This is a genomic window from Noviherbaspirillum malthae (assembly GCF_015352985.1).
In the GTDB taxonomy this organism is placed as follows: Bacteria; Pseudomonadota; Gammaproteobacteria; order Burkholderiales; family Burkholderiaceae_D; genus Noviherbaspirillum; species Noviherbaspirillum malthae.
Genome location: NZ_JACYXF010000003.1, coordinates 57,672 through 114,902, shown reverse-complemented (window position 1 = coordinate 114,902; position 57,231 = coordinate 57,672). Strand labels below are relative to the sequence as shown.

50 protein-coding genes (1 of these 50 cut by a window edge) are annotated in these 57,231 nt (G+C 61.7%); 26 read left to right on the top strand and 24 right to left on the bottom strand.

The window, feature by feature from the left end; translation table 11 throughout:
- Positions 1-243: 243 nt before the first annotated feature.
- The gene (locus tag IGW03_RS06950) at positions 244-660 is read right to left on the bottom strand and encodes a VOC family protein (protein ID WP_194721806.1); all 417 of its coding nucleotides are present in this window, start codon (positions 658-660) and stop codon (positions 244-246) included.
- Between the two features lie 141 nt (positions 661-801).
- On the opposite strand from IGW03_RS06950, the gene IGW03_RS06945 reads away from it, so the two are divergent.
- Complete coding sequence (locus IGW03_RS06945) at positions 802-1,188, top strand: YkvA family protein (protein WP_194721805.1); 387 nt, start codon at positions 802-804, stop codon at positions 1,186-1,188.
- A gap of 6 nt (positions 1,189-1,194) precedes the next feature.
- Here IGW03_RS06945 and IGW03_RS06940 read toward each other — a convergent pair whose 3' ends face one another.
- The 5 genes from IGW03_RS06940 to IGW03_RS06920 all read right to left on the bottom strand — a co-directional run bounded on the left by IGW03_RS06940 (position 1,195) and on the right by IGW03_RS06920 (position 4,780).
- Positions 1,195-1,533 carry a DUF3703 domain-containing protein gene (locus IGW03_RS06940; protein ID WP_194721804.1) on the bottom strand — a complete coding sequence of 113 codons (339 nt, stop codon included), beginning with the start codon at positions 1,531-1,533 and terminating at the stop codon, positions 1,195-1,197.
- 159 nt (positions 1,534-1,692) lie between these two features.
- A complete protein-coding gene (locus IGW03_RS06935; protein ID WP_194721803.1) occupies positions 1,693-2,067 on the bottom strand; it encodes a DUF4148 domain-containing protein in 375 nt (124 codons plus the stop codon).
- A 438-nt stretch (positions 2,068-2,505) separates the two neighbouring features.
- Complete coding sequence (locus IGW03_RS06930) at positions 2,506-2,796, bottom strand: hypothetical protein (RefSeq protein WP_194721802.1); 291 nt, start codon at positions 2,794-2,796, stop codon at positions 2,506-2,508.
- Positions 2,797-2,924: 128 nt separating this feature from the next.
- Positions 2,925-3,329, bottom strand: coding sequence for a hypothetical protein (locus tag IGW03_RS06925; RefSeq protein WP_228535161.1), 405 nt, complete (start codon positions 3,327-3,329; stop codon positions 2,925-2,927).
- 479 nt (positions 3,330-3,808) lie between these two features.
- Positions 3,809-4,780, bottom strand: coding sequence for a tripartite tricarboxylate transporter substrate binding protein BugD (locus IGW03_RS06920; protein ID WP_194721800.1), 972 nt, complete (start codon positions 4,778-4,780; stop codon positions 3,809-3,811).
- 403 nt (positions 4,781-5,183) lie between these two features.
- On the opposite strand from IGW03_RS06920, the gene IGW03_RS06915 reads away from it, so the two are divergent.
- Positions 5,184-6,899, top strand: coding sequence for a DUF4214 domain-containing protein (locus IGW03_RS06915; RefSeq protein WP_194721799.1), 1,716 nt, complete (start codon positions 5,184-5,186; stop codon positions 6,897-6,899).
- Positions 6,900-6,985: 86 nt separating this feature from the next.
- Here IGW03_RS06915 and IGW03_RS06910 read toward each other — a convergent pair whose 3' ends face one another.
- Positions 6,986-8,197 carry an MFS transporter gene (locus tag IGW03_RS06910; protein WP_438943622.1) on the bottom strand — a complete coding sequence of 404 codons (1,212 nt, stop codon included), beginning with the start codon at positions 8,195-8,197 and terminating at the stop codon, positions 6,986-6,988.
- Between the two features lie 157 nt (positions 8,198-8,354).
- On the opposite strand from IGW03_RS06910, the gene IGW03_RS06905 reads away from it, so the two are divergent.
- The 5 genes from IGW03_RS06905 (at position 8,355) to IGW03_RS06885 (ending at position 15,444) form a co-directional block, all read left to right on the top strand.
- Complete coding sequence (locus tag IGW03_RS06905) at positions 8,355-9,410, top strand: SDR family oxidoreductase (RefSeq protein ID WP_194721798.1); 1,056 nt, start codon at positions 8,355-8,357, stop codon at positions 9,408-9,410.
- Positions 9,411-9,774: 364 nt separating this feature from the next.
- Positions 9,775-11,652 (top strand): WD40 repeat domain-containing protein, encoded by a 1,878-nt coding sequence (locus IGW03_RS06900; protein WP_194721797.1) that lies wholly within the window; start codon positions 9,775-9,777, stop codon positions 11,650-11,652.
- Positions 11,653-11,768: 116 nt separating this feature from the next.
- Entirely contained in the window at positions 11,769-13,604 is a 1,836-nt protein-coding gene (locus tag IGW03_RS06895; protein ID WP_194721796.1) for a hypothetical protein, read from the top strand.
- A gap of 623 nt (positions 13,605-14,227) precedes the next feature.
- Positions 14,228-15,094: a universal stress protein gene (locus IGW03_RS06890; protein WP_194721795.1), complete on the top strand. Its 867-nt coding sequence runs from the start codon at positions 14,228-14,230 to the stop codon at positions 15,092-15,094.
- A gap of 185 nt (positions 15,095-15,279) precedes the next feature.
- Entirely contained in the window at positions 15,280-15,444 is a 165-nt protein-coding gene (locus IGW03_RS06885) for a hypothetical protein (protein WP_194721794.1), read from the top strand.
- 209 nt (positions 15,445-15,653) lie between these two features.
- Here the strand turns inward: IGW03_RS06885 and IGW03_RS06880 are convergent, their stop codons facing one another.
- From IGW03_RS06880 to IGW03_RS06840, 9 genes are all read right to left on the bottom strand, one after another.
- Positions 15,654-16,328 carry an N-acetyltransferase gene (locus IGW03_RS06880; RefSeq protein ID WP_194721793.1) on the bottom strand — a complete coding sequence of 225 codons (675 nt, stop codon included), beginning with the start codon at positions 16,326-16,328 and terminating at the stop codon, positions 15,654-15,656.
- On the bottom strand, positions 16,322-16,495 hold the full coding sequence (locus tag IGW03_RS06875; RefSeq protein WP_194722040.1) for a hypothetical protein: 174 nt from the start codon (positions 16,493-16,495) through the stop codon (positions 16,322-16,324). The genes IGW03_RS06880 and IGW03_RS06875 overlap by 7 nt, the downstream gene beginning before the upstream one ends.
- A gap of 24 nt (positions 16,496-16,519) precedes the next feature.
- Positions 16,520-17,584 carry a universal stress protein gene (locus tag IGW03_RS06870; protein ID WP_194721792.1) on the bottom strand — a complete coding sequence of 355 codons (1,065 nt, stop codon included), beginning with the start codon at positions 17,582-17,584 and terminating at the stop codon, positions 16,520-16,522.
- Between the two features lie 97 nt (positions 17,585-17,681).
- Positions 17,682-17,870, bottom strand: a complete 189-nt coding sequence (locus IGW03_RS06865; protein ID WP_194721791.1) for a hypothetical protein — start codon at positions 17,868-17,870, stop codon at positions 17,682-17,684.
- Positions 17,871-17,954: 84 nt separating this feature from the next.
- Entirely contained in the window at positions 17,955-18,839 is an 885-nt protein-coding gene (locus tag IGW03_RS06860; RefSeq protein WP_194721790.1) for a uroporphyrinogen-III synthase, read from the bottom strand.
- A complete protein-coding gene (locus tag IGW03_RS06855; RefSeq protein ID WP_194721789.1) occupies positions 18,823-19,791 on the bottom strand; it encodes a universal stress protein in 969 nt (322 codons plus the stop codon). The genes IGW03_RS06860 and IGW03_RS06855 overlap by 17 nt, the downstream gene beginning before the upstream one ends.
- 100 nt (positions 19,792-19,891) lie before the next feature.
- Entirely contained in the window at positions 19,892-20,455 is a 564-nt protein-coding gene (locus IGW03_RS06850; RefSeq protein WP_194721788.1) for a nucleotide exchange factor GrpE, read from the bottom strand.
- Positions 20,456-21,032: 577 nt separating this feature from the next.
- A complete protein-coding gene (locus tag IGW03_RS06845) occupies positions 21,033-21,653 on the bottom strand; it encodes a TspO/MBR family protein (protein WP_194721787.1) in 621 nt (206 codons plus the stop codon).
- An 87-nt stretch (positions 21,654-21,740) separates the two neighbouring features.
- The gene (locus IGW03_RS06840) at positions 21,741-22,751 is read right to left on the bottom strand and encodes an AraC family transcriptional regulator (protein WP_194722019.1); all 1,011 of its coding nucleotides are present in this window, start codon (positions 22,749-22,751) and stop codon (positions 21,741-21,743) included.
- Between the two features lie 93 nt (positions 22,752-22,844).
- Here IGW03_RS06840 and IGW03_RS06835 point away from each other — a divergent pair, with 93 nt between their 5' ends.
- From IGW03_RS06835 to IGW03_RS06785, 10 genes are all read left to right on the top strand, one after another.
- Positions 22,845-23,111: a hypothetical protein gene (locus IGW03_RS06835; protein ID WP_194721786.1), complete on the top strand. Its 267-nt coding sequence runs from the start codon at positions 22,845-22,847 to the stop codon at positions 23,109-23,111.
- A 5-nt stretch (positions 23,112-23,116) separates the two neighbouring features.
- Positions 23,117-24,808 carry an AMP-binding protein gene (locus IGW03_RS06830; RefSeq protein WP_194721785.1) on the top strand — a complete coding sequence of 564 codons (1,692 nt, stop codon included), beginning with the start codon at positions 23,117-23,119 and terminating at the stop codon, positions 24,806-24,808.
- A 274-nt stretch (positions 24,809-25,082) separates the two neighbouring features.
- On the top strand, positions 25,083-28,523 hold the full coding sequence (locus IGW03_RS37935; RefSeq protein WP_228535159.1) for a methylmalonyl-CoA mutase family protein: 3,441 nt from the start codon (positions 25,083-25,085) through the stop codon (positions 28,521-28,523).
- 87 nt (positions 28,524-28,610) lie between these two features.
- Positions 28,611-30,383 (top strand): acyl-CoA dehydrogenase family protein, encoded by a 1,773-nt coding sequence (locus tag IGW03_RS06815; RefSeq protein WP_194721784.1) that lies wholly within the window; start codon positions 28,611-28,613, stop codon positions 30,381-30,383.
- A 25-nt stretch (positions 30,384-30,408) separates the two neighbouring features.
- Positions 30,409-30,660 carry a hypothetical protein gene (locus IGW03_RS06810; RefSeq protein ID WP_194721783.1) on the top strand — a complete coding sequence of 84 codons (252 nt, stop codon included), beginning with the start codon at positions 30,409-30,411 and terminating at the stop codon, positions 30,658-30,660.
- Between the two features lie 93 nt (positions 30,661-30,753).
- Positions 30,754-31,530: an enoyl-CoA hydratase gene (locus IGW03_RS06805; RefSeq protein ID WP_194721782.1), complete on the top strand. Its 777-nt coding sequence runs from the start codon at positions 30,754-30,756 to the stop codon at positions 31,528-31,530.
- Positions 31,523-32,239: a nitroreductase gene (locus tag IGW03_RS06800; protein ID WP_194721781.1), complete on the top strand. Its 717-nt coding sequence runs from the start codon at positions 31,523-31,525 to the stop codon at positions 32,237-32,239. Before IGW03_RS06805 ends, IGW03_RS06800 begins: the two co-directional genes overlap by 8 nt.
- An 82-nt stretch (positions 32,240-32,321) precedes the next feature.
- Positions 32,322-32,594: a hypothetical protein gene (locus IGW03_RS06795; protein ID WP_194721780.1), complete on the top strand. Its 273-nt coding sequence runs from the start codon at positions 32,322-32,324 to the stop codon at positions 32,592-32,594.
- 349 nt (positions 32,595-32,943) lie between these two features.
- Positions 32,944-33,483, top strand: coding sequence for an RNA polymerase sigma factor (locus IGW03_RS06790; protein ID WP_228535157.1), 540 nt, complete (start codon positions 32,944-32,946; stop codon positions 33,481-33,483).
- Positions 33,484-33,628: 145 nt separating this feature from the next.
- A complete protein-coding gene (locus IGW03_RS06785; protein WP_194721778.1) occupies positions 33,629-34,966 on the top strand; it encodes a GGDEF domain-containing protein in 1,338 nt (445 codons plus the stop codon).
- 130 nt (positions 34,967-35,096) lie between these two features.
- On the opposite strand, the gene IGW03_RS06780 is transcribed toward IGW03_RS06785, so the two are convergent.
- The 5 genes from IGW03_RS06780 to IGW03_RS06760 form a co-directional block, all read right to left on the bottom strand.
- A complete protein-coding gene (locus IGW03_RS06780) occupies positions 35,097-36,830 on the bottom strand; it encodes a hypothetical protein (protein WP_194721777.1) in 1,734 nt (577 codons plus the stop codon).
- Between the two features lies 1 nt (position 36,831).
- Positions 36,832-37,619, bottom strand: a protein-coding gene (locus tag IGW03_RS06775; RefSeq protein WP_228535155.1) for an IS5 family transposase whose coding sequence is annotated in 2 segments (ribosomal slippage) — positions 36,832-37,277 and positions 37,277-37,619 — 789 coding nt in all. Because the reading frame shifts where the segments join, the coding sequence is not laid out codon by codon here.
- A 56-nt stretch (positions 37,620-37,675) separates the two neighbouring features.
- Positions 37,676-38,767 carry an IS630 family transposase gene (locus IGW03_RS06770; protein ID WP_194721776.1) on the bottom strand — a complete coding sequence of 364 codons (1,092 nt, stop codon included), beginning with the start codon at positions 38,765-38,767 and terminating at the stop codon, positions 37,676-37,678.
- 53 nt (positions 38,768-38,820) lie between these two features.
- Positions 38,821-39,522: a hypothetical protein gene (locus IGW03_RS06765; RefSeq protein ID WP_194721775.1), complete on the bottom strand. Its 702-nt coding sequence runs from the start codon at positions 39,520-39,522 to the stop codon at positions 38,821-38,823.
- 251 nt (positions 39,523-39,773) lie between these two features.
- On the bottom strand, positions 39,774-40,727 hold the full coding sequence (locus IGW03_RS06760) for a GGDEF domain-containing protein (protein WP_194721774.1): 954 nt from the start codon (positions 40,725-40,727) through the stop codon (positions 39,774-39,776).
- Positions 40,728-41,220: 493 nt separating this feature from the next.
- Here IGW03_RS06760 and pedF point away from each other — a divergent pair, with 493 nt between their 5' ends.
- The 5 genes from pedF (at position 41,221) to acs (ending at position 48,100) form a co-directional block, all read left to right on the top strand.
- Entirely contained in the window at positions 41,221-41,703 is a 483-nt protein-coding gene (gene pedF / locus IGW03_RS06755) for a cytochrome c-550 PedF (protein WP_194721773.1), read from the top strand.
- A gap of 212 nt (positions 41,704-41,915) precedes the next feature.
- Positions 41,916-42,749 carry a substrate-binding periplasmic protein gene (locus tag IGW03_RS06750; RefSeq protein WP_228535153.1) on the top strand — a complete coding sequence of 278 codons (834 nt, stop codon included), beginning with the start codon at positions 41,916-41,918 and terminating at the stop codon, positions 42,747-42,749.
- 4 nt (positions 42,750-42,753) lie between these two features.
- Complete coding sequence (locus IGW03_RS06745; RefSeq protein WP_194721772.1) at positions 42,754-44,871, top strand: 4Fe-4S binding protein; 2,118 nt, start codon at positions 42,754-42,756, stop codon at positions 44,869-44,871.
- A gap of 22 nt (positions 44,872-44,893) precedes the next feature.
- Positions 44,894-45,883, top strand: coding sequence for an FAD:protein FMN transferase (locus tag IGW03_RS06740; RefSeq protein WP_194721771.1), 990 nt, complete (start codon positions 44,894-44,896; stop codon positions 45,881-45,883).
- A gap of 234 nt (positions 45,884-46,117) precedes the next feature.
- Positions 46,118-48,100 (top strand): acetate--CoA ligase, encoded by a 1,983-nt coding sequence (gene acs, locus IGW03_RS06735; protein ID WP_194721770.1) that lies wholly within the window; start codon positions 46,118-46,120, stop codon positions 48,098-48,100.
- Positions 48,101-48,162: 62 nt separating this feature from the next.
- Here acs and IGW03_RS06730 read toward each other — a convergent pair whose 3' ends face one another.
- Positions 48,163-48,774 carry an HAD family hydrolase gene (locus IGW03_RS06730; protein ID WP_194721769.1) on the bottom strand — a complete coding sequence of 204 codons (612 nt, stop codon included), beginning with the start codon at positions 48,772-48,774 and terminating at the stop codon, positions 48,163-48,165.
- Between the two features lie 371 nt (positions 48,775-49,145).
- Between IGW03_RS06730 and gdhA the strand changes: the two genes are divergently transcribed.
- Positions 49,146-50,489: an NADP-specific glutamate dehydrogenase gene (gene gdhA / locus IGW03_RS06725; protein WP_194721768.1), complete on the top strand. Its 1,344-nt coding sequence runs from the start codon at positions 49,146-49,148 to the stop codon at positions 50,487-50,489.
- 120 nt (positions 50,490-50,609) lie between these two features.
- On the opposite strand, the gene IGW03_RS06720 is transcribed toward gdhA, so the two are convergent.
- A complete protein-coding gene (locus IGW03_RS06720; RefSeq protein ID WP_228535151.1) occupies positions 50,610-52,760 on the bottom strand; it encodes a putative bifunctional diguanylate cyclase/phosphodiesterase in 2,151 nt (716 codons plus the stop codon).
- Between the two features lie 369 nt (positions 52,761-53,129).
- On the opposite strand from IGW03_RS06720, the gene adh reads away from it, so the two are divergent.
- From adh to IGW03_RS06705, 3 genes are all read left to right on the top strand, one after another.
- Positions 53,130-54,650, top strand: coding sequence for an aldehyde dehydrogenase (adh, locus tag IGW03_RS06715; protein ID WP_194721767.1), 1,521 nt, complete (start codon positions 53,130-53,132; stop codon positions 54,648-54,650).
- A gap of 77 nt (positions 54,651-54,727) precedes the next feature.
- Positions 54,728-55,126, top strand: coding sequence for a DUF779 domain-containing protein (locus tag IGW03_RS06710; protein ID WP_194721766.1), 399 nt, complete (start codon positions 54,728-54,730; stop codon positions 55,124-55,126).
- Between the two features lie 88 nt (positions 55,127-55,214).
- Positions 55,215-56,966, top strand: a complete 1,752-nt coding sequence (locus IGW03_RS06705; protein ID WP_194721765.1) for a PQQ-dependent methanol/ethanol family dehydrogenase — start codon at positions 55,215-55,217, stop codon at positions 56,964-56,966.
- Positions 56,967-57,111: 145 nt separating this feature from the next.
- Here IGW03_RS06705 and IGW03_RS06700 read toward each other — a convergent pair whose 3' ends face one another.
- Positions 57,112-57,231, bottom strand: partial view of a DUF4214 domain-containing protein gene (locus IGW03_RS06700; protein WP_194721764.1) — the final stretch only. It continues 3,819 nt past the right edge of the window; 120 of the gene's 3,939 nt are visible here — the last part of the coding sequence; the start codon falls outside the window, past its right edge — the gene reads right to left on this strand; the stop codon is at positions 57,112-57,114.

Here is a 57,231-nt window from a genome sequence, read left to right as displayed (position 1 = left end):
TAGGGCCAACGAAGTTTTGCCGATTTATGCAAAAACAAGTAAACGGCGCGGCACTCATTGCGCGGCGTTCATTGCGATCAATGCGGCATCATGAAGAGGCCACGGATGGCCGGGCGTTACTCCGGCTGCTATGTCCGCATCACTGTGTCGGGCGATGCTTCCGACCATGCGCTGGCGAGTGACGCGTACCTTCACACCTTTGGCTCAGGCATTGTGCTGGCCGTGCCGGCATCCGCGGCGCATTCATTGTGCACCATCCCCGGCGATCTCGTCATAGCCGCGGCCGAGGAATTGCACGAAGCAGAAGCCGTTGCCGAACGGATCGCCCATCAGCGCCAGCTTGCCCCAGGCATGCGTCGTAACCGGCGATTCGGACGATGCGCCTGCCAGAACCGCATCGCGCACCGCGCTTTCGATGTCTGCCACGGTGAAATCCAGATGCACCGGAGTCCAGTGTCGCCGGTAGCTGCGCAGCTGCGTGCCCGTGGCCGATGCCTGAGAACCCGCTTCCTTTTGCAGCAGATAAATCGGAATAGGGCCGCCGAGCATTTCCACCACGCTGGGGCCGAGACGGCGGCCGGCGCGCAGGCCAAAAGCGGCACAATAGAAGGCCACCGCCTTTTGCAGATCGTCGACGTCGATGTTGACCAGAAAATCCATGTCGATAGCGGTAGGGACAATGGCCGAAGCTATCGCGGCCGCGTGCGGCATGTCAAGGGCAAGGCCTTGCTTCATCCTTATGACAGGAAGGTGCGGATCACGTATGCTGTGCAGCCTCATGAAACAGGAAGGAAGGGCGAGATGCCGCTTGCAGAATCGGTCAGGAACTGGGCGCGCCGCATCAAGCGCGACGCGCTCATGCTGTGGTTCGCCCGCCGGCATCCCGATACGCCCTTGCTTGCCAAGGCGATCTGCGTCTTCACGGTGGCTTATGCATTGAGTCCCATCGACTTGATTCCGGATTTCGTGCCGGTGCTGGGCTATATCGATGACGTGCTTCTGCTGCCGTCGCTGATCTGGCTGGCGGTGCGGCTCATCCCGCCGCATGTCGTGCAGGAATGCCGGGCGCAGGCCGAGGCATGGATGGAAGAGAAAAAATCCCGGCCGAGCAGCCGTGCCGGCGCCATCGCCATCGTGCTGCTCTGGCTGGCCGTGCTCGTCGGGGCGGCCTGGTACTGGTATCGGTAAGGATTCTTACCGGAGGAGGTCCTGCAAGTCGCGGTCGATCGGCAGGCGCTTGAACATGCTGATATTGGTGCCGCCGGTGTTGCCGACAGGGACCACGCCGACCGCCGAACCGAGGGCGCCGAGCAGGATGCGCGCCGCCTGTCCGCTCACTTCTTGCAGGGAACGGCGTTTCAGGCCGATCTTCAGCATCCACCAATGGGTCTCGACATGTGCCAGCACATGGCGCTGGCCGAGCACATGGGCGGTTTCAAGATGGCCGAACGACCGGTCGAACCGGCCCTGGCGGTAAGCGTGGATGGCTGCCGCCATTTCGGCGTCGAAGGCGTTCTTCAATGCAGGTTTCATGTCTGTCTCGCTCGATACAGTTGCATTCCACCGTCATTGAACTCCCTGTAGCGGCTACAGGGTCAAGACCCTTGGCCGTTGTGTTGTTGTCTTGCTGTCCTGCTATGGGGCAGGCGACACGGCGTCAGGCGCCAGCGTCGCCGCCCCGGCTTGGCCGCATCAGTTGACGCGGTCGGCGCTACCCTGGCCCGCCAGGCGGGTGCCGGCATTGCCGCGGTGCTGCAGGCCGGGATACTGGCCGTCGAATTCCTGCTGCGCCAGCGCATAGGAACCGTCTTCCTGAGCCTGCTCGAGTTCGGCCATGACTTGAGCGCGAGTCTTGGTGGATACGAATTTCGCATCCGGCGCAGTGAATTCATTGCCGCCGGCGATCTGGCCGCTGGCCTGGCTGTCGCGCAGTTCGGCCATCACTTCGGCGCGGGTCTTGGTCGACTTGAAGCCGCTGAAATCGACGTAGGGATAAGTCTGGTCGGCGAGGGCGGAGCCTGCTGCGGCGAAAACGGCGATTGCGGCGATCAGTTGTTTGGCTTTCATTTTCATTCTCCATCAATAACGGTTGGTGACCCAGTCTCGGCGGCGCGGGCAAAATTTGCCGTCGGGGCTTGCCTCGGTGAGTCGCACGCGTTTTGTTGTGTGCTCATCGATGGAGTGAAGTCTAATCATTGCGATCGATGCGATAAACGGCTTTTTCCGCAATGCTTTATTTCTGATTCAGGAATAAATCACGGCTGCGCCAGGCCGGAAGGCTTTGCATGGGCGGAAAAATGTAAGGCATGTAAGCGTGTGTTTCAGGCTTGAGAAAGGCTAAGCCCGCATCCGAGGCAAAGACTAAGCTGAAGATGTAGCAACTCTCCTAGGAAAAGCCCCGTTCTTGCCCGCGTCCCGACCGGTACGCGGGCTTTCTTTTAAGCAGAGGTTCCCAACGCTTTCGCTCGCGCGTTCGATGTCATCAGCATGGATGGCGAGCGTTCTTCATTCCTGTTCGAAATCAAGCCGCGCGGCGACGTCAAGCCGCCCGGTGCGGCACGAGGCCAGGCGGCGCACGGCAGCCTGCTCCTCGTCTCCCAGAACGCAGCGGATGGCAAGCACCGGCGCACGGAGATGCACCACCCAGCCGCAGCAGGGACAGGCCAGCAGGCCATGCCGGTGCCCGTGCTCATGCCTGCCGTCGTCATTGCGGAGAGCGATCTCAAAAACCTCGTACACCTCTCCGCAAGCAGGACGCGGACAGGCGAAGTAATAAGTGTGCCTGCCGAAATCCATGCCGGCCTCCGTATCGCATGCCGGCATGCTGGCCGGCGTCTGCCCACGGTAGACCTGCCGGCAGGCTCGGCCTTGAGCTTGCACAAGAGCGCATGCGCCCGGCAGCCATCATCGGGGGAACGGCGCATTCAATGAAGGAGGGTGGGAATGGTGTCGATGACTTCCGAGTTCTCTTCCAGCCATTCCATCAACGGTTCGCTCGCCTCTTCTATCACCTCGTTGCTCCAGTATCGGGACGCGACCAGTGCTTCGACGTCGATCCCCTCCGGCGTATTCCTGGCAATCATGGCGCCTACCTGCTCCTGCAGTTCTTTCGAAAAGATGCCCCATACCTTGATGGTTCCGGCTGCCGCCTGCAATCCTATCGCATAGGCTTCCTGCAGCGCTCCGTCCTGGGTCTTGTCGTTCAACCAGGGCACGCGTGCGGCAAGCGGTTCGTCCTGAAGCAGAACCTCAAGAAGCCTGCGCGCATCCGACGGAGTCAGGAGAATCACGATAAAGCGGTCGGTTTCGAAACGGGGTCGGTCATTCATCAGCAGATTCATCGGGCGCTCCCTGTCGGCATACGGTTCAGTTCGGTTCGTTGGTGCGTTGCCTGCTGTCGATGCAGCATCTGTTCGCCGTGCGACGGCGCGGACAACGCATTCGGGATATCGGGCCGTGGTGAAGGCGTCATCCTGTTGATGGATGTGTGGCATGCCGCATTGCAAAGTTCCATCGGCAGAAGGGTTATTGCATCCAGTTTGGAAACTGCATGCGGACGCTTGCAATGCTCCGCATATTTCAGGCTGCGGAAGATGAGCAGGACACCGCTTCCCGGGGCACGAGGCGCACGGTGGTCATCCCGAACGCCGGGATGGAACTGGAGAGGTGGTGAAGGGGCTGAATAAGGAAGTACGGCCCGGTGAAGAACCGGGCCGTGCCTGTTGAACCGTTGCGCGATCAGGCGCTGCGTCCGCTGTCTACGCTGCGGGCCAGCGCCTGAGTGCAGGTGACGCGTGTCAGGCGGGCATCAGTCCGCGTAGACGCCTGCCTTCTTGATGATAGGGGTCCACTTGTCGATCTCGGACTTGAGGAAGGTACGCAGCGCTTCCGGGGTGGCGCGGTTTTCCGCGACCGGCTCGGTGCCGAGGTCGGCGAAACGCTGCTTGACGGTCGGATCCTTCAATGCGGTTTGCAGCGCGCCGGCCAGCTTGTCGACCACGGGCTTCGGCGTGCTCTTCGGCGCATACAGGCCGTGCCAGACCGCAACCTGGAAGTTCGGCAGGCCGGCTTCGGTCGTGGTCGGGATATCAGGCAGGGAAGGCACGCGGTTCTTGGTCGTTGCCACGTAGGCCTTGATCTTGCCGCCCTTGATGTGGCTGGTGGTATTGGTGGTCTGGTCGCACATGATGTCGACCTGGCCGCCGAGCAGATCATTCATCGCCGGGCCGGTGCCCTTGTAGGGGACGGTGGTCAGTTCGGTTTCGATGGCGGACATGAACAGCATGCCGCACAGGTGCGACGCGGAGCCGACGCCGGCGTTGGCATAGGTGACCTTGGCCTTGTTGGCCTTCACGTAGGAGATCAGTTCCTTGAAGTCCTTGGCCGGGAAGTCCTTGCGCGCGACGAAGGTCATCGGCACGTCGGTCACCAGGCCGATCGGCTCGAAGCTGTCGATGGCGTTGTAGCTCAGCTTGCGGTACAGCGCGGGCGCGGTGGACTGGCCGATGTGGTGCAGGAAGATGGTGTAGCCGTCCGGATCGGCCTTGGCGACGCGAGCTGCGCCGATGGTGCCTCCGGCGCCGCCGACGTTCTCGACGATGACCGTCTGGTTCAGCGTCTTGCCCATGGACTGGGCGATCAGGCGCGCGACCGTATCGGTGGGACCGCCCGCCGCGAAGGGGACGATCATCGTGATGTTCTTGGAAGGATAGTTGGCCTGGGCGTGGGCTGCGGCACTGGCGACCAGGGCGAGACCGGCTGCGATATAGCGAATCTTCATGTGACTTTCTCCTCGTTAATCATTATTTAGACACATAGACAGGCAGCGGCATCCTTGGCATGCGAACGGGCGGATGTGTTTTAGCTGATTGTCAGCCTACTGCTGTTTAGTGCACGAATACTATCAAGCGCGCCGGGAAGCGCAACTGTGGAAAACCGTAATTGAATGAGGCTCGCTTGCGCGATGTGTTCGCATCACAAGCTTGAGAAGCATCAAGCTTTACTTAGAGTCAGTCAAAACTTATGGCCAAATTATCAACTCCTAATTCGTTGGCGGGGCTCTGCATTTGCCGGATGCGCCGCCACGTCGCCGTGCCGCGTTCTGCGGCAGCCGGCGCATCAACTGAAAAATATAAAACTGGCGCCGGCGCCCGCATGCGCCGGCTATTTGAATGGAGCGAAGCATGGTGATGTTGAAGGAGTTGAGGTCCCTGTCCCTGGCCGGCGTGACGTTGCTGCTTGCAGCCTGCGGCGGCGGCGATGCGGATATCGCAGCAACAAGCAGTACGCAATTGCGTCCCACCCTGTATCTGGAAGATGGCAGGGTGGTCAACAGCTGCAGCGTCGAACCGCGCTGCACCGGGCAGAACCTCGTCGTGCCGGGAAGTTATACCGCCTATACGATCACCCGCACGCCGACCGGCGCAACCATCACCTCCGCCTCGGGCACCACCATCAACGCTCTGGAGCACAATACCCGTCTGGTGTTCGTCGACGGCGTCGTCGCCCTCGACATCGACGGCAATGCCGGTCAGGTTTACCGCCTCTACCAGGCGGCGTTCAACCGCAAGCCCGATCTGGCCGGACTCGGCTTCTGGATCTACATGATGGATACGGGCAGGGTGGCCAACGTCAGCGAGCTCGCCGCCAATTTCTATCAGTCCGCTGAATTCAAGTCCATCTACGGCAGCGCGCCGAACAATACCGAACTGGTGACGCGCTACTACCGCAATGCATTGCAGCGCGAGCCCGATGCCTCCGGCCTGGCCTTCTGGGTGGACCTGCTCGACCGCGGCGTGATGTCGCCGGCGCAGGTGCTGGCAGCCTTCAGCGAAAGTCCGGAAAACCGCGGGCGCGTGCTGCCCGACATCCGCAACGGCATACTCTATACGCCGTACAACGCCGCGCCGCAGCCGCTGCCCAATCCGCCGCAACCCGGTGTGCCCATCATCGCGAACGTGACCATGGCGCCCGAGACCGGCGCGACGGTGAGCGGCACGGTGCGTCTGGAAATCCGCGGCAGCGGCATCGCCAATGCCGAACTCCTGCCGCCCAACGGCTATGCGCCGCGGCTGGGCGTCTTCAGCATCTCGCCGGACCGCACGCTGGCCTGGCTCGACTTCGATACCAGGACGCTGCCCAATGGCGCTGCCGATGTCAGGATCAGTGCCTTCAGCGTTCCTGCCGGGCAGCCTGATGCGGTAGAGGTGGTAGCCATGCCGGCGCGCCGCTGGCAGGTCAGCAATACGAGCGCGCCGCCGCCTGCTCCATTCAACATCACTTATGTCGGCGCTCCCACGGCAAACGCCACCATCGCCGGGGTTACCCGGCTGGAAGTGCGCGGCAGCGGCATCGGCAATGTCGAGTTGCTGCCGGCCTCCGGCTATACCCCGCGCCTGGGCGTGTTCAACGTGACGGCCGACCGCACCTATGCCTGGCTGGACTTCGACACGCGCGCATTGCCCAACGGGCCGCTCGATGCACGCATCAGCGCCTTCAATGTGGCGGCAGGCCAGCCGGGCGCGGTGGAAATCGTGGCGATGGATCCGCGCCGCTGGAACATCGGCAACGGCTCGACCCCACCCGCGCCGGTGCCCTTCACCGCCAACCTGACCGTTGCGCCTGCCGAAGGCTCGGTGCTCACCGGCGTCACCCGGCTGGAAGTGACAGGCAGCGGCATCGCCAATGTCGAACTGCTGCCGGCTTCAGGGTATGCGCCGCGGCTGGGTGTGTTCACTGTTTCCCCGGACGGCACACGTGCGTGGATGGACTTCGATACGCGCGGATTGCCGAACGGGCCGCTGCAGGCGCGCATCAGCGCCTTCAACGTGGGTGCGGGCCAGCCGGGCGCGCAGGAAATCGTTGCCATGCAGGCACGCACCTGGCAACTGCGGCACTGAGGCCAGGCGTCAGCAGCTGAGCTCTGCAGCCCCCGATGCTTCCTGCAGCAACGGGGGCTGCACTTGCCTGCCGCAGCAAGCCATATTCACCTTGCCGGAACCGCCACCTGCCGCGCCAGCGCCAGCAGCGGAAAGCCGGCGCCGACAAGCGCGATCCACATCCATCCGCCATGGCCATACAGGCTGCTGGCGACGCTCGATCCCACCGCACCGCCGATGAAGATGCTGGTCATGTAGAGCGCGTTCAGTCGGCCGCGGCTGGCTGCGTCCAGTCCGTAGATGTCGCGCTGGCCCAGCACCATGTTCATCTGCACGCAGAAGTCCAGCAGGATGCCGGTGAGCGCCAGCCCGAGGAATCCCCACGCATTGCCGAACAGCGCCGGCGCATAGCTGAGCGCCGCGCCCGCCAGCGCCCAGCGGGTCGCCGCGAGGGTATGGCCGGCATCGGCCAGACGTCCGCCGATCGGCGCCGCGATCGCGCCTACCGCTCCGGCGAGGCAGAACAGCGCTATCTGTCCCTGCGAAAAACCGTAGGTGCGGGACAGTTCCAGCGGCGCGGCCGTCCAGAACAGGCTGAACGACGCAAACATGCAAGCCTGGTAGAACGCGCGTTGCCTGAGTACTGGAAAGCGCAGCATGAGCGTGCCCAGCGAGCGCAGCAGCGCGCCGTAGCCGGCCTGGTGCTGAGGCTGGCGCACGGGCATCCTGACCGCGAAGACAGCAAGAATGCCTGCCATCATCACGGCGGCGGTAGCGAACACGGCGCGCCAGCCGAAATGCCCGGCGATGAAGCTCGACATCGGCCGCGCCAGCAGGATGCCGAGCAGCAGTCCGCTCATGATGCCGCCCACCACGCGGCCGCGCGACGCCTCCGGCGCCAGGTGCGCCGCCAGCGGCACGATGATCTGCACCGCCACCGAACTGAAACCGATCAGCAGCGACAGGAGAAGAAAGACATTGGACGATGTCGCCATCGCAGCACCCGCCAGGCTCAAGATGCAAACCGACACGGTCGCCATCATCAGGCGGCGGTTCTCGAGAATGTCGCCCAGGGGTACCAGGAAAAACAGGCCGATGGCATAGCCGATCTGCGTCAGCGACACGATCAGGCTGGACAGGAATGGCGACATGCCGATGTCGGGCGCGATCAGGCTGATGACCGGCTGCGCGTAGTAGAGGTTAGCGACGATTGCGCCGCAGCAAAAGGCAAACAGTGTAATCATGCCCTTGGGCATGGCCGAAACGGGCTTGGATACGGCCGGCGTTTCCGCAACGGCGGCGCGTTGAGGCGAAGGCATGGAGACTCCTTGAAAACGATGATTCCAGGCCAGCATGCATGCCTGGAATCGAGAGGGCACGCATGCTAACACTTTTCCCTTTTTCCGGCCGGAGGCAGAACGCCACCCGGTCCGCGCAGTCACACCGGGATTGTCTTTTCGTACCGGAGACGCATCAATGACGCATACCGCGCTTGTCCTCGGCGCCCAGGGCATCATCGGGCGCAATCTGATCCAGCATCTCGAAACCCGTCCCGACTGGCGCGTCAAGGCAATCGCCCGCCGCGGGCTGCGCTTTTCCACCACCGTCGACTACCAGCCGGCCGACCTGCTCGACCCCGCCGCGCTTGCCGCCAAGGCCGACTGGCTCAAGGATGTCACCCATGTCTTCTTCGCCGCCTACCAGGAGCATGCGGATGCGGTCAGGCAGTCGGAAGTCAATGTCGGCATGCTGCGCAACCTGGTCGAGGCGGTCGAGCGGCATGCGCCGCAATTCCGCCATGTGACCTTCATCCAGGGCGGCAAGGCTTACGGCGCGCATTTCGGCATGTACAAGACGCCGGCGAAGGAAAGCGATCCGCGCCATTTCCCGCCGAACTTCTATTACGACCAGGAAGACTACCTGCGTGACGCGGCACAAGGAAAACCATGGAGCTGGACCGCGCTGCGGCCAGATATCGTGTTCGGCTTTGCGGTCGGCAATCCGATGAATCTCGGCAATGTCATTGCCGCCTACGCCAGCCTGTGCCGGGAAATCGGCGTGCCGCTGCGCTTTCCCGGATCACCCAGGGCGTACGACATTCTCGTCAACGTCACTGACGCCCGCCTGCTGGCCCAAGCCATGGAATGGTCGGCGCTCAACGATGCCTGCTACGGCGAAATTTTCAACATCACTAACGGCGACGTGTTCCGCTGGAACCAGGTCTTTCCGCTGGTCGCCGATCTGTTCGGCATCGATTGCGTGCAGCCCCAGACTTTCCGGCTCACCGAAGCGATGAAGGACAAGGGACCGCTATGGGCGCGCATGGTGGAGAAGTACGGGCTGCATCAGTATCAGCTGGACGAGATTGCCAACTGGGCGTTCGGGGATTTCATCTTCAATGTCGAGAATGATGCCTTCTTCGATGTCAACAAGGCGCGGCGGTTTGGGTTCGACGGGATGTGTCTGGACAGCGGAGACGAAATTCTTCGATTGATGCGCAGCCTGCGGGAGCAGAAGGTAGTGCATTTTTAAGCCATGCCTTTCAAACTCAAGCTCGTGCGGCAATGCCCTGTTCATGAATGGGTGTTTGGCGAAGTTGCTTAAGTCATCCATCTGCATCTGTTGATGCGCGATGGAAAGGCTTGTCGCAAAAGGATGTAACACGCCAAGTGCCATTTGTAAGTGCGCTGAACTTCAACTTGTTTTCTGTAGTCCACAGAGTTTTATTGCCAAATCTTCCAGTTATTGCCCGCACGGCCTATCGGCCTGTGTGGATCGATTTCATTGCTGCTCCAAAACTTTCGCAAGTGGCATGGTGCTGCATGAAGTTGCCTTTCCGCTTTCACAGAAGTGGTGGGAAGCAGGGCACGATGACGGAAGCAGAGAAATGACGCACATGAAGCTTTCCCATTGGCTTTATGACCGGATGCAACGCAGCTTGCCAGGCATATTCGCGCTTGTGGTTCCACTGGTCATTTTGCCGGCGCCGCCGATGGCAGAAGCGGCGGACAGGCTGCAAGGTCCGGTGCTGACTCTTGACCCGGGAACGCATACGGCCGCAATCCGCCAGATTGCGGTTGACCCGGCGGAAAAGATGCTCGTCACCGCGTCCGACGACAAGACGGCCCGCATATGGGACATCGCCAGCGGCCGCCTGCTGCAGACGCTTCATCTTCCCGTCGGTCCGGAAAATATCGGACGGCTCTATGCCGCCGCGGTGTCGCCGCAAGGCAAGCTTGCGCTGGCAGGCACGACCGCCGCGCCTGACGGCCAGCATCGGATCTACCTTTACGACTTGAACAGGATGGCCTTTCTCAAGGCGGTCAATGCGCGCGGCGGCGATATCAAGTCGCTGCAGTGGTCGCCCGACGGTGCGCTGCTTGCCGCAGCTTACGCCGGCGCATCCGCCTTCCGCGTCTTCGACGACGAGGGCGAACTGGTGCATGAGGAACGTCTGCCGGCGGATGCCTGGAGCATCACGCTGTCGCGCAACGGCCTGCTTGCGCTGCCGGTATCGGACGGCACCGTGCGCGTGTACGGAATCGCCGGTGAAGTCCGCCTGCTCGCGACACTGCGCGGCGCACTGCCCGACCCGAGAGGCGTGCAGTTCTCGCCCGACGGCGACCTGATTGCTGTCGGTTATTTATCACGCAAGTCGGCGCGCGAAGTGCAGGTGGACGTCTTCGATGTGGCAAACCAGAAGCTGGCGAAATCCTTCGTCTTTGACGATCTTGCTCACGGCAACCTGCGCAATGTCGCCTGGCAGCGCGACGGCGCGGCGCTTTATGCAGCGGGCTCGGGCTACCGAGGCAAGAACGATTTCATCATCAAGCGCATCAGCTGGCCGCAGGGCGACGTCAGCGAAACGCGTGCGGCCGCCAATTCGATCACCGACATGCTTCCCCTGTCGGATAACCGCGTGCTGTTCTCCACGGTGGAACCGGGATGGGGCGTGCTGCGCGGGCCGGAAGCGAAAATCATGGCGCCGCCGAAGAGCGCGCAATTCTATGAAGCCGATGTGTTGACCATCAGCGACGATGCAAGGACCGTGGCCTGGCGCTTCGCTCCCGGCGAGCAGCCGTATTCCTTCTCCGTGAACAGCCGCAGCATGACGAGCGGTGCACGCAACGCACAGCGGCAAGCGAAGACCAGCAGCAGGCGCATACCCATCGGCATCTGGCAAAACAGTTATGACGTGACGGTGGCCGGGCGCGCGGTACCGATGGCGCCGACGGAAATTTCGCGGGCAGTCGCCTTCCTGCCGGACGAATCCGCGGTGCTGCTGGCCACCAGCCGCAGCCTGCGCAGGATCGAAGCCGACGGCTACGAGCGCTGGCTGATTCCGCTTGCGACCGAAGCGCGCGCGGTGAACGTCAGCGCCGACGGACGCCTGCTGGTCGTGGCCATGGCGGACGGCACCCTGCGCTGGCGGCGTACGGCCGACGGCGCCCTGCTGATGTCGCTGTTTGCCGCGCGGGACGGCCGCTGGGTCCTGTGGAACGAAGACGGCTATTTCGATGCCGCCAAGGGCGCCGACGCATTGATCGGATGGACCATCAATCGTCCCGGCGGAGAGCAGACCGACTACTACCCGATGTCGCGCTACCGGGACAAGTATTACAAGCCAGAGGCGGTGAGCCGCTCGCTTTCGATGGCAAGGGAAACAGCCGCGGGCCGGCAAACTGTCCTGGCGGATCGCACTTTGCAGAACAGGGCTGGGACAGAGACATCCGCCGGAGTGTTTCCCGCAGCGGCAACAACGTCCCGGCAGTAAGGCCGGAGAAGGTCGAATCGCCGCTGCTGACGAAGACGAATGATCCGATACGCCGGACGGCATGGCCGGCGTACGGAACGACGCACAACCCCATGCAATAACGAGGAGCCGCAGACATGAATTCCACACATCACGCAATCCGCCATCCGAAGCCCGCTGCGCTTTCCCTGGCGCTGGCCTTGGCACTGACCGCCTGCGGCGGCGGTGGCGGCGATGGCTCTCCGGCCGCAGGTGCGGGCGCAAATACAAACACCACGCCGACCGGGGCGCAAACCTTGCCTTGCGCCGGCTACATCGCCACCGGATTCAGCGGCGACATCAACGCGCTTTATCCTGACGGCTGGGGCGGCGTCCCGCAAAACGGCGTCGATAACTGCAGCGCGGCCCAGAGCGGCGGCGTCGGCAATGCAGGCGGCGTCGGCAGCGGCGGTTCCGGGGGCAGCGGCGGGTCCGGCAGCGGGGGATCGGGAGGTGGCGGATCAGGCAGCGGAGGCGGTGGCGGCGAAGGCGGCGCGGGCGCGGGCGGCGGCGAGGGCAAGGTCATCAATGCGCTCATGACGGTAACGCGTCTTTCCGACGGCGCCGTCCTCGGTTCCGCCGTCACCGACCCGGCGCGCGGCCTGGTCACCATCCGCCCGCGCGCGTCCGACGGGCCGTTGCTGCTGACTCTGACCGGGCGTGCTGGCGCGCAGTACTACGATGAAGGCGCCGACCGGCTCGTCGACTTCGGTCCGGGCCAGACCCTGCACGCGCTGGTGGACAGGTTCGACGAGAACGTCGGCGTATCGCCCCTGACCGAATCGGCCTACCGGTATGCGCTCAACAATTTCAGGTCGCCGACCGCAGGCGGTGCAGCCGCATCTGCCACCGCCTTGACCGGCCTGACCGCAGAACAGGTACGGGCAGCCAATGAAGCGGTACGCGCTGCCGTCAACGCCACGCTGGAGCCGCAGCTGCGGCTGGAATCGGTGAAGAGCCTTCCCACGCCTGTCGACAGCAGCAGCCCGGAAACCGCGCTGCCCGCCAATCGCTACGGCGTCGCCGCGACGGTGCTCGGCGGCCTAGCGAAGGCTGCGGCCAAACGGCGGCCCGAGGCGTCGGCGCCGCCGGCATTGGGTATTACCGAGCAGCTTGCAAGGGATCTCACCGACGGCAAGGTCGATGGCGCCACGCTCGACAAATCGCCGGCCGCCACTGCGGAAACGGCTTACTACGATGCAGCGACGCTGCCGAAATCGCTGAGCAAGGGGGCGTCGGCCATGTCCGACCGGTTCGGCAAGGGCACTACCAACGCAGTGACTGCTCCCGTTTCCACCGTCGCCGAATCCGACTTTACAGGACAATGGTCTGCGCCGACCGCACCCGTTACCGTTCCTGCAACGCCAAGCACCCCGGCTACCCCGGCTACCCCGGCTACCCCAGCGACGCCGGCTGTCCCCGCAGCGAGCGTCGCCATGACGGTCGATGCGAGAGGCACGGTCAGCGGTACGGTAACCGACCCCGTCCCGGGAGCCGGTGCGGCCCCGGTCAGCGGCACGGTCCGGGACGACGGCACCATCACGCTCACTTCCGCTGCCAGCGGCCGGACGCTGACCGGCGCCGTGCAGCCCAATGGAACCATCGTCGGCACGTGGACCGATCGTTCCGGCAATCGCGGCGCCTGGGCCACCAGCAAGGCCGACCTGCCGGCGCAGGCCGCTCCGTCCACTCCAGGCACGCCATCGGCGGGAACGCCTGCTGCGTCTTCTTCCGGGCCGGGATCGACGCCTGCTGCTACGCCGGCAGCGACAACACCAACGGCGACAACACCAACGGCGACAACGCCGGCAGCAACGACACCCGCAGCAACGCCGGCAGGGAATTCAGGGACGGGCTCAGGGAACGGGGCCGGCGGCGATAACTCTCGCGGAAACTCCGGCCAAGGGTCGGGGAATTCCGGCCGGGGAAATTAAACCGGGAAGGACTGCAGGAACATAAGTGAACCTTTCCAGGCCTTGCCTGCAAGGCCGTTTGGAGCACCCGTACGCAAGGAAGACAGGATCAGGTTTTCCGTGCCGCAATTGAGCCGCGTGCGCTGTTCGCAGCGTACGCGCGCGTCCATGATTCGCGTCGGTTGAAATAAAAATCAAACCGGCTATACTCGGACCTGCCTTTCAACCAACAGCCTTTCATAGCGTTTATGTGCAACCTTCGCCGTCACGACGATAGCCGTTGTCCATCTCTGCAAGAGCGGCGCCTCCCGTGTGCGCATGCATTCGCTGCTGCGTCACGCTCGTGCAGCGCATTGACGCGCACGCGCACATTCACGACATCTCCTTCGCGCAAGCAGGGCCGAGCCTGCCTCACTTGAGCTCGGCCGGCGCCTGAGAAACCATTCTCGAGAGCGCAGCCGAGCTTGCCGCAACCTCACTTCATCAATCCGGTGAAAACATCACCCGGGTGTGCGCGTCCGTCTGCGTGCATCCGGCTTTGATCCGGAATCGGGATGCGCCTGCCCGCCGCTTGCTGATGCGGCAAGTGCAGCGCTGCATCTCGTCGTGTGCATGAAACTCATTGTTGTCAATCAGGAGGAAGTATGGAAAACCTGAAGCGAATACTCGTTGCAACGGACTTCTCCGAATATGCCGCGCGGGCAGAAGCGCGCGCCGCGATGCTGTGCGAAGACATGCGGCTCAGGGTTCTGGAGGTGGTTTCAGTGGAACCGCCCGCCGTGCTCGACGAAATCGCCATGGTGAAGAATCGCAGTATCGCGACGGCCGAAGGCAGGGTGAAGCAATTGCAAAACAAGTTGATGCCCTTGTGTGCCGGACTGGAACGCGACTTCGCGATCCGCTGCGAACCGGCCGTCAGAATCGGGCTTCCTGTCGCCGAGATCATTTCTCAGGCCGAGGAAGTGGCTGCAGACTTGCTGGTCACCGGCTCGCACGGCGGCAGCCGGACCGATGATGCATGCATCGGATACCACGTTCAACGCCTGATGCGCATGGCAACCCGGCCCATGCTCATCGTCTTCGGCCAGCCGGTCACTTCCTACTGTCACGTTCTTGTCGTGGTGAACGGCGCATCAGCGCGTGCGGCCACGATGGCGGTCCAGATCGCCCCGCGGGCCCACTTCACATTCCTCCAGACCTATGATGAACCGGCAGCGCACGATCCGCTGCGCGGCGATGCATTGTCCGGGAACGCAGAGCTGGCCCGCGTGCAGCTTAACCGATTCGTTGCAGGGCTCGGCCATGCTCCCCGGTCGATACTGCGCATGGCCAGTTCGGGACCGCTGAGGGCCGTCGTCACGGAGTACGTCGACAAATACAAGCCGGATCTTGTGGTACTTGCGGACGATGCGCGCGAGTGCATCGAGGAAATCTACAGTGATGTACGCACGACCGCATCGTCAGGCATGCGACATGACACCCGCATGAATATGGATTGTCTGGCGGCGTAGGCGCGGGACATCTGCACAGGCAGAACGGGTGCTGGAACCTGTTTTTTATTGATTCGGCCCGAAAAATGATTCGTTTTTCGGGTCCCTGATCTCACCCTCTACCTTTGGGAGAGGGCCGGGGTGAGGGGATCCGGCTCAACATATTTGCGGGCCGGATCTATAGATAACTGCAAAGGGATGAAAAAATGAATGCGTTCGGAATTCTGGCAAGTTTTTTGGGTGGTTTGCTGCTATGGACCAGCTGGCTTCACTATAGTAATGGAGAGCTTGTCGACAGCCGGTTTTACGGAGGGCTGGGAACGGTCAGTGCTATCGGCGGTCTCGGCGTGCTGGCTGCATCGCTGCCTTGAGCGCAATCGACATACCCGGCGCCCTGTCGTAGTGCCGTAGCAATGTGTCATCATGAGCGGTGCAGTCCGTGGGAGCACAGAAAGGAGCAGCGCTGACTTGGTACGGACACATGGAACAAGAGCGGCACGGCCTGTGCTCATGTTCCAGCTGCACCAATGGCTGGCGCATCACCTCTCCGCGACAAGGCCATACGCGGCAGGCAGGCCGCTCAGCGGCTGCAGGAGCGGCCTGCACGATCATCAAGGCACTGCCTGTCATCCGGCCTCGCATCCCGCAAGCCGGCCAGTTCGGCAAGCATGCTTGTATCCAGCCCTTGCGGCAGCAGGATCATTCTCGTATGCAGCCTGTCTCGCACCTGCTCGTCGATATCGGTCCCGAGATATCGAAGCATCTTGTCGCGCAGATCAACGTAGATCAAACCGTAATGCCGGCCGAGCGAGGTCCACAGCGCGTGCGCACCGGTGGACTGACGCGCGCCGGTGATGAGGCAGCGCCCGCCGTCCAGCCACCACCGGTAGACGGCCCTGGCGATGCCGCGGCGCTGGTAGCCCGGCGCATACTTGGAGTGCGGTGCGCGCAGGTGGCGATCGGCTTGCCGGTCGAGTTCGACCAGACGATTGAATACCGTATAGCCGGCGAGCCTGCGGCGCAGGCTGTCTTCCGCATAAACGTAATGTTCGCCGTCCGCCACCCGATAGCGGAAGACCAGGCCTGGATAATCGATGTCGAGCATCGCAAGGCCGCACAGCGCATCGCCGGGGCGGTTCAGGCGGCCGTAGAGGGTATCGAGCTCGGCAAGCAGATCCTCCGGTTTCTGCTCGACGTCGATGCGCAGCGCCTTGGGGCCAGCCTGCAGCAAGAACAGGGGCAATGACGCTAGCATGAGTCTGCCCGCCATCCGCTCATCAGGCGTTCCGGTTTCGTTCGTGCACGCATCAGCACATCCAGCAAAGGCTGATAGTCGCTTCCATCATGATGATGGCGCAGGAACCAGCGGAAGCCTTCCGCACAGGGACGCTTGGCTTTGACGAAATCTTTTATGGAATCCATGATGCAGTCGAACGTAATAATGATTCAGAGGAGAACGGTGTCTTCATCGGCAGCGACGTCATGTGTGCCGCGTTGCGGCACAACGAGCAGATCGGCACGGCTCATTCGCAGAAGTCGCGAGGCCACGGAACCGGTCAGCCGCTCCTTGAACCATGACTGCTCCCGCTTGCCGACGCAGACAAGATCGGCCCCCGTTCGCCGTGCGCAGGATGAGATCACATGCTCGACGCTGCCGTGTTCGACGACATGCGTGACGGCCTGCGGAGCGACGCCCAGCCTCGCGGCCAGGTATTGCAGCTTCTCGCGGCCTGTCTCGCAGGCTTTCTTGCGGAACAGGCGAATGATTTCCCTGGGCAAGCCGAGCTCAAGCATCACGTCTTCGTCCTGCATGCGCACTGCATGAACGAAGGTGAAGCGGGCCTGCGGTGCAAGGGCAATGGCCAGACGCGCGGCATCGCTCGCTGCGGCAGAGAAGTCGATGGCCACGAGGACGTGGCGATAGGCCGATTGCGGCGTGGTCGCGGCGAACAGCAGCGGACGGCGGCAGTGCCGGAGAATTTCGCTGGCGAGGTCCTGTCTGAAGAACCTTGCGACAAGCTTCCGACGCCCGGCATCGGCAACAACCAGGTCCGCCTTGCTTTCGGATGCCTGTGCGGCAACCCTCTGTGCAATGCTGCCGATGCTGATGCTCGTTCTTTCAGGCGCGCGCTGCAGATCGCTGTCGTCACCCTGCGCCAGACGGGCGATGGCATCACGGCCGAGTGTGCGCGTGCCCGATATGACGGCTGCCGTTCGCAGCCCCAGCCGCGTAACCCGTGAGGCCATCAATTCCAGCTCGGCTTGCAAAAGTTCGGCCAGCATTGCACCTCGTTTCGCCGCCGGTCCGGCATGGCCGTCGATGCTCGCCAGGATGGTCTTCACGCCGGCCGCTGTCGTGCCCATGACGTGGCGCGAAGTCGACTGCAGATCGGCCAGTTCGGGTGCGGCGAGCCTGTTCGACAGGAACTGGGCGCGCCGCAGCTTGCGTGCCTCGTAGGCACGTGTCAGCACCGCACGCACTCCGTGCAGTACGGGAAGTATCGTATTCATCAGGAAGTCTCCACCGGCCGACGTCAACGGCCGCATGCGCGGTACAGGCGCCGCAGCAACCACGGCGCGAACTCGGATACGTGCATGACGCAGCGCGTCATTCAAGAAGCCAGAGGGTTGCAAGTAGCGTAACGTGACAGCCGATCACGATACGGATCCATGTCCTGAGCCGCGCTCCTCGCACGACTACCCGCCGGGCGACCTTGCGTTTTCCTGGTCGTGCGAGCGCCCGCCTGGCCTGGACACCGGCATCATCGTTCAGGTAGTGAATGGTCTTGTTCATCATTGGAGCTCTCCATGCCATGTCGGTATAACGGCGAATGCCATCGTGAGCAGATATGGTCCGCAGCAGTCCGCAGACGGGAGCGGCTTATCTTCGATTGCTGCCGCGGAGCGATAACGCGGTTTCCAGCAATTCATCATCCGTCGTGCCCGAGAGCGTGACATCGGCAAAGCCCGCCTGCAGTGCGGCGGCATGAATCCTGGGATGGCTTGCCACCAGAGTCTGCTTCCTGATTTCCGCGAGTCCCTCCAGGCCGGCTGCTATATCGACCTGTTCCACCAGAACCGACAGGGCTTCCGCGCTGGTCATCAGCCACGTATTGCGGGACCGCACCAGATGCAGCAGTTTCTCCGCACGGAACTGGTCCAGTTTGGGCGCAGTACGTCGGTATGCAGCCAGATGATCGACCACCGTTCCATTGGCCAGCAATGCATTGGTGAGGAAGTTTCTTCCCTTGTCGCTGCGGACAATCAGCACGCGCCTGCCCTTCAGCGATGCAAGATCGAGCTGCCTGAGCAAGGACTCGGAGTCGGCGCTTTCACCGGAAGGCGGAACGATCAATCGTGTGTTGTTCGGCGAGAATCCATAATGTTTCAGGCGGCGGGCACTTCCCCTGCCGACCACGCCGATGGCGACATCCAGCGGCCAGGCTTCAAGAAAGCTGACGAACGCAGAAACCGCCGACGGGCTCACGAAAACGACCAAGGCATACTGCCGCAAGTTGCGTGCGGCTTTGACAACCACCCCGGGGTCGGGCGCCGGTAAAATTTCCAGCAACGGAAACACCGTGCATTTCATATCCATGTCGATGATTCGGCGCGGCAGACTGTCCACATGGAACGCGGGACGCGTGACCACCACGGAGTATTGGCTCAGTTCGGCACTCGGTTCCTGCATCGCTTCATTCGCACGCAGGATGCGTGTGCGGGCACCGGAAACGGGCAGGGCGGTTTCATTATAAAAATACTTCATGATCTCTTCTCCGGACGTCATGGTGAGCATGGCGATCATCGCGGCTGTCGATTTCGGGAACGAAAGGCAACGGTGCGACAAGCAGATCGCAGGCGCTTTCGCTGACCAGGCGTTTCGTTACGCTGCCTGCCGGCATTGGCTGCGGCAGCGATCTTCCCGTCTTGCCCATGGCGATCAGGTCGGCATTCATTCGGCTTGCATGTTCACGCAGTACGGCCGTTATGTGGCCGTATTGAACCGTTCTGGAGATGAGTTGCCGGCGAGGCCCCAGGGCTGCGATGAACCGGTTGAGCTGTACCTGCGACTGCTCGCACAATCGTGTGCGATGCTTGTTGATCGATTCGGCCGACAGTCCCGCTTCACGCATGACTTCCTCATGCTGCAGCCGGCAGGCGTGGACAAAGGTGACATGCGCCGAGGGCGCCATCGCCAGCGCGACGCGTGCCGCCTGTTCCGATTCCTCGGAAAAGTCCACCGCGACCAGAACGCGCTCGTAGGCAGACCGGGGTTCGTGTCTGACAAGGAGAACCGGCCGGCTGCACAGACGGATCACATCATCATGGCCGGAGCCTGCCAGGAGATGCGGAAAAACCCGCTGCTTCCGGATAGCCACTACGGTCAGGTCCGCATGCATTTGTGCCGCATGATCAGTGATCGCAGCTGCCGGGTTTCCCACCTTGAGCGTGCGAACGCAGTGCGGGCCGTCATAGTTCGGCTTCAGGTCCATCGATATCAGTTCGCCTTCGGCCTTGGCGGCATGGCCCATGGAACTGGCGGACACAGGCGATCCTGCCTGCGCCCCTGCGGGCGCCCCCATCCGCTTCGCCTGCACCGCCATGATTTCCAGCCTGTCCACGTTCAGTTCGACGCTGAGCATTGCCGCGCGGGTTTCCGCACGGCGCGCGTTTTCCGAGTAGTCCGTTGCGACCAGTATGTTCTGTATGCGTGTCATCACCGCTTCCTTATTGATTCGGCCCGAAAAATGGTTCATTTTTCGGACTGCTGATCTCACCCTCTCCCTCTGGGAGAGGGCCGGGGTGAGGGGATCCGGCTCAACCTATTTTTGGGTCGGATCTATAAATGGAAACATGCGCAGGGCGCAGCGTGCGGCCGTTCAACAGATAGCCTTTCTCATGTATCGCCGCGATCCTGCAATCGGGTCCGCCCTGTCCTGGAAAGCTGTCCGCTTGATGCAGAAGCGGGTCATACGCATCTCCGACTGACGGCGCGATCTCAAGCAACCCATGTTTCGCAAGCTCTGCCGTCAGTTTGCGCAGCGCCAGCGCCAGTCCCTCCCTGAACGCAGCCGCATCGGAGGTGCGGATCTGGAGCGCTGTTTCCAGAACGTCCTTGATGGGCAGGATCGTCGATGCGAATTCCTCGACAGCAGCCACGCCTGCGAGCGCGGGATCGATTTCCGCACGTCTTCTCGCGTACGCCTGATCGGCGGCGGCATCTGCGAGGGCTTCGGTCAGTCGCTTGCAGTTGGCATCGGCCTGGTGAAGCCGCTCGAGCAGTGCGGATGCCGAGGCCGGTCGCTCGCCGCTTGCTGTCGATGCGTCCCTGCTTCGGTGTTGCGGGTCACCATTGCCTTGATGATCGGAATGGGCATGCATGCCATGCTCCGCGGTCTTCTGCATTGTCATCGGATAGTTCTCCCAATCGATGGGTGATTCCATCGGCGGACACACTCAAGGTGAGAGCGCTTGCTTCTCTCTGCATGTCAGCGTCAAGGTCGTGATGCTGCGCAGCCTGCTGCATGAGCGGCCTTGCCTGTTTCTGTCGCGTTGAATACGGCATGCCGCGAAAGCCGGCGTCCTTTTGTGAAATGAGCGACATGAACCCATCGTCCGGCATCGGCCGCACTAGGCAAAAGGTCCCCGCCGGCTCGATGCGCAAAGCATGATCCGATGAAACAGGCATGGGCCGTCAGGCGCAGTATCTGCGCTGGCGATTCATTTGCATCCAGGGGGTGGCTCGGGAGGTTGGAGAGAGGTGAAGTTCTCTCGGGCGCTCGCCGAGCCTAATAGAGGCAGGCGAGGTTTCGTGTGGACAGCTGCACGCGACGGCTATTCAATGGCAGATAGTCGTAGGTGCAAGTGATCGGAGGGAAAGCGAGGACGGACGCATCCATAGCCGGAGCTCCCTGGCGGGAGCCGGAACAATTGCGCTTCGCGGATGTGCAAAGTTTGTTCACGACGGTATATGAATGAAGGTTGAGTAATCAATGCCGAGTATAGCCGCAATATTTTTTTCGTCAACCGATCGGATCAAGGCCGAAATAGGCTGGGCATGAAATACCGAATAAGAGCTGTCTTGCCCCAGTATCTCGGGATTGAGCTGCCACACCGAGTAATTGAGCACGGCAGCGAAGCTCACCCACAGCAGATAGGGAAGGAGCAGCACGCCTGCCAATGGCCTGATGCGCCAGAATGCAACCAGGGTGGCAAGGATCAATGCCCACAGCAGCAGGATGTCGGCAAAGGCCTGCGCGCCGCGGTGCCAGCCGAAGAACAGCCAGCTCCATAGCGCATTGAGCGCCAGCTGGACCAGAAACAAAACGAGGGCGGATCCGGCTGCGCGAAATCCGCCCTCGCGCCATACCAGCCAGGCGGCGATTCCCATCAGGGCATAAAGAGTTGTCCAGACCGGGCCGAAGACCGAGGCCGGAGGCGCCCAGTCGGGGCGAACGAGCTGGGCATAGAAAGACCCGGCCTGAATGGATGCGGCGGCTCCGAGGGCCGCAGCAATAAAGCTGACGATGACCCAGCCTGCCAGGCCGACAAGCTGGTTTTTCCTTTCGAGCGTGGCCATGCAAAGCTCCGGTTGTCATTCAACACTTGAGCTTAGCGGCTTGACGCTTTGCTGCCTTCGTTTGGATCAAGCGCGATGGCAGCAGCATCATGTTTCGTTCATCCGCTGCCGGTATTCTCCCGGCCCGGTACCGGTCCATTTCTTGAATGCACGATGAAAGGCGCTCGGTTCGGCAAAGCCGAGTTCCAGCGCGATATCCATCACGCTCTTCCTGGTGTGGCACAGGTAGTCGATGGCCATGTCGCGCCGCAGCTGGTCCTTGATGGCCTGGAAGGACTGGCCTTCGTCTTCCAGCCTGCGCCGCAGCGTGGAGGGCGTCATGTGCAGAGTCTGCGCAAAGCTGTCGAAATCCGGCCATTCGGTGCGTGAGGCGGCGCGCAGGCGGCGCCGGATCTGGGCGGCGAGGCCCGTGGTGTTCTTGTACTTGAGCACGATGTTGGCCGGCGCCACGCGCAGGAAGTCCTTCACCGTCTGCTCGTTCTGGATGACCGGCAGCTTGAGATAGCTGCGGTCGAAGCAGAGCGCGGTGGCTTCCTGATTGAAGCGCAGCTGCTGCGAATACATGAACGGGTATTCGGCGCTGCGCGACGGTTCGGGATAGGCGAAGGCGGCCGAGAGAACGGGAATGCGCCGGCCCACCAGCCAGCAGGCCACGCCATGCTGCATCATCAGCAGCGTCTCGTGGCCGAACACGCGCGGCGAGCTCGGGCTCGGCCGTTCGCGGATGCTCAGGTAGCCGTGCCGGGCGTCGCTCTCCAGGCTGCAATGGAAATCGTCGAGGATGATGTTGAAGAAGCGGGCCATACGCTCCAGCGCATGTTCGAGCGTCGGGCTGTGAATCAGCGTCTGGCACATCATCGCAAAGCTGCCCACCTTCATGCGGCGCGAATCCTGGGCGAACAGTTCGTCGTCGAGCGCGCGCGCCACGCCGAGCCAGAGCGCGCTGAAATTCTGCGCGGTGACCCGGCCCTGCGGCGTGTGCAGCAGCGCAGGGGAAATGCCGGCGGCCCGCAGCAGTTCCTCGGCATCGAGGCCGCGTTCCAGGACCGGTTCGAGGGCCGACTGGACGAAATAGATGGAGATGCTGCCCTTTTCCATGCGCTTGTAATGAACGGTCCTGTTGATTCGGCCCGAAGTTTGGTTCATTCTTCGGGTCGTTGGTCTCACCCTCTACCTCTGGAGAGGGCCGGGGTGAGGGAATCCGGCCCGACATATTTCCGGGCCGTATCCATAACGGCGGAACAATGCCGGACGGACAGATTTTATCCCGGATGCAAGGCGCCGCCGGACGCTCGGATCAAAAAGTGGCAAATACTTTCAAAAGCTTTGATGTTTTTTGACATGGTCCGCCGCTTCCTGCTTTTTTATACTGCAGAACAAACCGGCTGCGAAGACGATAACCAAGCCAATGACGATTCGCATCCCGCCGCCGCATTTTTCATCTCCGAGACAAGGTGAACGCCATGACCGCCAACCAGGCTACCCAGGCTTTTTTCGAAGCGCGCGACTTCCTGCAGCAGCACCGCGAAGACTACGACACCGCTTACCGCGACTACCGCGCACCGCAGCTTAAGGAATTCAACTGGGCGCTCGACGTCTTCGACGTGCAGGCGAAGGACAATCATGCCCCGGCGCTCTGGGTGGTGGACGAAAACGGAAGCGAGCAGAAAATTTCCTTCGCGGAAATGGCGGAGCGCTCCAACCGCGTTGCCAACTATCTGCGCGGCCTAGGCGTGAAGCGCGGCGAACGCCTGCTGCTGATGCTGCCCAACCGCGTCGAGCTGTGGGAAATCATGCTGGCCGGCATCAAGCTCGGCGCGGTCATGGTGCCGACCACCATGCTGGTCTCCACTGAAGACTTGGCCGACCGGCTGCAGCGCGGCCAGGTGAAACATGTGATTGCGCAAGCTTCGGAAACGGCCAAGTTCGGGCCGCTGCCCGGCGATTACACCCGCATCAGCGTCGGCGGCGGTAATGCAGATGGCTGGCATGCCTTCGAAGACAGCGCGACCGCGAGCACCGACTTCACGCCGGACGGCCCCACCATGGCGAGCGATCCGCTGCTGCTGTACTTCACCTCCGGAACCACCTCCAAGCCCAAGCTGGTGCTGCACAGCCACCAGAGCTATCCGGTCGGCCATCTGTCGACCATGTACTGGATCGGCCTGAAAAAGAACGACGTGCACTGGAACATCAGCTCGCCCGGCTGGGCCAAGCATGCCTGGAGCTGCTTCTTCGCGCCCTGGAATGCCGGCGCCACGGTGTTCGTCTACAACTATGCGCGCTTCAATGCGAAGAACTGCCTCGACGTGATCGCCCGCTGCGGCGTGACGTCGCTGTGCGCGCCGCCGACCGTCTGGCGCATGATGATCCAGGAAGACCTGAGCAAGTTCAAGGTGCCGCTGCGCGAGTTGGTCGGCGCCGGCGAGCCGCTCAACCCGGAAGTGATCGAACAGGTCGAGCGTGCCTGGGGCATCCGCATCCGCGACGGTTTCGGCCAGTCGGAGACCACCGCGCAAATCGGCAATACGCCCGGCCAGCTGCTCAAGCCGGGCTCGATGGGCAGGCCGCTGCCGGGTTACAAGATCACGCTGCTCGACCATAACGATGCACCGGCCGACGAAGGCGAGATTTCCATCTTGCTGGAACAGCGTCCGCTGGGCCTGATGCTGGCCTACGAAGGCGACGAGAAAAAGACCGCCGAGGTCATGCGCGACGGCCATTACCATACCGGCGATACCGCCGTGCGCGATGCCGACGGCTATTACTTCTATGTCGGCCGCAATGACGACGTGTTCAAGTCGTCGGATTACCGCATCAGCCCCTTCGAGCTGGAAAGCGTGCTGATCGAGCATGAGGCGGTACTGGAAGCGGCCATCGTGCCCAGCCCCGATGCCTTGCGGCTGTCGGTGCCGAAAGCCTTCATCACGCTGCGCGAAGGACATGTGCCGAGCCGGGAGCTGGCCTTGTCCATCTTTCAATTTGCGAAGGAGAAACTCGCGCCGTACAAGCGTATTCGCCGCCTGGAGTTTTCGGAGCTGCCGAAGACCATTTCCGGGAAGATCCGCAGGGTGGAGCTGCGCAAGCAGGAGCAGGCGACGCCGGGTGCGGAGCGGCGGCCGAATGAGTATTGGGAGGACGACTTGTCGACTTGATCATGTCTTGCATGCCGGAATGCGCGCCATGGCAAATCCTTGCAGTGAATTTGGTGTTTTCCGGCATGGAAAGCGGGGTGGCGGCTTCCTATACTCAAAAGTATTTATAGTCAAAGTTACCAGCGGTTCTGTCCCCTCCCCTTGAAGGGGAGGGTTAGGGTGGGGATGGGGTGCAGCGCTACTGCTTGCGTCGGCTGAACCCATCCCCACCCCCGCCCTCCCCTTGAAGGGGAGGGAGTAAAACTCATACAGCCGAATCATTGAAGGATCCACAATGACCGACCTCTCCATCGCCCAGAAACTGACCGAATACAAGCCGGCCAACAAGGTGCGCTTCGTCACCGCCGCCTCGCTGTTCGACGGCCATGACGCCTCGATCAACATCATGCGCCGCATCCTCATGGCCAATGGCGCGGAAGTGATCCATCTCGGCCACAACCGCTCGGTCGACGAAATCGTCACCGCGGCGCTGCAGGAAGACGCGCAGGGCATCGCCATCTCCAGCTACCAGGGCGGCCATGTCGAATACTTCAAGTACATGATCGACCTGCTCAAGGAGCGCGGCGGCGCGCACATCAAGGTGTTCGGCGGCGGCGGCGGCGTGATCGTGCCGTCCGAGATCGCCGACTTGCATGCCTATGGCGTGGCGCGCATCTTCTCGCCGGAAGACGGCCAGCGGCTCGGCCTGGTCGGCATGATCCTGTCCATGATCCAGGCCTGCGACGTCGACCTGTCCACTTATGCCCCGGCTTCGCTGGAGGCGCTGACACAGGGCAGCATCGCCGAACGCCAGCGTCCGCTGGCACAGCTGATCACCGCGCTGGAGAACGACAAGGCTGCGCCGGGCCTGAAGACCGAACTGCACAAGGCCGCCGACGTGATCAGGACGCCGGTCTTCGGCATCACCGGCACCGGCGGCGCCGGCAAGTCCTCGCTGACTGATGAACTGATCCGCCGCATCCGCCTCGACCAGGACGACGCGCTGAACACCGCCGTCATCTCCATCGACCCGTCGCGCCGCAAGTCCGGCGGCGCCCTGCTCGGCGACCGCATCCGCATGAATGCGATCAATCCCTGGAACGGCCAGTCGCGCGTGTTCATGCGCTCGCTCGCCACGCGCGAGGCCGGTTCCGAGATCTCGCAGGCGCTGCCCGACGTCATCGCCGCCTGCAAGGTGGCCGGCTTCGACCTGGTGATCGTCGAGACCTCCGGCATCGGCCAGGGCGACGCCGCCATCGTGCCGCATGTGGATTTGTCGATGTATGTAATGACGCCCGAATTCGGCGCGGCGTCGCAGCTGGAAAAGATCGACATGCTCGACTTCGCCGATTTCGTTGCGATCAACAAGTTCGACCGCAAGGGCGCGCAGGATGCGCTGCGCGACGTGGCCAAGCAGTACCAGCGCAACCGCGAGCTGTGGAGCAGGAAGCCGGACGAGATGCCGGTGTACGGCACGCAGGCATCGCGCTTCAATGACGACGGCGTGACGGCGCTGTACCAGGGTCTGCTGCCGGCGCTGGCCGAACTCGGCTTGAAGACCCAGCCCGGCAAGCTGGCGCCGGTATCGGTGCGCTTCTCGTCGGGCAAGAATGCGATCGTGCCGCCGGCGCGTACGCGTTATCTGGCGGAGATTGCCGATACGGTGCGCGGCTATCACAGGCATGTGGGAGCGCAGGTGGAAATGATGCGCGAGCGCCAGCATCTGCAGGAAGCGCAACGCATGCTGTTAGGCTCCTTCCCCTTCAAGGGGGAGGCGGGGAGGGGGATGGGTTTAGAGGGCGCAGCTGCAACCCATCCCCACCCCCGCCCGTCCACCTCGCCGCTTGCAAGCGGCTCCGACTCCGCAGGCGCAACGCAAGGCGTTGCGAAACCCCTGCTACGTCCCCATGAAGGGGAGGGAGTAGACGGAGCCTTGCAGGAACTTATCCAAGACCGCGAATCCCGCCTCTCCGCCGAAGCAAAGAAACTCATCGCCATGTGGCCCGACATGCAGGCCGCCTATGCCGGCGATGACTACGTCGTGAAAATCCGCGACAAGGAAATCCGCACCCGCCTCGTGCAGACGACATTGTCCGGCACCAAGATCCGCAAGGTATCGCTGCCGAAGTTCAAGGACCACGGCGAGATCCTGCGCTGGCTGATGCTGGAAAACGTGCCCGGCTCCTTCCCGTACACCGCCGGCGTGTTCGCCTTCAAGCGCGAGGGCGAAGATCCGACCCGCATGTTCGCCGGCGAGGGCGACGCCTTCCGCACCAACCGCCGCTTCAAGCTGGTGTCCGAAGGCATGGACGCCAAGCGCCTGTCCACCGCCTTCGATTCGGTCACGCTCTACGGCGCCGACCCGGCGCCGCGTCCCGACATCTACGGCAAGATCGGCAACTCCGGCGTGTCGATCGCGACGCTTGACGACATGAAGGTGCTGTACGACGGATTCGACCTGTGCAATCCGTCGACTTCGGTATCGATGACCATCAACGGTCCGGCGCCGAGCATCCTCGCGATGTTCATGAACACCGCGATCGACCAGCAGCTCGACAAGTTCCGCGCCGACAACAAGCGCGAGCCGACCGACGACGAAGCCGCCAAGATCCGTGCATGGGTGCTGCAGAACGTGCGCGGCACGGTGCAGGCCGACATCCTGAAGGAAGACCAGGGCCAGAACACCTGCATCTTCTCGACCGAGTTTTCGCTGAAGGTGATGGGCGACATCCAGGAATACTTCGTGCACCACCAGGTGCGCAATTTCTACTCGGTGTCGATCTCCGGCTACCACATCGCAGAAGCCGGCGCCAACCCGATCTCGCAGCTGGCCTTCACGCTGTCGAACGGCTTCACCTTCGTCGAAGCCTATCTCGCGCGCGGCATGCACATCGATGACTTCGCGCCCAACCTGTCGTTTTTCTTCAGCAACGGCATGGACCCGGAATACACGGTGCTCGGCCGCGTCGCGCGCCGCATCTGGGCGGTGGCCATGCGCGAGAAGTACGGCGCCAACGAGCGCTCGCAAAAGCTCAAGTACCACATCCAGACCTCGGGCCGCTCGCTGCATGCGCAGGAGATTGACTTCAACGACATCCGCACCACGCTGCAGGCATTGATCGCCATCTACGACAACTGCAACTCGCTGCATACCAATGCCTACGACGAGGCGATCACCACGCCGACCGACGAGTCGGTGCGCCGCGCACTGGCGATCCAGCTGATCATCAACCGCGAATGGGGCCTCGCCAAGAACGAGAACCCGAACCAGGGTTCCTTCATCATCGAGGAACTGACCGACCTGGTGGAGGAAGCGGTGCTGCAGGAGTTCGAGCGCATCGCCGAACGCGGCGGCGTGCTCGGCGCGATGGAGACCGGCTACCAGCGCGGCAAGATCCAGGAAGAGTCGATGTACTACGAGCAGTTGAAGCATGACGGCACGCTGCCCATCATCGGCGTCAACACCTTCCGCAATCCGAAGGGCGACACCATTCCGCAGCAGCTCGAACTGGCGCGCTCCACCGAGGAGGAAAAGCAGTCGCAGCTCAAGCGCCTGGCCGACTTCCACGAGCGCAATGCGGCGCAGGCGCCGGCCATGCTGCAGAAGCTGCAGCAGGCGGTGATCGAGGACCGCAACGTCTTCGAGACGCTGATGGAAGCGGTGCGCGTCTGCTCGCTGGGCCAGATCAGCAGCGCGCTGTTCGAAGTCGGCGGGCAATACCGCCGCAGCATGTAAGCCATCCGCAATACCGCCGCTTCATCCGTGCAGAAAATGCAGAAGGACGAAGCGGCGCCTTGAAAATCCAATCTCCGCCGCACGATCATGAGCCAATACCGTCCCCCGCTGTCCGACATCGCCTTCCTGCTCAAGCAGGTCTTTCCGCTCGACGAGCACGCCCGCCGCTGCGGTTTCGATTTCGATGCCGATACCGCGCTCGCCATCGCCGAAGAAGCCGGCAAGTTCGCCGCCGACGTGATCGATCCGCTCAACCGCATCAGCGACGTGCAGGGCGCGCGCTGGAAAGATTCCGAAGTCGCCACCACGCCCGGGTTCAAGGACGCCTACAAGGCCTTCTGCGAAGGCGGCTGGAACGGCCTGCGCTTCCCCGAGGAGTACGGCGGCCAGGGACTGTGCGCCGTGATGGCGACCGTCGTCGATGAAATGTGGCATGCGGCGAGCTTCAGCTTCGCGCTGTGCCCGATGCTGACCAACGGCGCGGTCGAAGCGTTGCTCACCGCCGGCAGCCAGCAGCTAAGAGACACCTACCTGTCCAAGCTGGTGACGGGCGAATGGACCGGCACCATGAACCTCACGGAACCGGCCGCCGGCTCCGATCTCGCCGCCGTGCAGACGAAAGCCGTGCCGCAGGCGGACGGCTCCTACCGCATCAGCGGTCAGAAGATTTTCATCACCTTCGGTGAGCATGACTTCACCGACAACATCATTCATCTCGTGCTGGCGCGCACGCCGGATGCGCCCAAGGGCGTCAAGGGCATTTCGCTGTTCGTGGTGCCGAAGTTCCTGGTCAATGACGACGGTTCGACCGGCGCGCGCAACGACGTGCGCTGCGCCTCGCTGGAACACAAGCTCGGCATCCACGGCAGCCCCACCGCCGTCATGCTCTACGGCGAGAAGGACGGCGCTGTCGGCTACCTGGTCGGCGAGGAAAACCGCGGCCTGGAATACATGTTCATCATGATGAACGAAGCCCGCTTCTCGGTCGGCCTGCAGGGCCTGTCGATCTCCGAGCGCGCCTACCAGCATGCGCTTGCCTATGCGCTGGAGCGGGTGCAGGGCCGCGCCGTCGGCGAAGACGGCAGCCTGGGCAACACCATCCTGCGCCATCCCGACGTGCGCCGCATGATGCTCGGCATGAAGAGCCGCAACGAAGCCATGCGCGCGCTTGCAGTCTACGTCGCGATGCAGAAGGATATTGCCCATTCGGTGACGCTGGATGCCGAAGCGCGCAAGAATGCGCAGAGCCGCATGGAACTGCTGATCCCGGTGCTCAAGGGCTGGTTCACCGAGACGGCGCAGGACGTGACCTACGACGCGGTCCAGGTATTCGGCGGCATGGGTTTCATCGAGGAGACCGGCGCCGCACAGTATTACCGCGATGCGCGCATCACCACCATCTACGAGGGCACTACGGCGATCCAGGCCAACGACCTGGTCGGCCGCAAGACGGTGCGCGACCGCGGCGCGGCCGCCCATGCGCTGATCGACACGATAGCCGCCGATGCGCAGGCGCTGCGCCAGCTTGACCAGGCCGATGCGCGCGCGCTGGGCGAGCGGCTGGAGGAAGCCTGCGGCGCGCTGCGCGGCACCGTGCGCTGGCTGCTGGAGACGCAGGAAGGTGCGCCGCGCGAAGTGTATGCCGGTTCGGTGCCCTACCTGCTGTTATGGGGCAATGTCTGCGGCGGCTGGATGCATGCGCTGCGTCTCTCGGCCGCACTGAAGAATGGCGATGCCGGCGCGACCGCGGTGTCGGCCCGCTTCTACGCGGAACAGGTGCTGGCGGACGCATCTGCGTCGGCAGCGGCCATCCAGCGCGGCGGCGCCAGCGTGCTCGCCTATCCGGACAGCGCCTGGTGAGCCTGAGTCATCAAAAGGAACCGGGATGAAACGCGAACAGCTGCGCAAGCTCAAGCGCGCCGCGTCGTCGGACTGCAATGCGGAAGCGATGCAGACGCTGCTGCAGCGTTCCGTGCGTTTCGGCCACAAGCGTCTGGCGCTGCTGCGCTGCCTGCAGGCCGAGCGCATGGGTCTTGAAGTGCTGCCGGAGACGCTGCGTTACTGCCGGGAAGTCGCCGACCGCATGCCCGCCGAAGAAGTGGCGCGCATCATCCGGCAGGCCGCGCATTCATCCTGATCGTCCCGATCGAGACCGGTCCTGCCCAAAGGATGCGGTCTTGGTAACATTGCAGCTGCCATCGAACAACCCAGAAGAAAGAAAGGATTCGCCATGCAGGAAGAATTGGTATTGAGCCGCAAGGAAGGCCGCGTCGGCATACTGCAGCTGAACCGCCCGGCGCAGCTCAATGCGCTCAACGATGCCCTGATGGACGCGCTCGGCGCAGCCCTGCTCGCCATGGAAAAGGATGACGATGTCGGCTGCATCATTCTCACCGGCAGCGCCAAGGCATTTGCAGCGGGCGCCGACATTTCCGCGATGCAGCCGATGACCCTGTCCGACGTAACCCGCAACAACTTTATCGGACGCAACTGGGAAACCATACTGCAGGTGCGCAAGCCGGTGATCGCGGCGGTGGCAGGCTATGCGCTGGGCGGCGGCTGCGAACTGGCGATGATGTGCGACTTCATCATTGCCGCCGACACGGCGAAATTCGGCCAGCCCGAGATCAAGATCGGCATCATTCCCGGCGCCGGCGGCACGCAGCGCCTGCCGCGCGCGGTATCGAAATCCAAGGCCATGGACCTGGTGCTGACCGGCCGCATGATGGATGCGCAGGAAGCCGAGCGCGCCGGCCTGGTGTCGCGCGTCGTGCCCGCCGACAAGCTCGACCAGGAAGCGCTGGATGCGGCCACCATCATCGCCGGCATGTCGCTGCCGAGCGTGATTGCTGCCAAGGAAGCCGTCAACCGTGCCTATGAAACGACCCTCACCGAAGGCGTTCGCTTCGAGCGCCGCAGCTTCCATGCGCTGTTCGCCACGCATGACCAGAAGGAAGGCATGAAGGCTTTCCTGGAAAAGCGCAAGCCGGATTTCCGCCATGAGTGAAGCCGACCGCGCCGACAAGGCTGCTGACAAGACAAGCGAGATGCTGGAAATCATCGCGGGCCGCCGCTCGGTACGCGCCTTCCTGCCGACGCCGGTGGAACCCGGGATCATCGCGTCTATCCTGGAAACCGCAAGCCGCGCGCCTTCCGGCACCAATACCCAGCCATGGAAGGTCTATGTGGTGACCGGCGACATGCAGCGCCGCGTGATCGAGCGGCTCACGCAGGCGTTCAATGATCCCGAGAAGGCGGAAAAATACCGGGAAGAGTATCCGTATTACCCGAGGGAATGGACTTCGCCTTATATCGACCGACGCCGCAAGGTGGGATGGGACTTGTACACGCTGCTGGGCATCGGCCGTGCCGACAAGGAACGCATGCATGCCCAGCACCGGCGCAACGTGGAATTCTTCGGCGCGCCGGTCAGCCTGTTCTTCACCGTCGACCGCATCATGCAGCAAGGCAGCTGGCTGGATTACGGCATGTTCCTGCAGAACGTGATGCTGGCTGCGCGCGCATATGGACTCGAAACCTGCCCGCAGGCGGCGATGAATGAATTCCATCCCATCCTGCGCGAGATGCTGGGCTGGCCGGACAATGAAATGATGGTCTGCAGCATGTCCCTGGGCTACGAGGACACCGGCGACATCAGCGGCCGGCTGGTCACCGAGCGGGAACCGGTGGAAAATTTCGTTCGCTTCTTTTCCTGAATCCGCAGAAAGACCGCCAGCGTCAGGAACCAGACAAAACTACATCGGTCATTAACGAATGAGTACTGACGATGGAGTTGTCATGACAGTGACGGAAATTCTGGAATTCATCAAATGTACCGAGACGGCGGAAGTGGATGCAACCACGGTTGCCGAAATTTATGCACATGCACTTTCTTCCATCGAAGGCAACATTTCGGAGACGGACATGCGCCGGCTGCTGCTGCTTGGCGCGGCGATGTACCGTAACAGCGAGAGAGGCAGGGGCATCGATCTGCAGATGCCTTATTCTTCCGTCGAGGAACAAGTATCCGACTTCTACACCGACCTGAGTCCCAAGGGCGGCCTGCACTAGTGTCCTGATTGTGCCTCCGGCGGCATAGCCATGCCTTCGTGCATGGCTATGCCGGCGTATCGGCGCCTTCTCCATTCTCCCATCCTTTACAGCCGCTGTGCATGAGGCGCCGGCGCGCCGGCTTCCGTATGCGCGCGCCGGGATCGCAATGATCGCAATGATCGTATGGCGCAACCCGCCGCGTTCCTCAAAAACTTTCAATCCCTCACCATTTCTCACCAAATCCCCTTGCGGCGGCCCCGTCTGGGTATCGTGCAGTCACGGCAACAGCAACGCATAGAAAAAAAACCGCTGATCAAAGGCGTGCAGTCGGCCACGACAACAAATGCAGATCAACTGGGAGATCATAATGACGAACGCCGCCGCTACGGACGTCGATGCGCTTTGCCCTGCCGCCATCGATGTCAATGCCTTATTCCTGCAATACTACCGCCAGCTCCATCGCTTTGTGCTGCGCTATGTCCGCAATCCCGAAGATGCCGAGGATGTGGTGCAGTCGACCTTCCTCGAAGCGCTGCGCTGCGCCGAGCGCTTTTCCGGGCTCTCCAAGCCATCGACCTGGCTGTTCGGGATTGCGCTCAACCTGGCGCGCAACCATGTGCGCCGCACGACTTCTTCTCTGTGCGACGCCATCGACGAAGCCGAGCTGGAGCAGATCATCGACCAGCACTGCATCGACCCGATGATGGTAATCGAATCGCGCCAGATCGCACGCAAGGTCGGCGAGATACTCAACCGCATCGATCCGGACATGCGCGCCACCTTCGAGGCCGTGCTCGACGGCGATACGACCTATGAGGAAGCGGCGCGCCAGCTCAACATCCCGATTGGTACGGTGCGGTCCCGCGTTTCCCGCGTACGCGCGGCGGTGCGCGACGAATGCCGATGAGCGCCCTGTTCCGGCGGTGACCGGAAGGAAGCGCTGCCCTGACGTCCGGAGGTATTGACAATCAGTCATGCTTTTCGGGCGTCAATGAAGGCGCGAAGCTGGCATGACATGCAGCAGTGCAGCAATTTAATAGTATGCTGTATGCATGAGCGCAAAACCTCCCGAGCTGCTGACGAATGTCGTCGATCTCCTGCTCGATGCCGTCTTCATGGTAGACGTGCACGGGAAGATCGCGTTCGTGAGCGCGGCATGCGAGCGCATCCTCGGATACAGCCAGCAGGAACTGATCGGCCGCAGCATGCTGGACCTCGTCGCGCCGGAAGACCGGGCGAGGACGCTCGAGGAGGCAGGGCAGGTCATGGCGGGGCTTCCGCGCATCGGTTTCGAGAACCGGTACGTACGCAAGGATGGAAGCCATGCCACCCTGATGTGGTCGGCCCGCTGGTCGGAAGCCGATCAGATGCGCATCGGCGTCGCCCGCGACCTGAGCGAGCACCGGCAGCTGGAAAGGCGCCAGGCAGCGACCTATGCCATCTCCGAGGCCGCCCATGCGGCTGTCGATCTGCCTGCGATGCTGTGCGACGTTCATCACATCATTGCCCGCCTGCTGCCGGTGGCCGGCTTTGCTGCAGGCCTGCTTAACGAAGCCGACGGCAGTCTTGAATTTCCTTATGGATGCGACGGCGGCGCGGACACGCCGCTGACACAGGAACTCCATGCGGCCCGGCTGTGCGGAGAAGCGATCACCTGCGGCACGGCCATGCCGCAGGTAGTGCTTGCCGGAGCAAGCGATGCATCCATCATTGCAGTGCCCTTGACGTCTTCCGACAGGACGATAGGCGCGCTGCTCATCCGCAGCCATGACGGCTGCCGTTATGGCGAAAGCGACTGCGACATGCTGCAGTTCGTCGCTACGCAGGTGGCGGCATCCATCGAACGCTACCGGCTTCATGCCAGGCTGCTCATGCTTGCGCAGTACGATGAACTGACCGGCCTTCCCAACAGGCGGCTGCTCCATGACAGGGGCCGGCACGCGCTTGCCGTGGCCGGCCAGGAGCAGCGCCAGGCCGCGGTGCTGTATATCGATCTTGATGATTTCAAGCGCATCAACGACACGCTCGGCCATGACGCCGGCGACGAACTGCTGCGCGTGGTGGGACATCGCCTGAAGCAGTGCATCCGCATTGAAGATACCGTGGCCCGGCTGGGCGGCGACGAATTCATGGTGGTGCTCGAACATATCCAGCATGCCGACGATGCATCAAGGATCGCGGCGAAAATCCGCAGCTCCGTCATGCAGGTGATCCAGCTCGGGGAGCACCGGCTGTCGATGCGGCCCAGCATCGGCATCGCCTTGTATCCCGAGCACGGGAGCGGCATCGAACAGTTGCTTCGGCATGCGGACCAGGCGATGTATGCGGTGAAGAAGGACAAGGGTGGTGCCGGTGCGCTGCAGTCGGGAGTGTCGCCGGGACCGGGTTAGCGATTTTCGGGTGCGGATTGACGAGCACCATAGAGCGACTGCCGCCATTCTGCATCCTGCCTGCCATATTCCATTAAAAATTTTTAACACTTGGTGGAACGCCATTTACCATTACTTCAGCAGGTGGCGGTCATACTCCAGAACTTGACCCATCTGTCGACCTGTCCTCGACGAATACAGACTCAGACGAGTAATATCCCATGTAGTCTTTCAACCGTTCTGCAGTCTGCCTTTTCCACTGCGCCGGATCATTGTGGATCACGAGATCTTTCCATGCGTCTTGTGGACCGGTGGAGAAAACGTAGCGTATGGGAGTCCACACAAGCGAAGAAATTTCCTTTGCCATGCCTTTCCACACCTGGCCATGCGCATGTTTGTACTGACTGAAACTTCCACGCGCCATGGGCATCAACGCCGGCTTTTCGGCATTGAGCAGTTTCGCCAAGTTCTTCCGGCTGAAACGAATGCTTTTACTGGCCGATGTATAAGTTGCGCTGAGATGATTCACGTCCGATACTCTGTACAGATCAGAGTTCATCACGCCCCCGCTGTCCTTTGCTTCCTGCAGGCGAGCGCGCTTCATGTCGTTCAGCACGGTCGCACCAAAGATGGCGCCCGGTATTTGTCCGATGGCCCAGCCGGCAGGCATCAGCGCAAGGTCCATGATGCCGGGCAGCGCAAGGAAAGGTGCATGGGGCGCCGCCACCACGGACAAGGGCGTGGATGAAATATTGCCGGCGACGGAACCGATCACGCCGGCTATCTTCGTGCCTTCGATCACCATGTTGCGGTTGCGCAGTGTATTGGCGATGCCTTGAATCATGTAGGCGTCAACCTCGGCTGCATCCACTCCCATAGCAGCGGCGCGCAATTTCATCTGCTTGAAGATGCGTGACTTCTTCGTGGAATTGATGTCCGAGTCTTGCGTCAGGCGGGTTGCCGCCTTGCCGACGGCCTCCGTTTCCCAGAATTCCGGATCGCTAGTCATCATGAAGAGATGCTGGTTCTCTTGCACAAGATGATCAAGGGAGGGACAGCTTAATGAGCTAAGTTTTAAAACGAGCTTCAACAAGTCCGCTGCAAGACGAAGCGTCTCGTCAGGATCTTTCCGGACATTTCGGGTTTTGAGAGCTTCTACTTGGTAAAGTTGAGGCCCAAACAGTTCAATCCCTTTTTCTACAATTGCGTCTACAAAGGCTTGGCCTTGGAACGACTTGATGAATTCAAGAGCATGTGAGGACGGTGGCTCATCGTTGTTCACATAGTCACTGAAAGCTTGCACCCCGCTCAGGTCGAATTGCATCAGGTTTTCCTGCAACTTTTCCCCATATGCAGCAGTAAGCCGCAAAACCTTCGGCAACGCCTTGGCCATGCGTTCGGCCTCGTCCTGCAGGCGCATCTGCTTTCCGGTGCCGGGCACGAGTCCCTGGAACAGCGCCTGCGCGCCGCCAGGCTTGTCGGGAATCAGCGCACGGATTTCGCTGAGGTCCTCGGCAGGAACCCCAGCCCTCTTGAGCTGGCGAACCATATCGCGGATGAAGCGGTGAACCGCTTCTCTTTCACGGCTGTACAGGATGGGCTTTGCCGCGGCTCGAAGCGCCTGTTCGTCCGCCGCGCCAGCGCCTTCCAAAGTCTTCACCTGCTCGCGGAAATCCCTTATCGCGTTCGCCAGTGTGATGAACTGCGCTTCCGTGAAATTGCGGATGCCAGTTTCCGTTTTCAGGTCTTGGGCGCTGTTAATGCCTTCTCGTCGAAGGTTTTTCAATTCCTCGACATATAACGGCCGGTTCGTGACCTTGTCGCCGTTGTTGTTTGCTCGGTGCAGTTTATAGGAAGATGGTCTCAGGATTTCTCTAGAACTCATTTCATAAATGGCGTCGAAGCAGAATCATGACAAGTGAGAGATGAACAAAGGCGGTGTAATGTTCGATGCAGCGGTCCCAACGTGTAATGACACGCTTAAACTTGTTAAGCCAGGCAAAGGTCCGTTCAACCTTCCATCGCCTTCTGTAACGTCGCAGAGGACGACCATCCTGTGTGGCAGGCCGGATGCGCCCCTTGCGATGCGGTGCAATCAATTCAATGCCGCGCTCTGCGAGCCTTTGATCGAGCGGATCACTGTCATAGGCACGATCCCCAATAAGTCGTCGGGGTCGTCCCACGGTGACGGCTTCATCGAGGGTAGCTTCGACAAGGGTGACTTCATGTGGGCTAGCAGAAGCCGTGTGCACGGCGAGTGGAAGACCATGAGCGTCTGTAATAACCATGAGCTTCGTGCCCTTGCCCCGCTTGGTCTTTCCCACTTTGGATCCCCCTTTTTCGCCACTACGAAAGTGCCGTCGATGAAGCATTCGGATAAATCGATCTTTCCTGCTTGTTCCAGGTGTCGCGCCAGTGCTTCGAGTATCTGCCTCATGACACCCGCCTTGACCCATCGGGTGAAACGTCTGAAACATGTACAGCCAGATGGGAAGCGGTTGGGTAAATCAGCCCATGCAGCGCCAGTACGCAGCACCCATAGAATGCCGTTAAGCACAGCTCTATCGCTGTGGACCACTGGCCGGCCGCGTCCGTCTGCCCGCCGTACGGGAGCCGGAATGAGCGGCTCCAGAATCGCCCATTGTTCATCGGTAAGTTCTTCTCTTCGCGCCATGATGAAAACCCCGTCATGTCGAAAAGAGCGTCGACTACCTATTTATGAAATGAGTTCTAGTGTCCTGTCCCGCAAATAACTTTACACAGGCGGTGTACTTTTTCTAAGATTGAATCGGCGGTCGCCGTCCATACAAAGGGTCGTGAGTTGGCATTGTATTCATTAACGAAGCGATCTATACGTTCGGTGAGTTGAGCGACGGTTTTGAAGGAACCGCGGTGTAGTACTCGTTGATTCAGTAGTGAGAACCAACGCTCTACCTGATTCAACCATGAACTGTAGGTAGGCGTGTAATGCACATGATAGCGAGGTCGCTGTGCCAGCCATGCGCGTACCTTGGAATGTTTGTGCGTAATGTAGTTATCAATGACCAGATGAATGTCCAGGTCTTCGGGGATGGTGCGATCGAGGTGCTGCAGGAAGGCTAGGAATTCCTGATGACGATGCCGCGCCTTGCATTGGCCGACCACTTCACCAGTGGCCACATCCAGTGCTGCAAATAGCGTCGTCGTACCATGGCGGAAATAGTCATGTGCGACGCCCTCAATGTGGCCCAGCCCAGCCGGCAGCGAGGGCTGGCTGCGCTCAATAGCCTGAATCTGGCTCTTCTCGTCGACGCATAGCACCAGCGCCTTGTCTGGTGGGTTCAGATACAGGCCAACGATGTCGCGCACCTTGTCAACGAACTGCGGATCGTTTGATAACTTGAATGACTTGCTGCGATGCGGTTGTACACCGAACAGATGCAGATAACGTTGCACTGTACTTTTGGAGATACCCGTTTCGCTGGCCGCCAGGCGTACACTCCAGTGGGTCGCTATCTTGGGCTGTTCTTGCAACACCTTATTGAGCAGGTCAGCAACTTGTTCATCCTGATAGCTGCGTGGCCGGCCGGGACGGCTTTCGTCGTAGAGGCCGGCGATGCCTTGGGTCAGGTAACGCTTCCTCCAGAAGCCAACAATGGGACGGGACATGTCGAAGTGCTCGGCAATGCTGGCATTGTTCATGCCATCAGCGGACATCAGAATCATTTGTGCCCGGCGCACAATGCTATGCGGCAGCGAGCGGGAATGCGCCAAGGCTTGCAGTTCGGCACGCTCATGATCCAACAACACGATTTCAGCTTTTTTAGGGCGCCCGCGTTCCATGATCGTCTCCTCATGGTCATTACCTTAGCTTAGACAGTATTGACTAAGTAAAGTTATTTGCGGGACAGGATACTAGTCTTGCGGTCAATGGAGCGCAATTTGCGATCCGTCCCGTTGAAAAGCAAGGTGGCTTGTCCGTAAAGCTTCTCCCTGCCTCGCATCTCGCCGACTTCGACTCGTCTCCGCTCCAACTGGCTCCTTTTCTCTCCGAGGGAGTCCAGGTCCTGAAACTTGTTCTTGCTCGTCAACCTGAAAAGCTCTTTATGTGATTCTTCCAATTTCGCCTTGATGAAACTGCCAGCCTGTGCACTGGTGATATCGCCCTGGATTTTTTCAAGGAATGCCGTCCTGACAGGTTCATCGCAGCGCAGGAACTCCTCCTTGAGCTTGGAGATCGCCTTGCGTTTGTTAAAGCTGTCCACGGAACCCGCGCGTGCACGGGAAAAGCTGGGAAGGATGCGCGCATCCCGCAGTGCAGGCAGCGGCGACTTCACATACGGCACCTCCACACGGCCAATAGCGGTTTTTGTGACGACTGCAGGCGTACTCGCGGCATCGAGAAAGGTGTTGAGCCGCGCCTCCAGCAGTTTGGTCTGGTGCGCATGGCGTTCCTCGTTATCCGATAGATTCGTGCCGCCCGAGCGGGTCTTGGCCGACAGTTCCGTCACGCCGTTGAAACGGTCCTTCCATGCCTTTCCGAAAAAGGAATAGTTGTCGTGATCGGGAATAACCGAAGATGGAAATGGAATGCGCATGTCTGGGCCCTGAAGGTCTAAGCTCGCGTACGACGCCGCTTGCGCAGCGCCGGAGCGCAGGCCTTGCCGCAGCGGACAATCCGCGCGTGTCAACGGCGGATACAGCCCGGTTGGGCCTCCGCGCTCTCAGGTGAGTGGTACGGAAATGAAAACGGTTCCGTCGAACATCGGAATAGTCTCCATTTTGCTGAACCGGGCAAGGATTTCGGGAGCATCCGTGGCAATGGATAGCTCAGTCGACGGGAAGAAGATTATGCCGCCCCGGCCTCGATCCAGTCGCGGCCGTTGGCCTTGGCTTGATAGAGCCTGCGGTCGACGAGTTCTAGAAATTCGCTCAGGTCATCCTGCGAATCGGGAACGATGGTGCCGATTCCCATGCTCACCGTCACGCTGTCGGACACATGCGACTGGGCGTGCGTGATACTTTCCCTGGTCAGCAGCTTGCGGCAGCGCTCGGCCACCTGCAGTGCCGCCGCGGCATCCGTCTCCGGCAGCACCAGCATGAATTCCTCGCCGCCCAGCCGCGCGCAGAGATCGCGCGAGCGTGTGGCGGCGGCATCCAGCACATGGGCAACGCGCTTGAGGCATTGATCGCCGGCGCGGTGGCCATAGTGGTCGTTGTACTGCTTGAAGAAATCGATATCGACCAGGATGACCGAGATGGGCTGCCGGCTGGCGCGGGATTTCGCCCACTCGACATCGAGCAGCGCATCCAGCATGCGCCGGTTGGCCACGCCGGTCAGGCCGTCCTTGTAGGACAGGGTCTCGAGCTCTTCCTGCAGTTTCAGGATCTTGTCTTCGGCTTTTTTCCGTTCGCTGATGTCGAACATGAATCCGACCAGCGAGTCGACGCTGCCGTCGGGGCGGCGCAGCACATGCACCACGTCACGGATCCATACGATGTCTCCGTCCGCGGTGAGGGCGCGGTAGTCGGCTTCGTGATCAACGCCGTTCTGCGATTGGGAGACGCAGAAATCGACCGTCTTCTGCCGGTCTTCCAGGTGGATGCGTTCGGCCCAGTCGTTGACGGTTATCCAGCTCGCCTGCTTCCAGCCAAGCAGCTGCTCGATCTGGGGGCCGATATAGCTGAAGCGCATGGTCTGCCAGTCGATGCGCCAGGGGATGGCCTTGGTGGATTCCAGCAGCGTCCGGTAGAAGCTGGGATCTTCATGCGGGATAGTGGAGTCAGGGGATACGTGAGTCATCGGGCCGTCCCGCGATATGGTCATGCAGACCATTGAGTGATGGATGATCGCATTATAGGTCCGTAAATAGCCTCCCAGCGCATTGAAGTGCAGAGAAAGCCTTGAAGCGTGGTATCGCATGCATGGCCTTGGCGCAGCGTTGAATTTTTCATCACATCGCAGTGACCAACAGTCTGTCGCTTCGCGCAGCTCGACGGGTTTGTATTGAACCAGCCAGCGTAGGCGCATCGGAATCGTCGTGCCTGGAATTGCCGAAGGAGGCCATGGCAAGAGACCTTCGCGAGTGACCGCACTGTGAGTGCCCACGTTTGTCCGCATGCAAAGGCTTGGCTGCGTCTTCCTGCTGTTGCAGCAAGCAACACCTGTGTTCCATATTGAATCAATCCGCATCGAAGATGCACCGGCACCGCCTTGTCATCAGCCTGATCTGCCAATGGCATGCTACTTGCCTTGATGATGCCATCCGATATTTTTATAACGTTGAGGAGGCATCATGAACACATCCGGTTCCCGGACCGCATTCGCGGCCCTTACCGCGCTGGCGCTGTCGGCGCTGCTGCATGCACCGTCGGTCCACGCCCACGGCGATGTCACGCCGCAGGCAGTCGACACCAAGTCCCTGCCGCAGCTGGGCGAGCAATGGCGCGAGGAGAATCCCTACCGCAGCAACAAGGAGGCGATCCGCATCGGCAGCTCGGCCTACAACCAGAACTGTGCCCGCTGCCACGGCATCGAAGCCGTCTCCGGCGGCATCGCACCCGACCTGCGCAAGCTCGACCGCGACTGCACGAACATCAAGATCGAAGCCAAGAAACAGGCCTGCTACAAGGAGATCGACCAGTACTACCTGACCTCCGTACGGCGGGGCAAGGTGCGCAACGGCGCGGTGTACATGCCGCCTTTTGAAGGCACGCTGAGCCAGGAAGCGATGTGGACGGTGAAGGCTTATCTGGATACGAAGCGTGAGGTGAAGTGAGAGGTTGAAAGAATACGGCCTCTATGAGGTGCGCAATGCGCCAGCGGATTCGGGCCGCTTGCAGGCGGTTAGGCGTGCGGCAATATGCTTATGGAACGTTCCTCTCCCTGCTACGTCCCCTTGAAGGGGAGGGAGCTGGAGGCGCGACGCACTGCATTGCCCCTTGCCTCCACCACAGCAACACAAACCAAACAAATAACCAGGAGACAATCATGAAATCACTCGCATGGCGCAGACTGGCACTGCTCGGCACGCTGTTCTGCGGACTCAACGCCGCCATGCATGCGGCGCAGGCCGACCTCGACAAGGTGAAGCAGGCCGGCGTGCTGAAGGTCGCCGTCTACAAGGACATGCAGCCTTTCTCCGACAAGGATGCCGGCATCGACGTGGAGATTGCCCAGGCGCTGGCCGGGAAGCTGGGCGTGCGTGTCAGCCTGCTGCCCTTTGACGCCGGCGAGAACCTGAATGACGACCTGCGCAACATGGTATGGAAAGGGCATTACCTCGGTTACGGCCCTGCCGACGTGATGATGCATGTACCGGTCGACAACCGGCTGATGGCCGAGAACAAGAATGTGGAGATCTTCGCGCCCTACTACCGCGAGCGCGTACGCCTGGTGCGCGACGTGCGCAGGATTCCAAGCTGCGAAAGCGTCGACTGCCTGGCCGGCAGGAAGGTCGGCGTGGAAAAGGTATCGATCGCCGCCATGGTGCTGCTCGGCGAGCAGGATGGCAAGGTGCGCGACAGCGTCAAGATCTTTGACACCGCAGCAGCGGCGATGGCGGCGCTGAAGACCGGAGAGCTCGATGCGGTGCTGGCGGCCCAATCGGAGATCGAGACCGTGGTCAGGGGCGACACCAATTTTCCTCTCTCCGAACTCAATTTCCCGCGCCTGCCGCGGCAGGGCTGGGTAGTCGGCATGGCAGTCAAGCAGGGCAACCCGGAACTGGCGCGTGCCCTGCAGGCGGCGGCAAACGACTTGAGCGCCTCCGGGGAAATGGCAAGAATCTTCGCGAAGTATGGAGTCACGCCGACCAAACCCTGAGCCTATGCCGACCGCATCGCTGCACTGCCTGCCCGCCGTTGCCGCGGCGCTTCTGATCTGGCTTGCCGTCGCATGGCAAAGCGATGCCGCGGCAGGCGTCCTGACCCGTGAACTGCTGGAGCGGCAATTCCCGGCGCCGCTGATGGTTGGCGACAAGGACGCCGACATTCCCGTATGGCCGCTGCTTCGACAGAACGCAACGGCCACCGAGCTGGTCGGCTACCTGTTCGAGTCCGTCGACTTTGCCGCCGTGCCGGGCTTTTCCGGTGTGCCGGTGAATCTGCTGGTGGCGCTGGATGCAGCTGGCGGCTTTCTTGATGTGCAGGTGCTGTCGCATCATGAACCGGTCTTCCTTGAAGGGTTGGGCGAAGCGCCGCTCAAGCGCTTCGTCAGCCAGTATCGCGGCCTGTCGCTGAAGCAGAACATCGCGATCGGTGCGGAGCAGGGGGGCGGGACCAGTGCGAATGAAGGCGGCAATGTGCGGATCGACGGTGTTGCCAAAGCCACCGCATCGGTACGCATCATCAACCAGAGCGTGCTGTCATCTGCACTCAAGATCGCGCGCAAGAAGCTCGGCTTTTCGGGTGCGCGTGATCCGGACCAGATTGCACGGATACGCAGCGATGTCAGCGATGTGCTGGACATGCCGGCGCTGCGCGAAGGCGGGCTGATCAAGTCGATGCGCGTTCTGAATGGCGAAGTGGAAAAGGCATTCAAGGGTACGCCCGGAGAAGGCCTCGACGGCGAAGCACTGGCGCGGCCCGACGAGGTCTTTATCGACATGCAGACGGCACTGGTGTCGGTGCCCACGATAGGACGCAGCCTGCTCGACGATGCCAGCCTGAAACGGCTCGAGGGCCGTCTCGAAGACGGTGACCATGCGCTGCTGATCCACTGGGGCGGGCGTTACGGACCCGTTTCGGACAGCTTCAGGCCGGGCACGGTACCCGACCGCCTCGTGCTGTCCCAGGGCGGATTGCCGATCGAAATGCGCGACCTCAATCTCGATCTGCGGCTGCGCAGCGCGCAAGGTGGTCCGCCGGGAGAGATGATGGTGTTCCGTATCATCAGCCAGGCCGGGCTCGATCCGTCGCAGCCGCTGGATCTGAGCTTGCGCGTGACGCGTCTCAAGGGCATGATCTATCCCGAGCGCATCGCACAGGAATTCCGTTTCGCCTACCGTCTGCCCGAGCGCTACTATCACGCGAGCGCAACGGACAACAAGACCTGGCTGCCGGTATGGAAACAGCGCTGGACGGATCTCGCCATCGCTGCGGCTGGCCTGGTGCTGCTGTTCGCGGCGCTCGCTGCGCAGAAGCGGCTCACCATCAACGCGAAGCGCTTCTACCGTTTCCGCATTGCCTTTCTTGCCTTCACTTTGTTCTTTATTGGCTGGCATGCGCAGGGGCAGCTGTCAATCGTCAATATCACCGGTGCGGTCCAGGCTTTGAAGGAAGGCCGCAGCCTTGAATTCATGCTGTACGACCCGGTTTCCATCGTGCTGTGGTGCGGCGCGCTGGTATCGCTGCTGGTGTGGGGGCGCGGTACTTTCTGCGGCTGGCTGTGCCCGTTCGGCGCGCTGCAGGAGTTGACCGGCAAGCTGGGACAACGGCTGCGGCTGCCACAGCTGCGGCTCAAGCCGGCGGTCGATGCCAGGCTCAAGCTGCTGAAGTACGGCGTGCTGGCCGCGATCCTTGCCAGCATATTCATCGCGCCGTCTTTAACCGACAAGCTGGTGGAGGTCGAACCGTTCAAGACCGCAATCACCCTCAACTTCGTCCGGTCCTGGCCCTTAGTGCTGTATGCCGCCGGGCTGCTTGCGGCAGGCGCCATCTGCTACAAGTTCTTCTGCCGCTACCTGTGCCCCTTCGGCGCCGGCCTGGCGCTGATGGGAAGGATGCGGCTGTTTGCATGGCTGCCTCGGCGCGACGCCTGCGGCAAGCCTTGCCAGACCTGCAGGCATCGCTGCGACTATGAAGCGATCCGGCCGAACGGCACGGTGCGTTATGACGAATGCTTCCAGTGCATGGACTGCGTGGTCATCTATCGCAGCGATGACAAGTGCGCGCCGCTGATCCTGGAAAAGAAGCGGCGCACCATGGTGCCGATCGAGCCGGCATGACGACATGGCCAAGGAGGCATAAATGCAGCGCAGGACATTCATGGCGGCCGCAACCGGGCTGCTTGGGCTATCCGCTTTTTGCTGGCCGGGTGCGCCCGTTCCCGGCACGGTCGAGCGAGGCGAAGCGATTGCACCGGGCCGTCGCCTGTATCGCGGCGCCGATCTCGCTTTCGGCACCACCGTCACGATACAGCTCGTGCACGATGATGAGGACAGGGCACGGGCGGCGATCAGGGATGCGTTTGCGCAGGCCCATGCAATCGACCGGCTGATGACGGTGCATCGCGAGGACAGCCAGGTGCAGCTCCTCAATCGCCACGGCCGGCTCGATTCTCCGCACCCGCATCTGCTTGCCGTCCTGCGCGAGGCCCTGCGGCTGTCGGTATTGACGCGGGGAGCGTTCGATATCACGGTCCAGCCTCTCTGGCAGGCAACGCTGGGCGGCATCGATCGCGCTGCTGCGCACAAGCTGGTCGGCTGGCGTGATGTGCTGGCCGGCGAGCCAGAGGTACGCCTGCGCCGGGCCGGCATGGCGATTACGCTCAACGGCATTGCCCAGGGATATGCGACCGATATGGCGCTGGCGGCGCTGCAGGGGCATGGCATAAGCGATGCGCTGGTCGATATCGGCGAATTCCGGGGCAGCGGAGAACGTGCTTCGGCGCGGCCCTGGCAGGTGGGGATTGCCGATCCCCGCTCATCCTGCCTCCTGCATGCCGTGCGCCTGGACGGGCGCAGCCTGGCAATCTCCGGTGACTACGAGACTGCGTTCAGCGGCGACTTGTCGCGGCATCACATCGTCGATCCTGTTTCCGGCGATTCGCCTCTGGAGCTGGCTTGCGTCGGTGTCGCCGCGCCTGCTGCGATGCTGGCCGATGGATTGTCGACCGCCTTGATGGTGATGGGAAGCGAACGCGGGATGGCGCTTGCAAGCGTTTGGCGGGGCGTGGATGCGCTATTTGTCCGCAAGGACGGCAGTGAAGTGTGGACGAAAGGCTTTCCGCTGGTTTGAGTCATGTGCAAACGCGCTTTTGCGAAACTGTGCTGTGTTGATCAAAATTTGCGCGCCTGCTGTTGCGGACTGATACAAATCTCAACAGTCTCCCGGCTGCCCTGCCTGCATCACCGCCCGCTTGTGCGTATGAATGCATGCTCGGCATGGGCCTGACGCTGGCCATGATACTCGGCACGGCTCTTGCACTTGTGCAGCAAGCTACAGTTTCGAAAAGCAGACAGAGAGAAAAGCATGTCCGATATCCAGACCCTGAAACAAGAAGCCCGCATCTTCCCGCCATCGCCGTCGTTCGTGCGCCACGCCAGCATCGCCGGCATGGATGCCTACAAGGCCATGTGTGCCGCGGCGGAACGCGACTATGAGCTGTTCTGGGCTCAGCTTGCCCATGACAACATCGCCTGGCACCGGCGCTTTACGCAGACGCTGGATGAATCCGATGCGCCCTTCTACAAGTGGTTCGCCGACGGTCAGCTCAATGTCTCCTACAACTGCCTCGATCGCAATCTTCAGAACGGCAATGCAGACAAGACCGCCGTCGTATTCGAATCCGACAACGGTGTTGTAGCTTCGGTAAGCTACCGCGAGCTGCATGAGCGCGTCTGCAAGATGGCTAACGGCCTGCGCATGCTCGGCATCAGGAAGGGCGACCGCGTCGTCATCTACATGCCGATGTCGGTCGAAGGCATCGTCGCCATGCAGGCCTGCGCCCGCATCGGCGCTACCCATTCCGTCGTCTTCGGCGGCTTCTCCGCCAAGTCGCTGCAGGAACGCATCATCGACGCCGGCGCAGTCGCCGTCATCACCGCCGACGAGCAGGTCCGCGGCGGCAAGCAGCTGCCCCTGAAAGCCATCGTCGACGAAGCCATCGCCATGGGCGGCTGCGAGCACCTGAAGAACGTGGTGATCTACCAGCGCACCGGCGCCAATATCAACTTCGTGCAGGGCCGCGACCTCTGGCTGAAAGACGTCGTCGCCAACCAGGCCAGCACCTGCGAACCGGAATGGGTCGAGGCCGAGCATCCGCTGTTCATCCTCTACACCTCCGGCTCCACCGGCAAGCCCAAGGGCGTCCAGCATGCTTCCGGCGGCTACCTGCTGTGGGCCATGCTGACCATGAAATGGACCTTCGACATCAAGCCGGAAGACATCTTCTGGTGCACCGCCGACATCGGCTGGGTCACCGGCCACACGTATATTGCCTACGGCCCGCTAGCCGTAGGCGCCACGCAGATCGTCTTTGAAGGCGTGCCCACCTATCCCAACGCCGGCCGCTTCTGGGACATGATCGCCCGCCACAAGGCCACCATCTTCTACACCGCGCCCACCGCCATCCGCTCGCTGATCAAGGCGGCCGACGCCGACGCCAACGTGCATCCGAAGAAGTACGACCTGTCGTCGCTGCGCCTCTTGGGTTCGGTCGGCGAGCCGATCAATCCGGAAGCCTGGATGTGGTACTACCGCAATGTGGGCAACGAGAAGTGCCCGGTGGTCGACACCTTCTGGCAGACCGAGACCGGCGGCCACATGATCACGCCGCTGCCGGGCGCAACACCGATGGTGCCGGGTTCCTGCACGCTGCCGCTGCCGGGCATCATGGCGGCCGTGGTGGACGAGACGGGCAACGACCTGCCGAACGGGCAGGGCGGCATCCTGGTGGTCAAGCGGCCATGGCCGTCGATGATCCGCACCATCTGGAATGACCCGGAGCGGTTCAAGAAAAGCTACTTCCCGGAAGAGCTGGGCGGCAAGATCTATCTGGCCGGCGACGGCGCGGTGCGCAACGAGAGCACCGGCTACTTCACGATCACCGGCCGCATCGACGACGTCTTGAACGTATCGGGCCACCGCATGGGCACGATGGAGATCGAATCGGCGCTGGTGGCCAATCCCTTAGTGGCGGAAGCGGCAGTGGTGGGCAAGCCGGACGAGACGACGGGCGAGTCGATCTGTGCCTTCGTGGTGCTGAAGCGGGCGCGGCCGAGCGGCGATGAGGCGAAACAGATTGCCAAGGAGCTGCGCGACTGGGTGGGCAAGGAGATCGGGCCGATTGCCAAGCCGAAGGAGATCCGTTTCGGCGACAACCTGCCGAAGACGCGTTCGGGCAAGATCATGCGGCGTCTGCTGCGCGTGCTGGCCAAGGGCGAGCAGATCACCCAGGATGTCTCCACGCTGGAAAATCCGGCCATCCTGGAACAGATGCGGCAGGTGCAATAGACCTGCTGCATGACGTGCTGCCCGCGCCGTCACAAGCGGCGCGGGCAGCTTTTCATGGCGCCTCAGGCAGCATGGTCCTGCGCAAGCCACCAGTCTGCGAAGCCGGCCAGATCCTGGTGCCGTGAATCGATGTTCTCCAGGTCCGGGCCGACGTTCGGACTGCCGTTGGGCTCCCTGAGGATGAGAGCCGCATGCACCTGTCGCGGAATGCCGGCGAAGTAGGGCAGGTAATCGTCAACGAAGGCCACCGGTTGCAGTTCGGTAAGCGCCGCAACCTTCGGGCTGCTGCCGTACAAGGCCATGGGCGTCGCGACGATCCGTTCAATCGGAAAGCCCGCTTCGCGCAGATTCATCAGGCGGGCTTGCTCGAATTCCTTGCCGATCGCCGTCACACACACGAGCTCGTAGCCCGCGTCGTGCATCCGATGGCATGCATCGACGGCACCCGGCAGTGCAGGCAGCGATGACCAGTGCACGTGATCGAAGCACTTGCGGAACCGATCCCGCTCCTCGCCTTCCAGCCGGCGCACCGCATAGCGGTCCATTGCCCAATAGGCGTCGGGGTCGACGATGTCGGGCAGCACGCCGAACGCGCGCTCCCATGCGAAGCGGTAGGCGGTATGGTAGTCGAGCAGGACGCCGTCGCCGTCGAGGGCGATGATTTCTTTCTTCATCAATCAGTTTCCTTGCTGGTGCTTGTGTATTTGTTCATAGAGTGCGTGGAAGGGACGAGTTGCTTCCATTCGCTTTCGGTTTCTCGGCGCATGTTTCCCTTAGCGCCCGACAATCATCAAGGCTTGCCATTTATGCATGATGCCATTCCGGCGCAGTTGCGTTTGCCAAAGGATTGCCATCATAGAGGCATTGACGTATTTGCGTGGCGAGGGATATGCGTGTCCGCAACTAGGACAAGACTTGGGTCCGCTGACTTTCCCTGCAAAACTCGGAAGAAAAACCGCTCCATTTTGGTGCGAAATTTATGCCAAAATGCGCGTTCAGTAAATACAAAAGCCCTTCCTTCTATCCCTTTGTTCAGGAATCCACTATGAAGTACACCTCCGTTCATCAATTCGTGCAGCATGTTGCCGAGCGCAATCCCGGTCAGCCTGAATTCTTGCAGGCTGTCACCGAAGTCATGGAAAGCCTGTGGCCATACATCGCAAAGCACCCCAAGTATGCGGAGCACGGACTGCTGGATCGGCTGGTGGAGCCCGAACGGGTGGTGATGTTCCGCGTCTCCTGGGTGGATGATCACGGCCAGGTCCAGGTCAACCGCGGCTACCGCATCCAGCAGAGCATGGCGATCGGCCCGTACAAGGGCGGCCTGCGCTTCCATCCGTCGGTCAATCTTTCGGTGCTGAAGTTCCTGGCCTTCGAACAGACTTTCAAGAACGCACTGACGACGCTCCCCATGGGTGGCGGCAAGGGCGGTTCGGATTTCGATCCCAAGGGCAAGAGCTCGGCCGAGGTGATGCGCTTCTGCCAGGCCTTCGTGACGGAACTGTTCCGCCATGTCGGCGCCGATACCGACGTTCCCGCCGGCGACATCGGCGTGGGCGGCCGTGAGGTCGGCTATATGACCGGCATGATGAAAAAGCTGACCAACCGCGCCGATTGCGTCTTCACCGGCAAGGGCCTGAGTTTCGGCGGCTCGCTGATCCGTCCCGAAGCCACCGGCTACGGCACCGTCTACTTTGCGCAGGAAATGCTGAAGACGCGCGGCCGCTCCTTCGACGGCCTGCGCGTGAGCGTGTCGGGCTCCGGCAACGTGGCCCAGTATGCGGTGGAAAAGGCCATGGCGCTGGGCGCCAAGGTGGTGACGGTGTCCGACTCCAGCGGCACGGTCATCGACATGGACGGCTTCACTCCCGAGAAGCTCGCCATTCTCATGGACGTGAAAAACCATCATTACGGCCGCGTCAGCGATTATGCCCAGCGTACCGGCGTGCGGTTCGAAGCGGGCGTGCGCCCCTGGCATGTTCCGGTGGACGTGGCGCTGCCATGCGCCACCCAGAACGAACTTGATGCCAATGACGCCGCGACGCTGATCAGGAACGGCGTGGTATGCGTGGCCGAAGGCGCCAACATGCCGTCCACCATCGATGCCGCCAAGGCATTCGAGGCGGCCGGCGTTCTTTACGCGCCGGGCAAGGCCAGCAACGCCGGCGGCGTCGCCACGTCCGGTCTCGAGATGAGCCAGAACGCGGAACGCATCTCATGGCCGCGCGAGGAAGTCGATGCCCGCCTGCTGCAGATCATGCAGGGCATCCATGCCGCCTGCCTGCACTACGGCAAGCGCGACGACGGTACATTGAGCTATGTGGACGGTGCAAACATCGCCGGTTTCGTGAAGGTGGCGGATGCGATGCTGGCGCAGGGCGTGATTTAATTCCGCCTCTGTAACGCGCCTGTTTGAATACGACCGATGTTCAAACAGGCCGCAGCTTTGCCGGCTGCCGCCGGCGGATTGCCGACGCGCCAATCATGGCGTATGCGGCATCCAGGCGGACTACCCGATCCCCACGGGAAGATCGGGTTCCTTGCTGACGTCATCCATGGCTTGCCGGCGAGCCTGCGGCTGCATCAGCGCAACGAAATCCGACACGCCCATGGGGCGTCCCAGCAGGTAGCCCTGCGTCTGATCGCACTTGAGTTCTTTCAGCAGCGCCAGCTGCGCCTCGGTTTCCACGCCTTCCGCCACCACTTCCATATTCAGCGAGTGGGCCAGCCGGATGATGGCCGCAACGATCGATTGCCCCTTTTCATCCGTCGTCAGGTTGTTGATGAAGCTGCGGTCCACCTTCATCTGCTGTACGCCGAACTGCTGCAGATAGCTCAGGCTGGAGTAGCCGGTGCCGAAGTCGTCGATGGCAAGCTCGAATCCGGCATCCTGGAGCTGCCTGATCGCAGCCATGGTCGCTTCCGCATCCTGCATGGCCACCGTTTCCGTGATCTCGAACATCAGCATGGACGGGCTGATGCCGTGCGCGGCCGTGATGTCGAGAATATCCTCGACAATGCCCGGCGAACGCAGCTGTATCTGCGACAGATTGATCGCCACCTTCAGCTGCTTCAGTCCGCCTTCGTGCCAGACACGCATCTGCCGGCAGACTTCATCGATCACCCACTTGCCGAGCGCAATGATCTGCCCCGAGCGCTCCGCAATCGGAATGAATTCGGCCGGCGAGATCAATCCCAGGGTGCTGTGCTTCCAGCGCAGCAGCGCTTCGGCGCCGAGGAGGCTGTCGTCGGCGCAGTCGAACTTCGGCTGGTACTGCACGAAGAACTCATTCTTTTCTATCGCCGCGGACAGGCTGCGCTGGATTTCGATGGTGCGCTTCATCGCCACGTTCATCGAGGCTTCGAAAAAGCGGTAGTTGTTGCGGCCGCCGGCCTTGACCTCGTACATTGCGGCGTCCGCATGGTTGATCAGTTCATCCACGGTGGTGCCGTCGTCCGGGTAGAGCGCGATGCCGATGCTCGGCGAAATCGGCAGGCTGGCCTGGTCCGGGATCAGCGAGGTCTTGAAGCATTCGAACAGCTTTTCGGCGATATGGCTCGCCATGCCGGCATCCGGGATATTCCCCACCATGACGACGAATTCGTCGCCGCCCAGGCGCGCCACGATATCTTCCTTGCGCACCGCGTTCTTGAGCCGGGAAGCCAGTTCCTTCAGCACGCCGTCGCCCGCCGCATGGCCGAGCGAATCGTTGATCGCCTTGAAGCCGTCGAGGTCGATGAAGTAGAGAGCGAACTGCTTCTGCGTCCGGTCGGCGCTGTCGATGGCGAGCTGGATGCGTTCGAACAGCAGCACGCGGTTCGGCAGGCCGGTCAGCGCATCATGCATGGCCTGGTGCTGCAGTTTTTCGTTGACGCTCTTGAGCGTTTGCACATAGGCCGTCGTCTTCACCTGCAGCCGCGCGTCGAGCACCGACAGGACCAGCGTGATGGTCAGGATGCTGAAGGTCGAGCCGGCGATCGTGACGGCCAGCCAGTTGGTGCTGATCCCTGAAGCGGCCATGCACACCGACCCGAGCGGAAACTCGGCGGCCGCCATGCCGGTGTAATGCATGCCGACGATGGCGCAGCCCATGATCAATGCCGCGCCCATGCGCCACAGGAATACCCGCTTGATCTTGTTGCTGCGCAGGGTGGAGGCGATCCACAGCGCCGCCGTGGCGGCCACGATCGCGATGAGGATGGAGAGCGCGAAGATGAGCGGCTTGTAGCGGATGCCCGGATCCATCTCCATGGCCGCCATGCCGGTGTAGTGCATGCCTGCGATGCCGACGCCCATCATCGTGCCGCTGATGCCGAGGCGCCCGATGGAAAGGGTGCCGTGGGTTACCAGATCGAGGGCAAAGTAGGACACCAGTACCGCGATCAGCAGGGAGATCGCGGTGATGGTGAAGTCGTAGCCGAGAGGGATGGGAAGCGAGAACGAGAGCATGCCGACGAAATGCATGCACCAGATTCCGAGGCCCATCGATATGGCACCGCCTGCCAGCCACCAGCGCCGCTGCGACGACTTGCCCAGGGCGGAAATCCTGCCGGCGAGATCGAGGGTCGTATAGGAAGCGAGCGTGGCAATGCAGAGCGCCGCGAAGACGAGAGGGAGACTGTACGTCGGTTGAAGCAGGGACGGCATGGCTTGGGACATTGTTGTTACTTTGAAGAAAGAACAATGCCACAGCTTTAGGGCTTTTGCCAGAAAAGGTCTTTAAACATTTGCAAACCGGGCCGGTTTGCCCTCCGGCTTGTCAGGCCGTATAGGGTTTTTGATAACTGTCTTTGAAGCGTGTTGCAGTTTGGGACAGGTTCTGCGCGACTGCTCGAAAAGAAGACACCCGTTGTCGACCGCGGTCAGGGCCGGTATCTGCATAAAACGGCTGAATACGGCCTCAAAGCCCGATGCGGCCGTATTCAGCACACCGTTCTCCGCTTGGCACGCCAATTGCCAAAGTGAAGTCATCCCGGCAAGCCCTGGATCACACAACCCACAATCCACTATCGCCACTCGGAGGACGACATGAATCTGGCAGACATCAGCAAACTCGGCATCAAGAATCCGTTCAAGCAGCGCTACGACAATTTCATCGGCGGCAAATTCGTCGCGCCGGTCAAGGGCCAGTATTTCGAAAACATCAGCCCCGTCATCGGCAAGACCTTCTGCGAAGTGGCGCGCTCCACGTCGGAAGATATCGAACTCGCGCTCGACGCGGCGCATGCGGCGAAAAAGGAATGGGGCAAGACCTCGCCGGCCGCACGCGCGATCATCCTCAACAAGATCGCCGACCGCATGGAAGCCAATCTCGAACTGCTGGCGACCGCCGAAACCATCGACAACGGCAAGCCCATCCGCGAAACCATGGCGGCCGACATTCCGCTGGCCATCGATCACTTCCGCTACTTCGCCGGCGCGGTGCGCGCGCAGGAAGGCAGCATCGCCCCGATCGACGCAGAAACCTATGCCTATCACTTCCACGAGCCGCTCGGCGTGGTGGGGCAGATCATTCCCTGGAACTTCCCCATCCTGATGGCGGTGTGGAAGCTCGCCCCTGCGCTGGCCGCAGGCAACTGCGTGGTGATGAAGCCTGCCGAACAGACGCCGGCCTCCATCATGGTCCTGCTGGAACTGATCCAGGACCTGCTGCCGCCCGGCGTGGTCAACATCGTCAACGGTTTCGGCCTGGAAGCCGGCAAGCCGCTGGCATCCTCCAAGCGCATCGCCAAGATCGCCTTCACGGGTGAAACCGGCACCGGCCGGCTGATCATGCAGTACGCCTCGCAGAACATCATTCCCGTGACGCTGGAGCTCGGCGGCAAGTCGCCCAACGTGTTCTTCGCCGATGTGATGGACAAGGATGACGAATTCTTCGACAAGGCGCTGGAAGGCTTTGCGATGTTCGCGCTGAACCAGGGCGAAGTCTGCACCTGCCCCTCGCGCGTGCTGGTGCAGGAATCGATCTACGACCGCTTCATCGAGCGCGCCGTCGCACGCGTGGAAAAGATCAAGCAGGGCAACCCGCTCGATTCCTCGACCATGATCGGCGCCCAGGCCTCGCAGGAGCAGCTGGAAAAGATCCTGTCCTATATCGACATCGGTAGGCAGGAAGGCGCGCAGGTGCTGACCGGCGGCGAACGCAAGGCGCAGGACGGCGACCTGGCCGGCGGCTACTACGTCAAGCCGACCGTGTTCCGCGGCCACAACAAGATGCGCATCTTCCAGGAAGAGATCTTCGGGCCGGTGGTGTCGGTCACCACCTTCAAGGATGAGGAGGAAGCGCTGTCGATCGCCAACGACACGCTCTACGGCCTCGGTGCGGGCGTGTGGACGCGCGACGGCAGCCGCGCCTTCCGCATGGGCCGCGGCATCGAAGCCGGCCGCGTGTGGACCAACTGCTATCACCTGTATCCGGCGCATGCCGCGTTCGGCGGCTACAAGCAGTCGGGCATCGGCCGCGAAAACCACAAGATGATGCTCGATCACTATCAGCAGACAAAGAACTTGCTGGTGAGCTACAGCCCGAAAGCGCTCGGCTTCTTCTGATCCGCAACGGTCAGAACCCTGCCCGCCGCCTGAGGCACGACGGCCGAAGCGGCGGGCGATTCGACACAGGATGACACATGGCCTATACCGCACCGCCAAGAGTGGTTGCCACCGAGACCGCGACGCAGCTGATCGATACCCTGACCAGGCGTTACGGAGCGCTGATGTTCTTTCAATCCGGCGGATGCTGCGACGGCAGCTCGCCGATGTGCTATCCCGCCGGCGAATTCAACATCAGCCAGACCGATGTGCTGCTGGGCACGCTGCAGGGCGCGCCCTTCTACATCGGCCGCGACCAGTTCGAATATTGGCAGCATACGCAGCTGATCATCGACGTGGTCGACGGCATGGGCGGCATGTTCTCGCTGGAGAACGGAACCGGAAAGCGCTTCTTCACGCGTTCGCGGCTGTTCACCGACGAGGAGTGCGACAAGCTGGCGCGCGAGGCTGCACGCGACTGCGTGCGCCAGCCCTGACCGGATTCGACGACTTGATGAGCACTACCAAGCCATTCCATCGCATGCGGTCCGGCGGCAGGACATTTCACAATAACAGGAGGAGTCTATGAAAAGCAAACTGATACGGCTGTCGATTGCAGCCGCGCTCGCCGCCGGCGCATTCGGCGCACATGCCGCCGGCGTCACCGATGCGATGATCGAAGCCGACGCGAAGTCGCCCAAGGATGTGCTGTCATGGGGCATGGGCCCGCAGGGACAGCGTTATTCGACGCTGTCGCAGATCAATGCCAGGAATGTGGCCAAGCTGGTGCCGGCCTGGTCGTTTTCCTTCGGCGGCGAGAAGCAGCGCGGCCAGGAGTCGCAGCCGCTGATCCATGACGGCAAGATGTTCGTCACCGCGTCTTACTCGCGCATTTATGCGCTCGATGCCAAGACCGGCGAGAAGCTCTGGAAATACGAGCATCGCCTGCCCGACGGCATCATGCCCTGCTGCGACGTGGTCAACCGCGGCGCGGCGCTGTTTGAAAACCTGGTCATCTTCAGCACGCTGGACGCTCAGCTGATCGCGCTCGACCAGAAGACCGGCGAAGTGGTGTGGAAGGACAAGGTGGACGATTATGCGGCAGGCTATTCCAACACCGCCGCGCCGCTGATCGCGAAGGGCCTGCTGCTGACCGGTGTCTCCGGCGGCGAGTTTGGCATCGTCGGCCGCGTCGAAGCGCGCGATCCACGCACCGGCCAATTGGTCTGGATGCGCCCGACTGTCGAAGGCCACATGGGCTACAAGTACGACAAGGACGGCAAGCAGACCGAGAACGGCATTTCCGGCACCGCCAACAAGAGCTGGCCGGGCGAATTGTGGAAGACCGGCGGCGCGGCCACCTGGCTGGGCGGCACCTATGATCCGTCCACCGGCCTGGCCTACTTCGGCACCGGCAATCCCGCGCCCTGGAACAGTCACCTGCGCCCCGGCGACAACCTGTATTCCTCGGCCACGGTCGCCATCGATGTCGCGACAGGCCAGATCAAATGGCACTACCAGACCACGCCGCATGACGGCTGGGATTTCGACGGCGTCAATGAATTCGTCACCTTTGACATGAACGGCAAGCGGCTCGGCGGCAAGGCCGACCGCAACGGCTTCTTCTATGTGATCGACGCCAAGAACGGCAAGCTGGAAAATGCCTTTCCCTTCGTGAAGAAGATCACCTGGGCCACCGGCATCGACCTGAAAACCGGCCGCCCGAATTATGTGGAAGAAAGCCGTCCGGGCGATCCTACCAAGGCCGACGACAGCAAGAAGGGCAAGACGGTTTTCTCCGCGCCGTCCTTCCTGGGGGGCAAGAACCAGCAGCCGATGGCCTACAGCCCGAAGACCAATTACTTTTACGTGCCGGCCAACGAGTGGGGCATGGATATCTGGAACGAGCCGATCAGCTACAAGAAGGGCGCGGCCTTCCTGGGCGCCGGCTTCACCATCAAGCCGCTCAGCGACGAATACATCGGCGCGCTGCGCGCGATCGATCCGAAGACCGGCAAGATCGTCTGGGAAGTGAAGAACAATGCGCCGCTCTGGGGCGGCGTGATGACCACCGCCGGCGACCTGGTGTTCTACGGCACGCCGGAAGGTTTCCTGAAGGCGCTCGATGCGAAGACCGGCAAGGAACTGTGGAAATTCCAGACCGGCTCCGGCGTGGTCGCGCCGCCCATCACCTGGCAGGAAGGCAATACGCAGTACGTGGCCGTGGTGTCGGGCTGGGGCGGTGCGGTGCCGCTGTGGGGCGGCGAAGTCGCCAAGCGCGTGAACTTCCTGGAGCAGGGCGGCTCGGTGTGGGTGTTCAAGCTGTCGTCGATTTAAGTTCGATTTGATTGATGGTCGTTGTCTCCGCTTTCGCTCAGAGGCCGGACTGTCCGCCGGCAAGTTTTCTGACGATTGCATTTTCGCCGGTGGCGTTTGCCACCGGTTTTTTTATGGTGCACGTGTAGAGAACTCGGTCCATGGTCTATGCCCCGAATATCACCTGGTTTGTTCCATAGGCTGCGGGCAAAGTCGAACCGATGATCTTGATTACGGTGTCGGCAGCATTGATGACATTGATGCCGGTATTGCCGTCCTGTCCGTC

Excerpts from the sequence above, each read along its gene's own strand:
- IGW03_RS06950 (WP_194721806.1), bottom strand. The coding sequence starts at position 660 with ATGGATTTTCTGGTCAACATCGACGTCGACGATCTGCAAAAGGCGGTG.
- IGW03_RS06945 (WP_194721805.1), top strand. The coding sequence starts at position 802 with ATGCCGCTTGCAGAATCGGTCAGGAACTGGGCGCGCCGCATCAAGCGC.
- IGW03_RS06940 (WP_194721804.1), bottom strand. The coding sequence starts at position 1,533 with ATGAAACCTGCATTGAAGAACGCCTTCGACGCCGAAATGGCGGCAGCC.
- IGW03_RS06935 (WP_194721803.1), bottom strand. The coding sequence starts at position 2,067 with ATGAAAGCCAAACAACTGATCGCCGCAATCGCCGTTTTCGCCGCAGCA.
- IGW03_RS06930 (WP_194721802.1), bottom strand. The coding sequence starts at position 2,796 with ATGGATTTCGGCAGGCACACTTATTACTTCGCCTGTCCGCGTCCTGCT.
- IGW03_RS06925 (WP_228535161.1), bottom strand. The coding sequence starts at position 3,329 with ATGAATGACCGACCCCGTTTCGAAACCGACCGCTTTATCGTGATTCTC.
- IGW03_RS06920 (WP_194721800.1), bottom strand. The coding sequence starts at position 4,780 with ATGAAGATTCGCTATATCGCAGCCGGTCTCGCCCTGGTCGCCAGTGCC.
- IGW03_RS06915 (WP_194721799.1), top strand. The coding sequence starts at position 5,184 with ATGGTGATGTTGAAGGAGTTGAGGTCCCTGTCCCTGGCCGGCGTGACG.
- IGW03_RS06910 (WP_438943622.1), bottom strand. The coding sequence starts at position 8,197 with ATGCCTTCGCCTCAACGCGCCGCCGTTGCGGAAACGCCGGCCGTATCC.
- IGW03_RS06905 (WP_194721798.1), top strand. The coding sequence starts at position 8,355 with ATGACGCATACCGCGCTTGTCCTCGGCGCCCAGGGCATCATCGGGCGC.
- IGW03_RS06900 (WP_194721797.1), top strand. The coding sequence starts at position 9,775 with ATGAAGCTTTCCCATTGGCTTTATGACCGGATGCAACGCAGCTTGCCA.
- IGW03_RS06895 (WP_194721796.1), top strand. The coding sequence starts at position 11,769 with ATGAATTCCACACATCACGCAATCCGCCATCCGAAGCCCGCTGCGCTT.
- IGW03_RS06890 (WP_194721795.1), top strand. The coding sequence starts at position 14,228 with ATGGAAAACCTGAAGCGAATACTCGTTGCAACGGACTTCTCCGAATAT.
- IGW03_RS06885 (WP_194721794.1), top strand. The coding sequence starts at position 15,280 with ATGAATGCGTTCGGAATTCTGGCAAGTTTTTTGGGTGGTTTGCTGCTA.
- IGW03_RS06880 (WP_194721793.1), bottom strand. The coding sequence starts at position 16,328 with ATGCTAGCGTCATTGCCCCTGTTCTTGCTGCAGGCTGGCCCCAAGGCG.
- IGW03_RS06875 (WP_194722040.1), bottom strand. The coding sequence starts at position 16,495 with ATGGATTCCATAAAAGATTTCGTCAAAGCCAAGCGTCCCTGTGCGGAA.
- IGW03_RS06870 (WP_194721792.1), bottom strand. The coding sequence starts at position 17,584 with ATGAATACGATACTTCCCGTACTGCACGGAGTGCGTGCGGTGCTGACA.
- IGW03_RS06865 (WP_194721791.1), bottom strand. The coding sequence starts at position 17,870 with ATGATGAACAAGACCATTCACTACCTGAACGATGATGCCGGTGTCCAG.
- IGW03_RS06860 (WP_194721790.1), bottom strand. The coding sequence starts at position 18,839 with ATGAAGTATTTTTATAATGAAACCGCCCTGCCCGTTTCCGGTGCCCGC.
- IGW03_RS06855 (WP_194721789.1), bottom strand. The coding sequence starts at position 19,791 with ATGACACGCATACAGAACATACTGGTCGCAACGGACTACTCGGAAAAC.
- IGW03_RS06850 (WP_194721788.1), bottom strand. The coding sequence starts at position 20,455 with ATGCATGCCCATTCCGATCATCAAGGCAATGGTGACCCGCAACACCGA.
- IGW03_RS06845 (WP_194721787.1), bottom strand. The coding sequence starts at position 21,653 with ATGGCCACGCTCGAAAGGAAAAACCAGCTTGTCGGCCTGGCAGGCTGG.
- IGW03_RS06840 (WP_194722019.1), bottom strand. The coding sequence starts at position 22,751 with ATGGAAAAGGGCAGCATCTCCATCTATTTCGTCCAGTCGGCCCTCGAA.
- IGW03_RS06830 (WP_194721785.1), top strand. The coding sequence starts at position 23,117 with ATGACCGCCAACCAGGCTACCCAGGCTTTTTTCGAAGCGCGCGACTTC.
- IGW03_RS37935 (WP_228535159.1), top strand. The coding sequence starts at position 25,083 with ATGACCGACCTCTCCATCGCCCAGAAACTGACCGAATACAAGCCGGCC.
- IGW03_RS06815 (WP_194721784.1), top strand. The coding sequence starts at position 28,611 with ATGAGCCAATACCGTCCCCCGCTGTCCGACATCGCCTTCCTGCTCAAG.
- IGW03_RS06810 (WP_194721783.1), top strand. The coding sequence starts at position 30,409 with ATGAAACGCGAACAGCTGCGCAAGCTCAAGCGCGCCGCGTCGTCGGAC.
- IGW03_RS06805 (WP_194721782.1), top strand. The coding sequence starts at position 30,754 with ATGCAGGAAGAATTGGTATTGAGCCGCAAGGAAGGCCGCGTCGGCATA.
- IGW03_RS06800 (WP_194721781.1), top strand. The coding sequence starts at position 31,523 with ATGAGTGAAGCCGACCGCGCCGACAAGGCTGCTGACAAGACAAGCGAG.
- IGW03_RS06795 (WP_194721780.1), top strand. The coding sequence starts at position 32,322 with ATGACAGTGACGGAAATTCTGGAATTCATCAAATGTACCGAGACGGCG.
- IGW03_RS06790 (WP_228535157.1), top strand. The coding sequence starts at position 32,944 with ATGACGAACGCCGCCGCTACGGACGTCGATGCGCTTTGCCCTGCCGCC.
- IGW03_RS06785 (WP_194721778.1), top strand. The coding sequence starts at position 33,629 with ATGAGCGCAAAACCTCCCGAGCTGCTGACGAATGTCGTCGATCTCCTG.
- IGW03_RS06780 (WP_194721777.1), bottom strand. The coding sequence starts at position 36,830 with ATGAGTTCTAGAGAAATCCTGAGACCATCTTCCTATAAACTGCACCGA.
- IGW03_RS06770 (WP_194721776.1), bottom strand. The coding sequence starts at position 38,767 with ATGGAACGCGGGCGCCCTAAAAAAGCTGAAATCGTGTTGTTGGATCAT.
- IGW03_RS06765 (WP_194721775.1), bottom strand. The coding sequence starts at position 39,522 with ATGCGCATTCCATTTCCATCTTCGGTTATTCCCGATCACGACAACTAT.
- IGW03_RS06760 (WP_194721774.1), bottom strand. The coding sequence starts at position 40,727 with ATGACTCACGTATCCCCTGACTCCACTATCCCGCATGAAGATCCCAGC.
- pedF (WP_194721773.1), top strand. The coding sequence starts at position 41,221 with ATGAACACATCCGGTTCCCGGACCGCATTCGCGGCCCTTACCGCGCTG.
- IGW03_RS06750 (WP_228535153.1), top strand. The coding sequence starts at position 41,916 with ATGAAATCACTCGCATGGCGCAGACTGGCACTGCTCGGCACGCTGTTC.
- IGW03_RS06745 (WP_194721772.1), top strand. The coding sequence starts at position 42,754 with ATGCCGACCGCATCGCTGCACTGCCTGCCCGCCGTTGCCGCGGCGCTT.
- IGW03_RS06740 (WP_194721771.1), top strand. The coding sequence starts at position 44,894 with ATGCAGCGCAGGACATTCATGGCGGCCGCAACCGGGCTGCTTGGGCTA.
- acs (WP_194721770.1), top strand. The coding sequence starts at position 46,118 with ATGTCCGATATCCAGACCCTGAAACAAGAAGCCCGCATCTTCCCGCCA.
- IGW03_RS06730 (WP_194721769.1), bottom strand. The coding sequence starts at position 48,774 with ATGAAGAAAGAAATCATCGCCCTCGACGGCGACGGCGTCCTGCTCGAC.
- gdhA (WP_194721768.1), top strand. The coding sequence starts at position 49,146 with ATGAAGTACACCTCCGTTCATCAATTCGTGCAGCATGTTGCCGAGCGC.
- IGW03_RS06720 (WP_228535151.1), bottom strand. The coding sequence starts at position 52,760 with ATGTCCCAAGCCATGCCGTCCCTGCTTCAACCGACGTACAGTCTCCCT.
- adh (WP_194721767.1), top strand. The coding sequence starts at position 53,130 with ATGAATCTGGCAGACATCAGCAAACTCGGCATCAAGAATCCGTTCAAG.
- IGW03_RS06710 (WP_194721766.1), top strand. The coding sequence starts at position 54,728 with ATGGCCTATACCGCACCGCCAAGAGTGGTTGCCACCGAGACCGCGACG.
- IGW03_RS06705 (WP_194721765.1), top strand. The coding sequence starts at position 55,215 with ATGAAAAGCAAACTGATACGGCTGTCGATTGCAGCCGCGCTCGCCGCC.